General features: G+C 73.7%; 51 protein-coding genes and 1 riboswitch (1 of these 52 only partly in view). Of the genes, 25 read left to right on the forward strand and 26 right to left on the reverse strand.

Features of this window, described 5'->3' with window-relative positions; genetic code table 11:
* Positions 1-123: 123 nt before the first annotated feature.
* Complete coding sequence (locus AC069R_RS03845) at positions 124-708, reverse strand: isochorismatase family protein (RefSeq protein WP_478764260.1); 585 nt, start codon at positions 706-708, stop codon at positions 124-126.
* 115 nt (positions 709-823) lie between these two features.
* Positions 824-1,261 carry a MarR family winged helix-turn-helix transcriptional regulator gene (locus tag AC069R_RS03850; protein WP_478764262.1) on the reverse strand — a complete coding sequence of 146 codons (438 nt, stop codon included), beginning with the start codon at positions 1,259-1,261 and terminating at the stop codon, positions 824-826.
* 188 nt (positions 1,262-1,449) lie between these two features.
* On the opposite strand from AC069R_RS03850, the gene AC069R_RS03855 reads away from it, so the two are divergent.
* Genes AC069R_RS03855 through AC069R_RS03870 form a run of 4 tightly spaced genes read left to right on the forward strand, consistent with a single transcriptional unit; the run spans position 1,450 to position 7,198 of the window.
* Entirely contained in the window at positions 1,450-4,527 is a 3,078-nt protein-coding gene (locus AC069R_RS03855) for an FAD-binding and (Fe-S)-binding domain-containing protein (RefSeq protein ID WP_478764264.1), read from the forward strand.
* A gap of 9 nt (positions 4,528-4,536) precedes the next feature.
* On the forward strand, positions 4,537-5,646 hold the full coding sequence (locus AC069R_RS03860) for an enolase C-terminal domain-like protein (protein WP_478764266.1): 1,110 nt from the start codon (positions 4,537-4,539) through the stop codon (positions 5,644-5,646).
* A 31-nt stretch (positions 5,647-5,677) separates the two neighbouring features.
* Positions 5,678-6,688: an SDR family oxidoreductase gene (locus tag AC069R_RS03865; RefSeq protein WP_478764267.1), complete on the forward strand. Its 1,011-nt coding sequence runs from the start codon at positions 5,678-5,680 to the stop codon at positions 6,686-6,688.
* Between the two features lie 9 nt (positions 6,689-6,697).
* The gene (locus AC069R_RS03870) at positions 6,698-7,198 is read left to right on the forward strand and encodes a metallophosphoesterase family protein (RefSeq protein WP_478764269.1); all 501 of its coding nucleotides are present in this window, start codon (positions 6,698-6,700) and stop codon (positions 7,196-7,198) included.
* Between the two features lie 214 nt (positions 7,199-7,412).
* Here AC069R_RS03870 and AC069R_RS03875 read toward each other — a convergent pair whose 3' ends face one another.
* The 5 genes from AC069R_RS03875 to AC069R_RS03895 are packed head-to-tail and all read right to left on the reverse strand — an operon-like array spanning position 7,413 to position 13,274.
* A complete protein-coding gene (locus AC069R_RS03875) occupies positions 7,413-8,624 on the reverse strand; it encodes a vWA domain-containing protein (protein ID WP_478764739.1) in 1,212 nt (403 codons plus the stop codon).
* 5 nt (positions 8,625-8,629) lie between these two features.
* Complete coding sequence (locus AC069R_RS03880) at positions 8,630-9,505, reverse strand: AAA family ATPase (RefSeq protein WP_478764271.1); 876 nt, start codon at positions 9,503-9,505, stop codon at positions 8,630-8,632.
* Positions 9,506-9,520: 15 nt separating this feature from the next.
* Positions 9,521-10,375, reverse strand: coding sequence for an FAD binding domain-containing protein (locus AC069R_RS03885; protein ID WP_478764273.1), 855 nt, complete (start codon positions 10,373-10,375; stop codon positions 9,521-9,523).
* Positions 10,372-12,753 carry a xanthine dehydrogenase family protein molybdopterin-binding subunit gene (locus AC069R_RS03890; RefSeq protein WP_478764275.1) on the reverse strand — a complete coding sequence of 794 codons (2,382 nt, stop codon included), beginning with the start codon at positions 12,751-12,753 and terminating at the stop codon, positions 10,372-10,374. The genes AC069R_RS03885 and AC069R_RS03890 overlap by 4 nt, the downstream gene beginning before the upstream one ends.
* A complete protein-coding gene (locus AC069R_RS03895) occupies positions 12,750-13,274 on the reverse strand; it encodes a (2Fe-2S)-binding protein (protein ID WP_478764277.1) in 525 nt (174 codons plus the stop codon). Before AC069R_RS03895 ends, AC069R_RS03890 begins: the two co-directional genes overlap by 4 nt.
* Before the next feature lie 293 nt (positions 13,275-13,567).
* Here AC069R_RS03895 and AC069R_RS03900 point away from each other — a divergent pair, with 293 nt between their 5' ends.
* The gene (locus AC069R_RS03900) at positions 13,568-14,593 is read left to right on the forward strand and encodes an alcohol dehydrogenase catalytic domain-containing protein (RefSeq protein ID WP_478764278.1); all 1,026 of its coding nucleotides are present in this window, start codon (positions 13,568-13,570) and stop codon (positions 14,591-14,593) included.
* Between the two features lie 587 nt (positions 14,594-15,180).
* On the opposite strand, the gene AC069R_RS03905 is transcribed toward AC069R_RS03900, so the two are convergent.
* Together AC069R_RS03905 and AC069R_RS03910 are read right to left on the reverse strand one after the other, a co-directional pair.
* Positions 15,181-16,041 (reverse strand): bifunctional 5,10-methylenetetrahydrofolate dehydrogenase/5,10-methenyltetrahydrofolate cyclohydrolase, encoded by an 861-nt coding sequence (locus AC069R_RS03905; protein WP_478764280.1) that lies wholly within the window; start codon positions 16,039-16,041, stop codon positions 15,181-15,183.
* 26 nt (positions 16,042-16,067) lie between these two features.
* Positions 16,068-16,148: riboswitch (ZMP/ZTP riboswitch) on the reverse strand.
* A 282-nt stretch (positions 16,149-16,430) separates the two neighbouring features.
* Positions 16,431-16,796 (reverse strand): nuclear transport factor 2 family protein, encoded by a 366-nt coding sequence (locus tag AC069R_RS03910; RefSeq protein WP_397982499.1) that lies wholly within the window; start codon positions 16,794-16,796, stop codon positions 16,431-16,433.
* A gap of 171 nt (positions 16,797-16,967) precedes the next feature.
* Between AC069R_RS03910 and AC069R_RS03915 the strand changes: the two genes are divergently transcribed.
* A complete protein-coding gene (locus tag AC069R_RS03915) occupies positions 16,968-17,270 on the forward strand; it encodes a hypothetical protein (protein WP_397982498.1) in 303 nt (100 codons plus the stop codon).
* An 87-nt stretch (positions 17,271-17,357) separates the two neighbouring features.
* Here the strand turns inward: AC069R_RS03915 and AC069R_RS03920 are convergent, their stop codons facing one another.
* Positions 17,358-18,134 (reverse strand): acyltransferase domain-containing protein, encoded by a 777-nt coding sequence (locus AC069R_RS03920; RefSeq protein WP_478764282.1) that lies wholly within the window; start codon positions 18,132-18,134, stop codon positions 17,358-17,360.
* A 312-nt stretch (positions 18,135-18,446) separates the two neighbouring features.
* On the opposite strand from AC069R_RS03920, the gene AC069R_RS03925 reads away from it, so the two are divergent.
* From AC069R_RS03925 to AC069R_RS03940, 4 genes are read left to right on the forward strand one after another with little or no spacing between them, the layout of a single operon-like run.
* A complete protein-coding gene (locus AC069R_RS03925; protein ID WP_478764284.1) occupies positions 18,447-19,535 on the forward strand; it encodes an S-(hydroxymethyl)mycothiol dehydrogenase in 1,089 nt (362 codons plus the stop codon).
* Positions 19,535-20,164: an MBL fold metallo-hydrolase gene (locus tag AC069R_RS03930; RefSeq protein WP_478764286.1), complete on the forward strand. Its 630-nt coding sequence runs from the start codon at positions 19,535-19,537 to the stop codon at positions 20,162-20,164. The genes AC069R_RS03925 and AC069R_RS03930 overlap by 1 nt, the downstream gene beginning before the upstream one ends.
* Positions 20,165-20,192: 28 nt before the next feature.
* Positions 20,193-20,561 carry a DUF4180 domain-containing protein gene (locus AC069R_RS03935; protein ID WP_478764287.1) on the forward strand — a complete coding sequence of 123 codons (369 nt, stop codon included), beginning with the start codon at positions 20,193-20,195 and terminating at the stop codon, positions 20,559-20,561.
* Positions 20,562-20,618: 57 nt separating this feature from the next.
* Entirely contained in the window at positions 20,619-21,413 is a 795-nt protein-coding gene (locus AC069R_RS03940; protein WP_478764288.1) for an SDR family NAD(P)-dependent oxidoreductase, read from the forward strand.
* A 23-nt stretch (positions 21,414-21,436) separates the two neighbouring features.
* Here the strand turns inward: AC069R_RS03940 and AC069R_RS03945 are convergent, their stop codons facing one another.
* Entirely contained in the window at positions 21,437-22,348 is a 912-nt protein-coding gene (locus AC069R_RS03945) for a LysR family transcriptional regulator (RefSeq protein WP_478764290.1), read from the reverse strand.
* A gap of 62 nt (positions 22,349-22,410) precedes the next feature.
* Here AC069R_RS03945 and AC069R_RS03950 point away from each other — a divergent pair, with 62 nt between their 5' ends.
* The 3 genes from AC069R_RS03950 (at position 22,411) to AC069R_RS03960 (ending at position 24,206) form a co-directional block, all read left to right on the forward strand.
* Positions 22,411-23,040, forward strand: a complete 630-nt coding sequence (locus AC069R_RS03950) for a maleylpyruvate isomerase family mycothiol-dependent enzyme (protein ID WP_478764291.1) — start codon at positions 22,411-22,413, stop codon at positions 23,038-23,040.
* Positions 23,041-23,159: 119 nt separating this feature from the next.
* Positions 23,160-23,858, forward strand: a complete 699-nt coding sequence (locus AC069R_RS03955; RefSeq protein WP_478764293.1) for a L,D-transpeptidase family protein — start codon at positions 23,160-23,162, stop codon at positions 23,856-23,858.
* A gap of 162 nt (positions 23,859-24,020) precedes the next feature.
* Positions 24,021-24,206 carry a hypothetical protein gene (locus tag AC069R_RS03960; protein ID WP_397982490.1) on the forward strand — a complete coding sequence of 62 codons (186 nt, stop codon included), beginning with the start codon at positions 24,021-24,023 and terminating at the stop codon, positions 24,204-24,206.
* A gap of 55 nt (positions 24,207-24,261) precedes the next feature.
* Here AC069R_RS03960 and AC069R_RS03965 read toward each other — a convergent pair whose 3' ends face one another.
* Both AC069R_RS03965 and AC069R_RS03970 read right to left on the reverse strand, forming a co-directional pair.
* Positions 24,262-25,092 (reverse strand): SAM-dependent methyltransferase, encoded by an 831-nt coding sequence (locus AC069R_RS03965; protein ID WP_478764294.1) that lies wholly within the window; start codon positions 25,090-25,092, stop codon positions 24,262-24,264.
* Between the two features lie 53 nt (positions 25,093-25,145).
* Entirely contained in the window at positions 25,146-26,111 is a 966-nt protein-coding gene (locus AC069R_RS03970) for a DUF3800 domain-containing protein (protein ID WP_478764295.1), read from the reverse strand.
* 62 nt (positions 26,112-26,173) lie between these two features.
* Between AC069R_RS03970 and AC069R_RS03975 the strand changes: the two genes are divergently transcribed.
* Together AC069R_RS03975 and AC069R_RS03980 are read left to right on the forward strand one after the other, a co-directional pair.
* Complete coding sequence (locus AC069R_RS03975; protein WP_478764297.1) at positions 26,174-27,352, forward strand: MalY/PatB family protein; 1,179 nt, start codon at positions 26,174-26,176, stop codon at positions 27,350-27,352.
* 21 nt (positions 27,353-27,373) lie between these two features.
* Entirely contained in the window at positions 27,374-27,763 is a 390-nt protein-coding gene (locus tag AC069R_RS03980; protein WP_478764298.1) for a PPOX class F420-dependent oxidoreductase, read from the forward strand.
* A gap of 30 nt (positions 27,764-27,793) precedes the next feature.
* Here AC069R_RS03980 and AC069R_RS03985 read toward each other — a convergent pair whose 3' ends face one another.
* The 4 genes from AC069R_RS03985 to AC069R_RS04000 form a co-directional block, all read right to left on the reverse strand.
* A complete protein-coding gene (locus AC069R_RS03985; protein ID WP_478764299.1) occupies positions 27,794-30,619 on the reverse strand; it encodes an alpha/beta hydrolase family protein in 2,826 nt (941 codons plus the stop codon).
* Between the two features lie 231 nt (positions 30,620-30,850).
* The gene (locus AC069R_RS03990) at positions 30,851-31,267 is read right to left on the reverse strand and encodes a Zn-ribbon domain-containing OB-fold protein (protein WP_478764301.1); all 417 of its coding nucleotides are present in this window, start codon (positions 31,265-31,267) and stop codon (positions 30,851-30,853) included.
* Positions 31,268-31,447: 180 nt separating this feature from the next.
* A complete protein-coding gene (locus AC069R_RS03995) occupies positions 31,448-32,209 on the reverse strand; it encodes a TetR family transcriptional regulator (protein WP_478764303.1) in 762 nt (253 codons plus the stop codon).
* Positions 32,210-32,387: 178 nt separating this feature from the next.
* A complete protein-coding gene (locus tag AC069R_RS04000) occupies positions 32,388-33,569 on the reverse strand; it encodes a CaiB/BaiF CoA transferase family protein (RefSeq protein ID WP_478764305.1) in 1,182 nt (393 codons plus the stop codon).
* Between the two features lie 390 nt (positions 33,570-33,959).
* On the opposite strand from AC069R_RS04000, the gene AC069R_RS04005 reads away from it, so the two are divergent.
* On the forward strand, positions 33,960-34,838 hold the full coding sequence (locus AC069R_RS04005) for a hypothetical protein (protein WP_397982481.1): 879 nt from the start codon (positions 33,960-33,962) through the stop codon (positions 34,836-34,838).
* Here the strand turns inward: AC069R_RS04005 and AC069R_RS04010 are convergent.
* Positions 34,825-37,254, reverse strand: coding sequence for a polysaccharide lyase 8 family protein (locus AC069R_RS04010; protein WP_478764307.1), 2,430 nt, complete (start codon positions 37,252-37,254; stop codon positions 34,825-34,827). The two genes, AC069R_RS04005 and AC069R_RS04010, sit on opposite strands and share 14 nt — an antisense overlap.
* 233 nt (positions 37,255-37,487) lie before the next feature.
* Between AC069R_RS04010 and AC069R_RS04015 the strand changes: the two genes are divergently transcribed.
* Positions 37,488-37,973, forward strand: coding sequence for a flavin reductase family protein (locus AC069R_RS04015; protein WP_478764309.1), 486 nt, complete (start codon positions 37,488-37,490; stop codon positions 37,971-37,973).
* Between the two features lie 36 nt (positions 37,974-38,009).
* On the opposite strand, the gene AC069R_RS04020 is transcribed toward AC069R_RS04015, so the two are convergent.
* The 4 genes from AC069R_RS04020 to AC069R_RS04035 all read right to left on the reverse strand — a co-directional run bounded on the left by AC069R_RS04020 (position 38,010) and on the right by AC069R_RS04035 (position 43,175).
* Positions 38,010-40,487 (reverse strand): SpoIIE family protein phosphatase, encoded by a 2,478-nt coding sequence (locus tag AC069R_RS04020; protein ID WP_478764740.1) that lies wholly within the window; start codon positions 40,485-40,487, stop codon positions 38,010-38,012.
* 249 nt (positions 40,488-40,736) lie between these two features.
* On the reverse strand, positions 40,737-41,105 hold the full coding sequence (locus AC069R_RS04025) for a hypothetical protein (protein WP_397987095.1): 369 nt from the start codon (positions 41,103-41,105) through the stop codon (positions 40,737-40,739).
* A gap of 347 nt (positions 41,106-41,452) precedes the next feature.
* Positions 41,453-42,370: a MurR/RpiR family transcriptional regulator gene (locus tag AC069R_RS04030; protein WP_397982478.1), complete on the reverse strand. Its 918-nt coding sequence runs from the start codon at positions 42,368-42,370 to the stop codon at positions 41,453-41,455.
* A 121-nt stretch (positions 42,371-42,491) separates the two neighbouring features.
* Complete coding sequence (locus AC069R_RS04035; RefSeq protein WP_478764311.1) at positions 42,492-43,175, reverse strand: nucleoside/nucleotide kinase family protein; 684 nt, start codon at positions 43,173-43,175, stop codon at positions 42,492-42,494.
* An 85-nt stretch (positions 43,176-43,260) separates the two neighbouring features.
* Between AC069R_RS04035 and AC069R_RS04040 the strand changes: the two genes are divergently transcribed.
* Both AC069R_RS04040 and AC069R_RS04045 read left to right on the forward strand, forming a co-directional pair.
* Positions 43,261-44,001 carry an HAD family hydrolase gene (locus AC069R_RS04040; protein ID WP_478764313.1) on the forward strand — a complete coding sequence of 247 codons (741 nt, stop codon included), beginning with the start codon at positions 43,261-43,263 and terminating at the stop codon, positions 43,999-44,001.
* The gene (locus AC069R_RS04045; protein WP_478764314.1) at positions 43,998-46,355 is read left to right on the forward strand and encodes a glycoside hydrolase family 65 protein; all 2,358 of its coding nucleotides are present in this window, start codon (positions 43,998-44,000) and stop codon (positions 46,353-46,355) included. The genes AC069R_RS04040 and AC069R_RS04045 overlap by 4 nt, the downstream gene beginning before the upstream one ends.
* A gap of 32 nt (positions 46,356-46,387) precedes the next feature.
* Here the strand turns inward: AC069R_RS04045 and AC069R_RS04050 are convergent, their stop codons facing one another.
* Positions 46,388-47,275 carry a M48 family metalloprotease gene (locus tag AC069R_RS04050; RefSeq protein WP_478764316.1) on the reverse strand — a complete coding sequence of 296 codons (888 nt, stop codon included), beginning with the start codon at positions 47,273-47,275 and terminating at the stop codon, positions 46,388-46,390.
* Between the two features lie 101 nt (positions 47,276-47,376).
* Positions 47,377-47,760 carry a BlaI/MecI/CopY family transcriptional regulator gene (locus tag AC069R_RS04055; protein ID WP_478764317.1) on the reverse strand — a complete coding sequence of 128 codons (384 nt, stop codon included), beginning with the start codon at positions 47,758-47,760 and terminating at the stop codon, positions 47,377-47,379.
* A 164-nt stretch (positions 47,761-47,924) separates the two neighbouring features.
* On the opposite strand from AC069R_RS04055, the gene AC069R_RS04060 reads away from it, so the two are divergent.
* The 3 genes from AC069R_RS04060 to AC069R_RS04070 all read left to right on the forward strand — a co-directional run bounded on the left by AC069R_RS04060 (position 47,925) and on the right by AC069R_RS04070 (position 50,952).
* A complete protein-coding gene (locus AC069R_RS04060; protein ID WP_478764319.1) occupies positions 47,925-49,445 on the forward strand; it encodes a hypothetical protein in 1,521 nt (506 codons plus the stop codon).
* 26 nt (positions 49,446-49,471) lie between these two features.
* Entirely contained in the window at positions 49,472-50,326 is an 855-nt protein-coding gene (gene prcB / locus AC069R_RS04065) for a proteasome subunit beta (protein ID WP_478764320.1), read from the forward strand.
* Between the two features lie 161 nt (positions 50,327-50,487).
* Positions 50,488-50,952, forward strand: coding sequence for an ALF repeat-containing protein (locus AC069R_RS04070; protein WP_478764322.1), 465 nt, complete (start codon positions 50,488-50,490; stop codon positions 50,950-50,952).
* A 134-nt stretch (positions 50,953-51,086) separates the two neighbouring features.
* Here AC069R_RS04070 and AC069R_RS04075 read toward each other — a convergent pair whose 3' ends face one another.
* Together AC069R_RS04075 and AC069R_RS04080 are read right to left on the reverse strand one after the other, a co-directional pair.
* Positions 51,087-51,794, reverse strand: coding sequence for a phosphatase PAP2 family protein (locus tag AC069R_RS04075; protein WP_478764324.1), 708 nt, complete (start codon positions 51,792-51,794; stop codon positions 51,087-51,089).
* 43 nt (positions 51,795-51,837) lie between these two features.
* Positions 51,838-52,497: a DedA family protein gene (locus AC069R_RS04080; protein ID WP_478764326.1), complete on the reverse strand. Its 660-nt coding sequence runs from the start codon at positions 52,495-52,497 to the stop codon at positions 51,838-51,840.
* Between the two features lie 211 nt (positions 52,498-52,708).
* On the opposite strand from AC069R_RS04080, the gene efeU reads away from it, so the two are divergent.
* From efeU to nicT, 3 genes are all read left to right on the forward strand, one after another.
* Complete coding sequence (gene efeU, locus AC069R_RS04085) at positions 52,709-54,850, forward strand: iron uptake transporter permease EfeU (protein ID WP_478764328.1); 2,142 nt, start codon at positions 52,709-52,711, stop codon at positions 54,848-54,850.
* A gap of 38 nt (positions 54,851-54,888) precedes the next feature.
* Entirely contained in the window at positions 54,889-56,160 is a 1,272-nt protein-coding gene (gene efeB / locus AC069R_RS04090; protein WP_478764330.1) for an iron uptake transporter deferrochelatase/peroxidase subunit, read from the forward strand.
* Positions 56,161-56,386: 226 nt separating this feature from the next.
* On the forward strand, positions 56,387-56,451 hold the 5' portion of the coding sequence (gene nicT / locus AC069R_RS04095) for a Nickel transporter NicT (RefSeq protein WP_478764742.1). It continues 1,108 nt past the right edge of the window; only the first 65 of its 1,173 coding nucleotides appear in the window; the start codon lies at positions 56,387-56,389; the stop codon falls past the right edge of the window.

Consider the following 56,451-nt stretch of genomic DNA (forward strand, 5'->3'; position numbering starts at 1 on the left):
TACCCCCCCCCCCCCCCCCCCCCCCCCCCCCCCCCCCCCCCCCCCCCCCCCCCCCCCCCCCCCCCCCCCCCCCCCCCCCCCCCCCCCCCCGCCGCGTTCGCCGGTCACGGCACTCGGTGTGCCTCAGCCGTGCGTCTTCGCCAGCAGCTCCAGGATCTCCGCCGTCGTGCCGGTCTCGCCCAGCCGGGGGAAGATCTTCTCGACGCTGTGCGCGTGCGTCGCGGCGTCGCGGTCGGCCATCGCGTCGGTGGCCAGGGTGACGTGGTAGCCCATGGCGTAGGCGTCACGCGCGGTGGACTCCACGCCGATGCTGGTGGCGATGCCGGTCAGCACGATCTGCGTGACGCCGCGGCGGCGCAGCTGGACATCCAGGTCGGTGCCGAACAGGGCGCTCCAGTTGTGCTTGGTGACGTGGATGTCGCCCGCGTGGCCGGTCAGTTCGTCGACGATGACGTCCCAGCCCTCCGGGAACGCCGCGCCGCCGCCCTGCTGCTCGGTGCGGCCGGGCATGACGTCGGAGAAGTCGGCGGCGAAGGACACCCGGACCAGGACGACGGGCAGGTTGCGGGCACGGAACGCCTCGGCCAGCTCCACCGAGCGGGACAGCACGTCGGCGGCCGGGTGCGGCTGGGTGGGGGAGCCCACGATGCCGCGCTGGAGGTCGATCACGACGAGGGCGGTACGGGGGTCGAGCGTGGTGAGCGACATGAGTCGGCCAGACCTTTCGGGGGTTGTCTCAGGTGTCGTACAGGGTCGTACGGTCGTGCGGGGTGGTTCAGAGGGCGTGCGCGGTGGCGCGGGCCGGCCGCGGACTTCCTTGTGGCTACGGCCGCGACAGCCGCTGCATCAGCTCCAGGGCCGTCAGGATCGTCTGCCGTTCCTCGTCGCTGTACCGGTCCTGGAAGGCGCGCGCCAGCCACTCCTCGCGCATTTGCTTGTTGCCCTCGACGCGGGCCCGGCCGGCGTCGGTCAGGGTGACCAGCTGGCGGCGGCCGTCGTCCGGGTCGGGGGCGCGGCGGATCAGGCCGCGCTGCTCCAGCGCGGCCAGCGTCGTGGCCATGGACTGCGGGCGCACCCCCTCGGCGGCGGCCAGCGCGCTCGCGGTGGCCGCGCCGTGCTTGCCGACCAGGCTCAGCGCCGACTCCTGCGACGGAGTCAGGTCCGCGTCCTGGGCGACCTCGCGGATGCGGCGCCGCAGCCGGCTGAACGCCACCCGCAGATCGCGCGCCGCCCGGACGGCCGCCTCGGAGATGTCTTCCATGCCGTCACCCTAGGTCCGTCAGGAGAAACTGTCCAGTCGGAACTGTTCAGCTTTGCCTGACGAACTCGCGGGTACTCGTCGGGCGGCCCGTGACGGCGGCCCGAAAACCCCGCCGAGGCAGGCGGGCGGAAGAACGGTCCGGGAAGGCGGCCGGAGAGGAACCGATCCGGCGGACGCGAGGAGCACGGATGACCACTGGGGACTTGAGCCGCACCGGCGAGCGGACCGACCGTGCCGCGCTGGCCGCGGCCCTGCGCGCCGAGGTGGACGGCGAGGTCCGCTTCGACGCCGGCAGCCGCGGCGCCTACGCCACCGACGGCTCCAACTACCGGCAGGTGCCCCTCGGCGTCGTCGTCCCCCATACGGTGGAGGCGGGTGCCCGCGCGGTCGCGGTGTGCGCGCGGTTCGGAGCCCCCGTGCTGTCCCGCGGCGGCGGCACCAGCCTGGCCGGGCAGTCCACCAACACCGCCGTCGTGATCGACTGGAGCAAGTACTGCACCAGTCTGATCAGCGTGGATGCCGAACGGCGCACCTGCGTGGTGGAGCCCGGCATCGTCCTCGACGAACTCAACGACCAACTTGCCCTCCACAAGCTCCAGTTCGGGCCCAAGCCGTCCACCCACAGCCACTGCGCGCTCGGCGGCATGATCGGCAACAACTCCTGCGGCGCCTCCGCCCAGGCCTATGGCAAGACCGTCGACAACGTCCGGCGCCTGGAGATCCTCACCTACGACGGCACGCGCGCCTGGGTCGGCCCCACCCCGCCCGCCGAACGGGCCCGGATCATCGCCGGCGGCGGCCGCCTCGCCGAGATCTACACCGGCCTCGACCGCATCGCCACCGACTACCTGGCCGACATCCGCCGCGGCTACCCGAAGATCCCGCGCCGCGTCTCCGGCTACAACCTCGACTCGCTGCTGCCCGAGAACGGCTTCGACGTGGCCAAGGCGCTCGTCGGCAGCGAGGGCACCCTCGTGACCGTACTGCGCGCCGAACTCGACCTGGTGCCCGTGCCGCCGTACCAGTCGCTGCTCGTCCTCGGCTACGACGACATCTGCGCCGCCGCCGACGACGTCCCCCGCCTCCTGGAGCACTGCTCGCCCACCCAGCTGGAGGCCCTGGACGGGCGCATGGCCCAGCTGATGCGCGAGGAGGGCGCCTACCTCGACTCCCTCAACATCCTTCCCCAGGGCGACAGTTGGCTGATGGTCCAGTACAGCGGGCACAGCCAGGAGGACGTCGACGAACAGGCGCACGCCCTGCTGGCCGCCGTCGGCCGCGACGAGCACGGCCCCGACGTCGCCTTCTCCGACGACCCGGAACGCGAACAGAAGATGCTCAAGGCCCGCGAGGCCGGGCTCGGCGTCACCGCGCGCCCGCCGGACGACCGCGAGACCTGGGAGGGCTGGGAGGACTCCGCCGTACCGCCCGAACGCCTCGGCGACTATCTGCGCGACCTCAAGAAGCTGTTCGAGGAGTTCGACTACGACCACCCGTCCCTGTACGGCCACTTCGGGCAGGGCTGTGTGCACACCCGCATCCCCTTCGACCTCAGGACCGCCGAGGGCGTCGCGGACTTCCGCCGCTTTCTGGAGCGCGCCGCCGACCTCGTGGCCTCCTACGGCGGCTCGCTCTCCGGCGAGCACGGAGACGGGCAGGCCCGCGGCGAACTGCTCACCCGCATGTTCGGTGAGCGACTGGTCACCGCCTTCGGCGAGCTGAAGGACCTCTTCGACCCGGACGACCGGATGAACCCCGGCAAGGTGGTGCGAGCGCAGCCCGTCGACGGGCAGTTGCGCCTCGGCGCCGACTGGCGCCCGGACACCCCCGAGACCCGCTTCGGCTTCCCCGACGACGAGCACTCCTTCACCCGCGCGGTGCTGCGCTGCGTCGGCATCGGCAACTGCCGCAGCCACTCCGGAGGGGTCATGTGCCCCTCGTACCGGGCCACTCGGGAGGAGGAGCACTCCACGCGCGGACGGGCCCGGCTGCTGTTCGAGATGCTCAACGGGCACGCCGACTCCGCCATCCAGGACGGCTGGCGCTCCACCGCCGTCCACGACGCCCTCGATCTGTGCCTCGCCTGCAAGGGCTGCAAGTCCGACTGCCCGACCGGCGTCGACATGGCCACCCTCAAGGCGGAATTCCTCTCCCACCACTACGAGGGCCGCCTGCGGCCCGCCGCGCACTACGCCCTGGGGTGGCTGCCGCTGTGGGCCCGGCTGTCCCGCCTCGCGCCGTCCCTGGTCAACTCCGCGCTGCACGCGCCCGGTCTGGCCCGCGCGGGCAAGCTGCTCGCCGGGGTGGACGGCTCCCGCGCGGCGCCGGTGTTCGCCGAGGAGTCCTTCGTGCAGTGGTGGCGCGCCCGTGAGGGGGAGCGGCCGGACCCGGCCGACCCGCGCACGGTCCTGCTGTGGCCGGACACCTTCACCACCTACTTCCACCCCGCGATCGGACGCGCGGCCGTCCGCGTCCTGGAGGACGCCGGATTCCGGGTCGCCGTCCCCACCGAACCGGTGTGCTGCGGCCTGACCTGGATCTCCACCGGCCAACTCGACACCGCCAAACGGGTGTTGCGGCGCACCCTCGGCGTGCTCGCGCCCTATCTGGAGGCCGGCACCCCGGTGATCGGGCTCGAACCCTCCTGCGCCGCCGTCTTCCGCTCCGACGCCCCCGAACTGCTCCCCGCCGACCAGGACGTCCAGCGTCTCGCCGGGCAGTTCCGCACCTTCGCCGAACAGCTCGTCCACCACGCCCCGGACGGCTGGCAGCCACCCGGACTCGCCCGCCAGGCCGTCGTACAGACCCACTGCCACCAGCACGCCGTCCTCAAGGACGACGCCGACCGCGAACTCATGCGCCGGGCCCACCTCGACGTCGACGTCCTCGACGAGGGCTGCTGCGGGCTGGCCGGGAACTTCGGCTTCGAACGCGGCCACCACGAGGTGTCGATGGCCGTCGCCGAACAGGGGGTGCTGCCCGCGGTGCGGGGCGCCGCGCCCGACAGCCTGGTCCTCGCCGACGGCTTCAGCTGCCGCACCCAGATCGAGGAGGGCGGCACCGGCCGGCGCGCGCTGCACCTCGCCGAGGCCCTGGCGCTCGCCCTCGACGGCAACCTGCCGAGCGAGCAACCCGAACGCCTGGCCGACCGCCCGTCCCCGCCGTCCCGCACCGCCCGCTGGGCGACGGCCGCGGCACTCCCCGCTGCCGCCGCCCTGCCCGCGGGCGCCGCGCTCGCCCGGCGCCTGCTGCGGCGCCGCGCCTGAGGAGCCCGCATGAGCGACCGGCCGACCATCGACGCCCTCGACACCGCCGTCTACACCGTGCCCACCGACACACCCGAGGCGGACGGCACCCTCGCCTGGGACCGCACCACCCTCGTCCTGGTCACCGCCCGCAGCGGCACCACCACCGGACTCGGCTACACCTACGCCCCCGCCGCCACCGCCGGCCTGGTGCGCGAGGTGCTCGCCGGCACCGTCACCGGCCGACCGGCCCTCGATGTGCCGCGCGCCAACGAGGAGATGCTGCGGGCCGTGCGCAACGCCGGACTGCCCGGCGTGGCCGCGCAGGCGATCTCCGCCGTGGACATCGCCCTGTGGGACCTCAAGTCCCGCCTCCTCGGCCTGCCCCTCGTCCACCTGCTCGGCGCCGCCCGCGACGAGGTGCCGGTCTACGGCAGCGGCGGCTTCACCACCTACGACGCCGAGCGGCAGAACCGCCAACTCCGCGACTGGACGCAGGAGATGGGCATCCCCCGCGTGAAGATCAAGATCGGGGAGTCCTGGGGCCGCCGTACCGACCGCGACCTCGAACGCGTCGACCGGGCCCGAGCCACCATCGGCGACGCGGCGGAGCTGTACGTCGACGCCAACGGCGCCTACACCGGCGGCCAGGCCCGGCGCCTCGCGGGCCCCCTCGCCGCGGCGGGCGTCACCTGGTTCGAGGAGCCCGTCTCCTCCGACCACCTCACCACCCTCGCCGACCTGCGCCACCGCCTCCCGATGGACGTCACGGCCGGTGAATACGGTTACACACTCCCGTACTTCGCGCACCTGATCGACGCCGGGGCCGTCGACTGCCTCCAGGCCGACGTCACCCGCTGCGGCGGCATCACCGTCTGGCTGCGCGCCGCCGCGCTCGCCCACGCGCACGGCATCGACATCTCCGGCCACTGCGCGCCGGCCGCCCACGCCCACGCCGCCGCGGCGGCGCCGGGCCTGCGCCATCTGGAGTGGTTCCACGACCACGTCCGCATCGAGCGGCTGATCTTCGACGGCGTCCTCGACCCGAGCGGCGGAACCATCACTCCGGGCGCCGACGGGGCTCCCGGACTGGGACTGTCCCTCGCGACGGAGCGCGCGGAACCGTACCGGGTGAAGTGAACCCACCGACAAGGAAAGGGAGTCGAACGCCATGCCTACGACCGTCGTGATCACCGGCGCCAGCGCCGGGATCGGCCGCGCCACCGCCCGCCGCTACGGCCGGCGCGGGGCCAATGTCGTCCTGGTCGCACGCGGCGAGGGCGGCCTCGGGGCGGCCGCCGACGAGGTCGCGGCGCTCGGCGGGCGCCCCCTCGTCCAGCCCGCCGACATGGCCGACCCGGCCCAGGCGGAGGCCGTCGCGGCAGCCGCCGAGCGGGAGTTCGGCCCCATCGACGTCTGGATCAACTGCGCCTTCGCCTCCGTGTTCGCGCCCTTCGACGAGATCACCCCGGACGAGTACAAGCGCATCACCGAAGTGACCTATCTGGGCTTCGTCAACGGCACCCGCGCCGCCCTCGCCCGGATGCTGCCGCGCGACCGGGGCACCATCGTGCAGGTCGGCTCCGCGCTCGGCGAACGCTCGATCCCGCTGCAATCGGCGTACTGCGGCGCCAAGCACGCCATCAACGGCTTCACCTCCTCGCTGCGCACCGAACTCATGCACCGCGGCAGCCGGGTGCGCGTCACCATCGCCCAGATGCCCGCCGTGAACACCCCGCAGTTCGACTGGGTGCGCTCCCGCCTGGACCGCCACCCCATGCCGGTCCCGCCGATCTACCAGCCGGAGGTCGCCGCCCGCGGCGTCGTGTACGCGGCCGACCACCCCCGCCGCAAGCAGTACTACATCGGGGCCTCCACCGTCGCCACCATCTGGGCGAACCGCCTCTTCCCGGCCCTCCTCGACCGCTACCTGGCCCGCACCGGCTACGACTCCCAGCAGACGACGCGCATCCCGCCCACCGGCGAGGACAACCTCTTCACCCCCGTCGACCGCGACCCCGCCGCCGACCGGGGCGCCCACGGCGCGTTCGACGACAGCGCGCACGCCCACTCCTGGCAGGAAGCCCTGGTACGGCACCCCGCCGGCACGGCCCTCGGCGCGGGCGCGGCCACCCTCGCCGCCGTCGCGGGCCTCCGCCGCCTGACCCGTTCCGCGGCCTAGGCTGAGGCCGTGCGTCTCCTGCTCGTCTCCGACACCCATCTGCCCAAGCGCGCCAAGCGGCTCCCGGACGAGCTGCTGGACGAACTCCCGCGCGCGGACGTGGTGGTGCACGCCGGGGACTGGGTGGACACCGCCACCCTCGATCTGCTGGAGCGCCGCAGCCGCCGGCTGATCGGGGTGTACGGCAACAACGACGGGCCCGAACTGCGCGCCCGGCTGCCCGAGGTGGCGTACGCCGAACTGGGCGGCCTGCGCTTCGGGGTGGTGCACGAGACCGGGTCCGCGCAGGGTCGCGAGGCCCGCTGCGCCGCGCGCTTCCCCGACCTCGACGTGCTGGTGTTCGGGCACAGCCACATCCCCTGGGACACCACCGCCCCCGGCGGCCTGCGCCTGCTCAATCCCGGCTCGCCGACCGACCGCCGCCGCCAGCCGTACTGCACCTATATGACGGCCGAGGCGGCGGGCGGGACGCTCACCGAGGTGACCCTGCACCGGCTACCGCGACGGTAGCGCGGCGCACGGTCACCACCCGCACCCCGCGTACACCGTGGCCCCCGCCCCCGGCACCGTGCGCGACCGGAAACCGGGCCCGCACCTGCCTATGACACTGGACCCGCGCCAGCCCCGCCCCCGGACCAACACCGCCCTCCGCTCCCGGAACCGGACCGGCCTACGGCACGGGACCCGCACCGCCATCCGCCCCCGGACCCGGACCCGCACCGATCTACGGCACTGGTCCAGCACCGGCTTCCGGCACCGGACCCGCGCCGGTCTCCGCCCCGCGCACCACCGCCGCGAGCCGTTCCAGTGCCGCCAGGCTGTTTCCCGCCACGAATGCGTCCACGCTCGGCAGTGCCGCCGCCATTCCCGCGGCCGTCGGCGCGTAACCCGGCCGCGCCTTGCGGGGGTTGGCCCAGATCACCCGGTGGGCCAGTGCGTGCAGCCGGCGCATCTGGGCGCCCAGCAGCGCGGGATCGTCGCGCTCCCAGCCGTCGGAGAGCAGCACGACGACCGCGCCGCGCGCCATGCCCCGCTGCCCCCAGCGGTTCAGGAACTCGCGCAGTAGCTCGCCCAGCCGGGTGCCGCCCCGCCAGTCGGGCACCGCCGCCGCGACCGCCGCCATCGCCGTGTCCGGGTCCCGCGGGGACAGTTCGCGGGTCACTCGGGTCAGGCGCGTGCCGATCGTGAAGACCTCCGTACGGCCACCCCGCGCCGCCGCGTGGGCGAAGCGCAGCAGCGCGTCCGCGTACGGCGTCATCGAACCGCTCACGTCGACCAGCAGCACCACCCGGCGCGGCCGGTCCACACGGGCGTGCCGGCGCAGCCGGGCCGGTTCGCCGCCGCGCCGCAGCAGTTCGCGCACGGTACGGCGGGGATCCACCGCCCCGCGCCGCGCGGGCCGCCGCCGCGCGGAGCGCCGGGCCTCGCCGCGCAGCGCGAACGCGGCCAGCAGTCGGTGGAGTTGGGCGCGCTCGGCAGCGTCCAGCGTGGCGATGTCACGGTGCCGCAGCACCTCCGTGGAGCTGGCCAGCACCGCGGCGGGCGGGCCCAGCGGATCGCGTTCGCCGCGGGCAGGGCCACCGCTCGCCGCGTCCCGCGCGCGCAGCCGGGGCCGGGGCGGAGCGGGAGCGCGCACCGCCGGCGGCGCGGCGGACGCCTCCGCGGGACCGAAGTAGGCGGCGAACACCCGCTCGTACCGCTCCAGATCGTTTGGGGAGCCGCACAGCGTCGCCCGCCCCGCCGCGCGCACATCCGCCCGCACTCCGGGCCGCAGCACGGACACCGCCCGCAGGAAGGCGTACCCCCGCTCGGTGCTCGCCTCGACCCCCGCCGCGCGCAACGCCCGTACGAAACCGAGCAGTACGGCATCCGCCCCGGCGAGCCCGGCGCCCGCGACCCCAATCTCCGGTGTCTCCTCCTGCCCGCCGCCGGACATACCGCTCACCCGCCCCGCGCCGCCAGCACCGCCGCCAGGTCGAGCCCTCGCGCCCGGTCCGTGTCCTCCCGGTACTTCAGGACCGAACCCAGCGTGGAGACGGCGAGTTCCGCGTCGACCTCGTTCGCGCCCAGGGCGTCCAGCGCCTCGGCCCAGTCGATGGTCTCCGCGACACCCGGCGGTTTCACCAGGTCCGCGCCGCGCAACGCCTGGACGAGTGCCGTCACCTGCTCGGCGAGCCGCACCGACACCGACGGCAACCGGCGCCGCACGATGGCCAGTTCGCGGGCGAAGCCGGGATGGTCGAACCAGTGGTACAGGCACCGCCGCTTCAGCGCGTCGTGCACCTCACGGGTCCGGTTGGAGGTGAGGACGACCACCGGCGGCACCTCGGCCCGCAGCGTGCCCAGTTCCGGGATCGTCACCGCGTACTCGGACAGCAGCTCCAGCAGGAACGCCTCGAACTCGTCGTCGGCCCGGTCGATCTCGTCCACCAGCAGCACCGACGGCTGTGTCTGGAGGGCCTGGAGCAGCGGCCGGGCGACGAGGAACCGCCGGTCGTACAGCTCGTCCTCCAGCCGCTCCGCGTCCCGGACCCCGGCCGCCTCCGCCGCGCGCAGATGCAGCAGCTGACGCGGGAAGTCCCAGTCGTACAGGGCCTGCGAGGCGTCGATGCCCTCATGGCACTGCAACCGGATCAGCGGCGCGCCGAGCGCCTCGGCGAGGGCGGCGGCGAGCGCGGTCTTGCCGACGCCCGCGTCGCCCTCGCAGAACAGCGGCCGGTGCAGTCTCAGCGCCAGGTAGCAGGTGACGGCCAGCCCCTCGTCGACGAGGTACCCCGTCTCCTCCAGGCGGGCCCGCACCTGGTCCGGGCCGTCCATCCCGGTGATCGGCGCTCACCCCATCCCGGCGGCGGTCAGCACCGCCCGCCTGGTCAGCACCTGCGCCAGCTGCGCCCGGTAGTCGGGCGCGGCCGAGGCGTCCTGCCCCGGCTGGGTGCCCTCGGCCGCCGACCGCGCGGCCCGCGCCACCGCGTCCGGCCCGTCGGCACCGGCCAGCGCCGCCTCCGCCGCCCTCGCCCGCAGCGGGGTCGCGCCCATGTTGGTCAGGCCGACCCGCGCCTCGGCGATGTGCCCGTCCTCCCGGTGCACCATGGCCGCGATCCCGACGATCGCCCAGGACTGCGCCACCCGCTGGAACTTCTCGTAGTGGAAACCCCAGCCGTCCGCCTTCGGCAGCCGCACCTCGACCAGCAACTCGTCCGGGGAGAGGGCCGTTTGGAGGTAGCCGACGAAGAACTCCCGTGCCGGGATGGCGCGTCGGCCGGCCGGGCCCGCCGCGACCAGTTCGGCGTCCAGTGCCAGCGCGACCGCGGGCAGATCGCCGGCCGGGTCGGCGTGCGCCAGCGAGCCGCCGAGCGTGCCCCGGTGCCGTACCGCCGGATCGGCGACGGTCGCCGTGGCGGCCGCCAGCAGGCCCGCGTGGCGGCGCACCAGCGGATCGCGGATCACGTCGTGGTGGGTGGTGAGCGCGCCGATCACCAGGGTGTCGCCGTCCTCGCGCACCCCCGCGAGACCGGGGATCCGGCCCACGTCCACCACGAGCTCCGGGAAGGCGAGGCGCAGCCGCAGCAGCGGCAGCAGGCTCTGCCCGCCGGCCAGCACCTTCGCCTCGTCGCCCGCCTCACCGAGCAGCCGTACCGCCTCCTCGACGGTCTCCGGGCGGGCGTACTCGAACGCCGGGGGAATCATGCCGTCGCCTCCTTCACCGCGCGCCACACCCGCTCCGGGGTGCAGGGCATCCGTACGTCGTGGACGCCCAGCGGCCGCAGCGCGTCCACGACGGCGTTGACCACGGCGGGCGTCGACGCGATCGTCCCGGCCTCGCCGACCCCCTTCACCCCGAGCGCGTTGGACGCCGCGGGGGTCTCGGTCCGGTCGGTCACGAACTCCGGCAGATCGGGGGCCGAGGGCACGAGATAGTCGGCCATGCTGCCGGAGACCAGGTTGCCCTCGTCGTCGTAGACGGCCTCCTCGTACAGCGCCTGCGCGATGCCCTGCGCCAGCCCGCCGTGCACCTGACCCTCCACGATCATCGGATTGACCACCTGGCCGACGTCGTCCACACAGACGTACGACCTGATCCGCGTCCGCCCGGTCTCCGTGTCGACCTCGACCGCGCACAGATGCGTGCCGTGCGGGAAGGAGAAGTTCTCCGGGTCGACCACGTGCTCGGCGTTGATGGAGGGTTCCACCCCGTCGGGCAGATCGTGGTTGGTGAACGCCTCGAAGGCGATCTCCTGGATGGACTTGCGCGCCTCCGGGGAGCCCTTCACGGAGAAGACGCCCTCCCGGAACTCCAGGTCCCGCTCGCTCGCCTCCAGCAGATGCGCGGCCACCCTGCGCGCCTTGCCGACCACCGTGGTCGCCGCCCGGTGCACGGCCTCGCCGCCCACGGCCAGTGACCGCGAACCGTAGGTGTCCATGCCCTGCGGGGAGGACTTGGTGTCGCCGTGCAGCACCTCGACGTCCTCGAACGGCACGCCGAGCACGTCCGCCGCGATCTGGCTCCAGCAGGTCTCGTGTCCCTGCCCGTGCGGGCTGGTCCCGGTGACCACCTCGACCTTGCCGGTGGGCAGCATCCGGATGCCCGCCGCCTCCCAGCCGCCCGCGCCGTACCTCAGGTCGCGCAGCACCCGGCTCGGCGCCAGGCCGCACATCTCCGTGAACGTCGATATGCCGATGCCCAGGCGCACCGGATCGCCGCGCTCGGCGCGCTCACGCTGCTCGGCGCGGAGCGCTTCGTAGCCGAACAGGTCGAGCGCCTTCGCGGTGGCCGCCTCGTAGTCACCGCTGTCGTACGTCAGCCCGGCGATCGTGGTGTACGGGAACTCCTCGTGCCGGATCCAGTTGCGGCGCCGCAACTCCACCGGGTCCAGGCCCAGTTCGGCGGCCAGCTCGTCCATGATCCGCTCGATCGCGAACGTCGCCTCCGGACGGCCGGCGCCCCGGTAGGCGTCGGTGGGCGTCCGCGTCGTGAAGACACCGGTGCAGGTGAACTCGTAGGAGTCCATCTTGTAGATCGCCGGGTACATGAACGCGCCCAGGATCGGGATGCCCGGTGTGACCAGCATCAGATAGGCGCCCATGTCCGCGATCAGGTCCACCTTCAGGCCGAGCAGCCGGCCCTCGCGGGTGGCCGCGACCTCGATGTCCTGGATCATGCCGCGCCCGTGGTGGGTGGCGAGATAGCCCTCGGAGCGGGATTCGGTCCACTTCACCGGCCGCCCCAGCCTGCGCGCGACCGCGAGGGCCAGGGCCTCCTCGCCGTACACCTGGAGTTTGGAGCCGAAGCCGCCGCCGACGTCCGGGGCGATCACCCGCAGCTTGTGCTCCGGGATGCCGGTGACCGTCGCCAGCATGATCCGCAGGATGTGCGGGATCTGGGTGGCCGAGTACACGGTGTACTCGCCGGAGGCGGCCAGCGGGGTGACCACGACCGCGCGCGGCTCCATCGCGTTGGGGATGAGCCGCTGCTGGTGGTAGCGCCGCTTCACCGTCACCTCGGCGCGCCCGCGCACCGCCTCGAAGCTCTCCCCGGCGGCCAGCGGCCAGGTGTAGCAGCGGTTGGTGCCCTTGTCGGCATGGACCAGCGGAGCGCCCTCGGCGAGCGCCGCCTCCAGGTCGAGGACCGGGGGCAGCGGCTCGTAGTCGACCTCGACGGCCTCCAGCGCGTCGGCCGCCGCGTACCGGTCGCGCGCCACGACGACCGCCACCGGGTCGCCCGCGTAGCGGACCTCCTCCACCGCGATCGGCGGATGGTCGGGCAGCACGATGTCCTCGGTCACCGGCCACGCGCAGGGCAGCGAGCCGAGCCCTTCGGCGAGGTCCGCGCCGCTGAACGCGGCGAGCACACCGGGGCGTTCGAGCGCCGGCGCGACATCGACGCGGGTGATGCGGGCATGCGCCATCGGGCTGCGCAGGATGGCCAGGTGCAGCAGCCCGGCGACCTGGATGTTGTCGGTCCAGGTGGTCTGGCCGGTGAGCAGCCGGGCGTCCTCCTTGCGCAGCCGGGACCGGCCGACCTCCCGCCCCGCGCCGGCCTCGCCCGCCACGGCCTGATCGGTCATGCCCCGACCTCCTCGCCGACCTGCGCTCCGGACGGGGCCTCGGCCCGCGCCCCGGAGCCGTCCTGCTGTCCGGCGGCGGCGAGCACCGCGCGGACGATGTTCTGGTAACCGGTGCAGCGGCAGAGATTGCCCTCCAGAGCGTCGCGCACCTCCCCGGAGGTGGGGTGCGGGTTCTCCCGCAGGAGGTCCCGCGCCGCCATGATCATGCCGGGGGTGCAGTAGCCGCACTGGAGGCCGTGCTGCTCGTGGAACGCGCGCTGGAGCGCCGTCCACTCGCCGTCCCTCGCCAGGCCCTGCACGGTCGTCACCGCGGAGCCGTCCGCCTGGACGGCCAGCACCGAGCAGCTTTTGACGGACGCGCCGTCCAGGTCGACCGTGCACGCCCCGCAGCTGGAGGTGTCGCAGCCGATCGGGGTGCCGGTCAGACCGAGGCGGTCGCGCAGATAGTGGGCGAGGAGCAGCCGGGGCTCCACGTCGTCCTCGTAGACCGTGCCGTCCACGGTCACCTTGATGTGGGTCATGCGCCCTCCAGACCGTGCGGGCAAGACGACTATCAGCCGGTCCGGCGTGATGTAGGTCACTCTATGACCGGGGTGCGGGCCCGGCGAGCGCTGCGGCAGCTACGGCCCGAATTTGTTGAGGGTTAACCCATCGCTTGGGGAGGAGTGCTCCGATATGCACGGAGCGTGATAAGTCGTCGCCCCGAGTCACGCCCCTTCGGCGCGCGGGATCCGGCGGGAACTGGTCTGCTGGGAAAGGGGCGGGCCGCCGTACCCCTGCCCGTCGCTCGCGAGACCCTTCCGCGGAGAGATCCATGAGTAGCTATCGAGTCGCCCAAGTGACCGCCGCGAACGGCACGTTCGAGCTGGCCGAGCGGGAGATGCCGAGTCCCGGCCCCGGACATGTGCGGATCGCCGTCGAGGCGTGCGGCGTCTGCCACAGCGACGCGCTCTTCGTCAGTGCCGCGGTGCCCGGCATCACCTTCCCCGAGGTGCCCGGACACGAGATCGCCGGGCGCATCGCGGAGTTGGGAGAAGGGGCGGCCGGCCGGGGCTGGCAGGTCGGCGACCGGGTGGCCGTGGGCTGGTTCGGCGGGAGCTGCGGCTACTGCCGGGCCTGCCGCGAGGGCGACTTCATCGTGTGCGAGCGCCTGAAGGTGCCGGGCTGGGCCTACGACGGCGGCTTCGGCGAGCAGGTGGTCGCGCCCGTCGACGCCCTGGCCCGGATCCCGGAAGCGCTGGCCGCGAGCGACGCGGGGCCGATGGCCTGCGCGGGCGTCACCACCTTCAACGGGCTGCGGCGCAGCGCGGGGCGGCCCGGCGACCTGGTCGCGGTGCTCGGCCTGGGCGGGCTCGGGCACCTCGGCGTGCAGTACGCGGCCGCGATGGGCTTCGAGACGGTCGCGATCGCCCGCGGCCCCCAGAAGGCCGACTTCGCCAAGCAGCTCGGCGCCCACCACTACATCGACAGCACCGCCGCGACGCCGGTCGCCGAGGCGCTCCAGTCCCTCGGCGGCGCCAAGGTCGTCCTCGCCACCGCCGGCAACTCCGAGGCCATCGCCGCCACGGTGGACGGCCTGGGCCACCGGGGCGAACTGGTCGTCATCGGCGCGGACATCGCCCCCCTCGGCATCAACCCGAACCAGCTCCTGATGGCCGCCCGCGTGGTCCGCGGCCACCCCTCCGGGACCTCGCGGGACGTCGAGGACACCATGGCCTTCAGCGTCCTGCACGGCATCCGCCCGATGACGGAGAAGGTCCCGCTGACGGAGGCGGACGCGGCGTACCGGAAGATGATGGCCGGGAACGCGAGGTTCAGGATGGTGCTGGCGGAGGGGTGAGCGGGGGAGTCGGGAGTCGGGGCGGGAGCGCGGGGTAGGGCGCGGGTGCGGCCGGCTCCCGCCGCGCGCAGGCGGTACGGCCAACTCCCGCCAGGCAGAGCCGAGTGCGACCAGTAGGGCCGAGCCCCGGACCGCGGAGCCGAGGCGATCGGGCGGTGAAGTCCCGTACGGGGCGACCGTGTGCGAGCGGGCGGTCATGCACCGTGCGGGGCGACCGTGTGCGAGCGGGCGGTCATGCACCGTGCGGGGCGACCGTGTGCGATCGGGCGGTCAGGCATCGTGCGGGGCGACCGTGTGCGAGCGGGCGGTCAGGCATCGTGCGGGGCGACCGTGTGCGAGCGGGCGGTCAGGCATCGTGCGGGGCGACCGTGTGCGATCGGGCGGTCAGGCATCGTGCGGGGCGACCGCGTACGATCGGGCGGCCAGGCACCGTACAGGGCACCCGCTTACGGCCGCGCGGTCAAGCCCCTTACGGGGCGCGACCGCATCGACCGGGCGGTCAGCTCCCGTACCCGCGAACCGCGTACGACCGGCGCGGCCGTGCCTCGCGGTCACGCGGCCGGGTGTGACCGTCCCGTCCCCTTCCGTCAGGCCGCCGCGCGTCCCGCCGCGGCCGTCTCCGCCGCCGTCACCGTCTGTTCCAGCAGCGTGGCGATCGTCATCGGGCCGACGCCGCCCGGCACCGGGGTGATCAGGGAGGCCCGTTCGACGGCCGAGTCGAAGTCGACGTCGCCGACGTTCCCGGCGTTGTAGCCCGCGTCGATCACGACCGCGCCGGGCTTGATGTCCTGGCCCCGCAGCAGCCGGGGCCGGCCGACCGCGGCGACGACGATGTCGGCCTCGCGGACCGCCGCCGACAGATCACGGGTGCGCGAGTGGCAGTACGTCACCGTCGCGTCCCTGGCCAGCAGCAGCATGCCCACCGGCTTGCCGAGGATCGCGCTGCGGCCCACCACCACGGCCCGCTTGCCGGCCGGATCGACGCCGTACTCGTCCAGCAGCCGCAGGATGCCGCCCGGCGTGCAGGACACGAAGCCCGGCAGGCCGAAGCTCATCGTGGCGAAGGAGGCGAAGGTGACCCCGTCGACGTCCTTCTCGGGCGCGATCGCCTCGAACGCCGCCCGCTCGTCGATGTGGTCGCCCACCGGGTGCTGGAGCAGGATTCCGTGCACCGCCGGATCGGCCGACAACTCCCGCAGCGTGCCCACCAGTTCGGCGGTGCTCGTGCGCGCGGGCAGGGCCACGTGCCGGGAGGTGATGCCGGCCTTGCGGCAGCGGTTCTGCTTCATCCGCACGTACGTCACGGACGCCGGGTCCTCGCCGACCAGCACGGTCGCGAGACACGGCGTCACACCGGTCCGCGCGGTGAGTTCCGCCGCCCTGCGCGCGGTGTCCCCGACGATGCGACGGGCGAGGGCGGTTCCGTCCATGAGACGGGCCTGAGTCATGCGGCACACTCCTGAGCTGGATCGATTCGACTCGCCCAGGCGCGCGGCAACCACGACGGACCGCTCCCCGGTGGTACTCCACCTCAGCGCCAGTCACGGCCCGCGTACAGCGTAACCGAGGAGCGTACGACCGGGTCGGCTCAGCTGGACCGGGGTGGCTCAGCGCGTCCGTCCGTGCCGCACCAGCCGGACCCGCCGCGCCCGCGGCACCGCGACCCGCGGACGCCCCCGCACCACCCTCAGCACCGACCGCACCACCGCCGTCGTCACCGGGACACCCACCGCCGAGACCGGCCCGCGGCGCCGGGGCCGCGCTCGGCCCACCCCCGCGCGGGCCGAGAAAGTCCAGGTCAGCCGGGAGCTGACCTGGACCCGCGCGAACCTCCTGGCTACTCGTCCCATGCCTGGATCAGGATCTGCTCGGCGATCTTCCCGTCCCGCAAGGTGATCATCGACTCGGCGAGGACGCGGGTGCCGTCCCCGTACTGGCAGGACTCGGTGAACGCGGCGTGGTCGCCCTGCACCACACACCGGTCCAGCTTGTGGATCATGTCGCGGCGGTAGATGTCGTCGAGCATCTCGGCGATCTCGCCGCGGCCGTGCACGATCTTCGGGTGGCTGGGCTGGCTGTCGCGGTCGACGATGCGGATCTCCGCGTCGTCCGCGTACAGGGACAGCAGCGTGTTCCCGGTGTTCCCCTCGATGCCCCGGCGCAGTGTCTCGATGTCGAAGGCGGAGCCTGTCGCGGTGCCCATGGTGACCTCCTTCAGGCGCTCGCGGCCCGGCGCGCGACGGACCGTACGGCCCCGTCTTCGAGCGTCCCCCGGCCCGGCGGCCCCGGCAAGCGCACGGGACGGGCTCCGCCTCACGAGTGAGCGCGGGCCGCCACCCGTGTCCGGCCGGGCGCCCCGGCCGTTGCTGAGGGCATGATCTCAACACGCCGTATCGTCGCCGCCCTCGGTCTCGCCGCGGGGGTCACGGGCCTGGCCGCACCCCTCGCCAACGCGGCCGACGCGAGCGCCACCCACACCGGGCAGATCAACCCCATGACCGTGCTCGACACGCTCACCACCGGCAACATCCCCGCCGAGCAGCGGGCGCAGCTGCCCTCGACCTCCGAGCAGCTCAAGGCCCTCAACCAGATCAGCCGGCTGGAACAGCTCAGCGAGCTGCACCAGGTCACCGACATCGTGGCGCCGGTGACGGGCCTGGTGCCGGCCGTCGGCTGAGCCGACCCGCGACGCCGGCGGCCGACCCGTGGTGCCGGCGGCCGGGGTCAGGCCCCGCGCCGAGGCGTCACCCCCGGTACCGACGCCTCACGCCGGGGCGCCGCGCAGTCGCGGCCCGCTGCCCGTGTCCAGCACCGCCCAGTCCCGCGCCACGGCATACGCCGCGCCGGGGGCGGTGCCGGGCGGCAGGCCGGCAGCGAGCGCCCGGACCAGGGCGTCCGCCGGGCCCAGCTCCAGCCAGGTACGCACCCTGTCCCGGTGCAGCCCGGCGACCACGTCCGTGAACCGCCGGGTCACCGGGCCCGGCAGCCAGAACCCCGGCTCGGCGGTCTCGGCGCCGACCGGGCGGCCGGTGACATCGGAGACGAGGGGCAGCCGCGGCGGGCTCGGGTGGAGCGTGGCGAGCGTACGGCCGTAGGCGGCGCGCAGCGCCCGCGGCGCCGCCTCGTCCGGGGCGCCGTCCAGCAGCCGGGCCAGCGTGCCGACCGCGTGGCAGGCGTCCGCGAGCGAGAAGACCCCGGCGGCGTACGCGGCGGCCATCCGCCCGGCTCCGAGCCCGAACAGCACATCGGGCCGAGCACCCCAGCCGAGCAGCAGCCGGTACTGCGCCACCTGGAGCGCGAAAAGCGCCGGCCCGGCGTACGCCACCCGGCCCAGCAGCGCCGCGGTCCGGGTGCCGGGGTCCGCGGACATCACGCATTTCAACGGCAGTTCGAGATACGGGTCCAGACGCGCGCACAGCTCGTCCAGCGACTCGGCGAACAGCGGGAAAGCCGCCGCGAGTTCACGTTCCGTTCCACGGCGCGGCGAGGCACCGGCCGAGAACAGGAATGCGGTACGTCCCTTACGGCCATCAGCGAGCATGCCTCCATGAAGACACGGCCGGGTAAGCACCCGGACCAGCCGGGTTCCCGCACCGCGCAAAGGAATTGCCATCAGCGAACGTCGTCATCCGGTGCGATTCTTGCGCAATTCATAAGCGCCCCTCGGGCCGGGAGGGAGACGGACGCGCAGGAGGTGCCGTGGGCGGGCCCGGCCGGAGCCCCGTCGTCGTCCTCGCGCTGCCGCCGCTGCCCGCCGGGGGAAAGATCCACGTTCCCCGCCGTGGCCCGCTCCGCCGCCCATCGGGCGCGCGTAGGGTCTGCACCGTAAGCACTCGATGGAAGGAAACAGACCATGGCGCAGGAAGTACGCGGCGTGATCGCACCGGGCAAGAACGAGCCCGTACGAGTCGAGACGATCGTGGTGCCCGATCCCGGTCCGGGCGAGGCCGTGGTACGCGTCCAGGCCTGCGGTGTCTGCCACACCGATCTGCACTACAAGCAGGGCGGCATCTCCGACGACTACCCCTTCCTGCTCGGCCATGAGGCCGCCGGTGTGGTGGAGTCGGTCGGCGACGGTGTCACCGAGGTCGCGCCCGGCGACTTCGTCATCCTCAACTGGCGTGCCGTCTGCGGCAACTGCCGGGCCTGTCGGCGCGGCCGCCCCTGGTACTGCTTCGACACGCACAACGCCGAGCAGAAGATGACCCTCGCCGCCACCGGCCACGAACTCTCCCCGGCCCTCGGTATCGGCGCCTTCGCCGAGAAGACCCTGGTCGCCGCCGGCCAGTGCACCAAGGTCGACCCGTCCGTCTCCCCGGCCGTCGCGGGCCTCCTCGGCTGCGGCGTGATGGCCGGCATCGGCGCCGCCATCAACACCGGCAACGTCGGCCGGGGCGACTCGGTCGCCGTCATCGGCTGCGGCGGCGTCGGCGACGCGGCCATCGCCGGCGCCGACCTGGCCGGCGCGGCGAAGATCATCGCCGTGGACATCGACGACCGCAAACTGGAGAAGGCCCGCACCCTGGGCGCCACCCACACCGTCAACTCCACGCGGCAGGACCCCGTCGAGGCCGTCCGCGAGCTGACCGGCGGCTTCGGCGCCGACGTCGTCATCGAGGCGGTCGGCCGCCCGGAGACGTACCAGCAGGCCTTCTACGCCCGTGACCTGGCCGGCACCGTCGTCCTCGTCGGCGTCCCCACCCCCGAGATGAAGCTCGAACTGCCCCTGCTGGACGTCTTCGGCCGCGGCGGCGCCCTCAAGTCCAGCTGGTACGGCGACTGCCTGCCCTCCCGTGACTTCCCCATGCTCATCGACCTGCACCTGCAAGGCAGGCTGCCGCTCGACGCGTTCGTCACCGAGACCATCCGACTGGACGAGGTGGAGAAGGCGTTCGAGCGGATGCACCAGGGCGACGTGCTGCGCTCGGTGGTGGTGCTCTGATGACCGCCCGCATCGAACACCTCGTCACCTCCGGGCAGTTCAGCCTCGACGGCGGCACCTGGGACGTCGACAACAACGTCTGGATCGTCGGCGACGACCACGAGGCGATCGTCATCGACGCCGCCCATGACGCCGACGCCATCGCCCGCGCCGTGGGCGACCGCCGGCTCACCGCCATCGTGTGCACCCACGCCCACAACGACCACATCGACGCGGCGCCCGCCCTCGCCGACCGCACCGGCGCGGTCATCTGGCTGCACCCCGACGACCTGCCGCTGTGGCGGATGACCCACCCCGACCGCGAACCCGACCGGCTCCTCGTGGACGACCAGGTCATCGAGGCGGCCGGCGCCGACCTCAGCGTGCTGCACACCCCCGGCCACGCGCCCGGCGCGGTCTGCCTCTACGACCCCGCGCTGGGCGCCGTCTTCACCGGCGACACCCTCTTCCAGGGCGGCCCCGGCGCCACCGGACGCTCCTTCTCCCACTTCCCGACGATCATCGACTCCATCCGCGGCAAACTGCTCACCCTCCCGCCCGAGACCAGGGTCCTCACCGGCCACGGCGACTCCACCACCATCGGCGCCGAGGCCCCCCACCTGGAGGAATGGATTAAACGCGGGCACTGAACCGCCTTGTGCGCATAGGGTCGCGGACATGACCACGAACACGCTCGTGACCCTGCACGACGTCCGCGTCCTGCGCTGCGCCCCCGACGGCCCGCCCCTGGACGGGGAGCGCGCGGCACTGGACCTGATCGGCGACGCCTTCGGGCAGGACGCCCAGCTGGTCGAGGTGCCGGTGGCCCGGATCGCGCCCGAGTTCTTCCGGCTGCGGTCCGGTGTCGCGGGCGCCGTCGTGCAGAAGTTCGTGAACTACCGGGTGCGGCTCGCCGTCGTCGGCGACATCACGGCCCACACCGCGGCGAGCGACGCCCTGCGCGACTTCGTCCACGAGTCCAACCAGGGCGACCAGTTGTGGTTCCTGCCGGACCCCGCCGCCGTCGCCGACCGGCTCGCCCGCTAGCGGCCACCTCCGGTTCACGATGGTGAAAGACCGCGCGGACGGCCGTACCGTCACCCCATGAGCGATCACACCCGTTTCGCGGGACACGGAGTTCTCGTCACCGCGGCGGCCCGCGGTATCGGTGCCGCGGTCGCCCGGCGGCTCGCCGAGGAGGGCGGCCGGGTCCTGGTGACCGACCGGGACCCGGCCGAGGCCGAGCGGACCGCCGCCGCGCTGCGCCAACAGGGGCTGAGTGCCGAGGCGTTCGCCTGCGACGTCGCCGACCGCACCGCCGTGGAGGCGGCCGTGGCCCGCGCCGTCGACGCCTTCGGCTCCCTGGACGTGCTGGTCAACTGCGCCGCCCACTGCACCCCGGACGCCCCGCGCTTCGAGGACGGCACGGACGAGTCATGGGCCCGCGACCTCGACATCACCCTGACCGGCGTCCACCGCACCTGCCGCGCCGCCCTGCCCCACCTGGCCGCCTCCGGACGCGGCGCGATCGTCAGCATCGGCTCCGTCAACGGCCTCCAGGACTTCGGCAACCACGCCTACAGCGCCGCCAAGGCCGGCCTCGGCTCGCTGACCCGCACCCTCGCCGGGCACGCGGCGGCGCGGGGCGTGCGGGTGAACCTGGTGGCGCCGGGCACGGTGCGCACCTCGGCGTGGGAGGGGCGCGCCGGCGATCTGGAGGCCGTCCGCGCCCTGTACCCGCTGGGCAGGATCGGCGAACCCGAGGACATCGCCGCCGCGGTCGCCTTCCTCGCCTCCCGCGACGCCGCCTGGATCACCGGCACCACCCTGGTGGTCGACGGCGGCCTCACCTCGGTGCACACCGGCTTCCGCGCCGCCCTGCACGAACCCCGCAACTGACCGTCGCACCAGGCCGGTTGGGTCTACGCTCCCGCGCGCATCGTCCGTCGCAGCCGCCCCAGCAGCTCCCGTGCCGCCGGGCTCAGCGGGCCTCGGGTCCGCCAGGCGAGGGCCACGCGGCCGCGGGCGCGCGGGTCGGCGAGCGGGAGGGTGCGCAGACCGGGGCGGGGGGCCTGGCCGGGCAGGACGGCGACGCCGAGGCCGCGCGCCGCGAGGCGGGCCAGCGCGTCCGGGGTCGCGGCCTCGAACACGACGTGCGGTGGGAACCCGGCCCCGGCGCACAGCCGTTCCAGCACCGCCCGCATCCCGGTTCCGCGCGGTAGCCCGATCAGCCGCTGCCCGTCCAGCGCGGCCGGCGGGACGGCGCCCCCGTCCCGGTGCGCGGCCAGCAGCGGATGCTCCGGTACGGCCGCCACGACCAGCGGCACGTCCACGCACACCTCCCAGGCGATGCCCGCAGGCGGGACCCGGTCCGCCACCCCGGCCACCGCGAGGTCCAGGGCGCCGCCGCGCAGCGCGGACAGCATCGCCTCCGACACGTCCTCGGTGAGGGTCACCTCCACGCCGGGATGCGCCCGGTGGAAGTCGGCGAGCAGCCCGGCGAGGTCGAACGGATGGGTCAGGGCGCCGGGCACCAGGCCGATCGCGACCCGCCCCCGCAGCAGGCCCGTGTACTCCTGGACCGTCTGCCGCACCCCCTCGACCGCCGCCAACGCGGCCCGCGCGTACGGCAGTACGGCCTCCCCGGCCTCGGTCGGCCGCACGGTGCGCCCCGAACGGTCCAGCAGCGGCTGCCCCAACTCCCGCTCCAGCTGCCGTATCTGCGCACTGAGCCCCGGCTGCGCGAGGTGCAGCCGTTCGGCGGCGCGGGTGAACCGGCCTCCTCCACCACCGTCACGAAATAGCGCAGCTGCCTCAACTCCATAACGGATCATGCTAGGTGCGATACGGACCCGGTCTTGGACGAGCCGAAGCGGCGCTCACCATGCTGAGGCGTATGGACAAGGCAACGGAAACCGCCGCGCTGATCGCCGCCGAACGCCGCGAACTGGCCAATCTTTTCGAAGAGTTGTCACCCGCGCAGTGGGACGCGCCCAGTCTGTGCGCCGGCTGGCGGGTACGGGAGGTCGTGGCCCACATGTCGATGGGATTCTGGTACCCGACCGCGAAAGTGCTGCTGGAGCTGGCCAGGGCGCGCGGGAGCCTGAACCGGATGACCGACCGGCTCGCTCGCCGGGACGCCGCCGCCCACCCGGACCGCGACCTCGCCCGCTTCCTGCGCACCCACGCCCGCCACCCCTGGAAACCCCCGGTCGGCGGCCTCGCGGCGGCCCTCGGCCATGACGTCGTCCACGGTCTGGACGTCACCGTCGCCCTGGGCCTCGACCGGCGCGTCCCCGAGGAGCGGCTGCGGATCCTCCTCGACGCCGTCGACCCGCGCGCCTTCCGCTTCTTCGGCACCGACCTCACCGGGGTGCGGCTGTGCGCCGACGACCTCGACTGGTCCTTCGGCACCGGCGCGCCCCTGCACGGCCGGGCCCAGGACCTGCTGCTCGTCGCCTACGGCCGGACGCTCCCCGCCGGCCGGCTCCGGGGTGAGGAAGTTCACCGTTTCGTCACGGCGTGACCAGAAAGGCAACCCCGATGCGCCCGATCGGGTCTACTTGTCCGGGATCGTGGGAAACGCACGAAGACATCCAGGGGGAGGCCCTGGGCAAAACGGTGACACGAAGGAGAAAAGCCCTCATGGGGGACATACGCAGACGAGGTGTGGTGGCACTCGGACTCACGGGGCTGGTGGCGCCGCTCACACTCGCCCTCACCACGGCACCGGCCCAGGCCGCGAGTTCCTGCACCACGGCGACGGGTCCGTACCAGAAGCAGGCGGAGAAGTTCCTCGGCCGGCCGGTCGACGGCCGTCAGTCCGCCGCCGACTGCAAGGCGATCCGCTCCTTCCAGGCGAAGAACGGCATCACCCCCACCATCGGGTACGCGGGACCCGTCACCTGGGGTGTGATGAACCTCATCAACCAGCAGAAGGCCATAGGGAAGAACCCCAACAAGAGCGGCAAGTGCCCGGTGAACAAGGGCCGGATCGCCTGTGTGGACCTGACGCACCAGCTCAGCTGGATCCAGGACGGCAAGAAGCTCGTCTACGGCCCGGTGCCCGTGCGCACCGGCCGCAAGGGCTTCGTCACCCGGACCGGACTGACGAAGGTCTACTGGCGTGACCTGCACCACGTCTCGACGCTCTACGACGTGTCGATGCCCTACAGCCAGTTCTTCAACGGCGGGGAGGCGTTCCACTCGGTCGGACTGAGCATGTGGAACCCGCCCGGCTCGCACGGCTGCGTCAACATGACCCCGAAGGACGCCAAGAAGTACTGGTCGCTGCTGCGGACCGGCGACGACGTCTTCGTGTACGGCCGCAAGCCCGGCACCTGAGCGCCCGCTCCTCCCCTCGTCCGGCGGTCCCGGTGCGGCCGCCGGGTGAGGGTCGGGTGTGAACTCCCGGACGCCGCTTGACATATCGACGTGATGAGCAACACGGTCCGAAATGTCCGTATCGAGGGTACTTACTCACAGCGCCTTCACGTCGATCGGCATATGCTTCACAGCATGTCCACCACTCTTGAAGCCGCCTCCGAGCGATCGGCCGCGGAGGTCAACGAGGAGATCCGGGCCCTGTGGCGCCGATCGGGCGGGACGCTGACCACCGAGCAGCGCAAGCAGTACCAGCGCCTCGTGATGGAATGGGCCGCCGCGGCCCCGCGGCCGTACCGGGGCGTCTGACCTCACCGCGCGAACCCGCGACCCCCCTCGGGCGTCGCGGGTCCCCGACCCCTCCTCAGTCCTTGCGGGCCACCCCGCCGAACATCGCGACCTCCTCCGGCTCGGCCCCGTTGTCATGCTCCGGGCGCCAGCGCGAGCAGGAGACCACACCCGGCTCCAGCAGCCGAAGACCGTCGAAGAACCGCGCCACGTCCGCCGGCGTGCGCTGGGTCAGCTTCGGCGTGCCGTGCTCGTTCCAGAACTTCACCGCCTCGTCCACATCCGGCATCGACGGATGCGTGACCGTGTGCGACAGCACCAGATGGCTGCCCGCCGGAAGCCGGTCCATGAGCTTGCGCACCAAGCCGTACGCCTCGTCGTCGTCCCCGATGAAGATCACCACGCCGAGCAGTATCAGCGCGACCGGCTCGCTGAAGTCCAGCGTCCGCGCCGCGTGTTCGAGGATCGCGTCCACATTGCGCAGATCCTCGTCCAGGTAGTCGGTACGGCCCTCCGGCGTGCTCGTCAGCAGGGCCCGCGCATGCGCCAGGACCAGCGGATCGTTGTCCACGTACACGATCCGCGACTCCGGCGCGATCCGCTGGGCGACCTCGTGCGTGTTGTCGGCGGTGGGCAGCCCGGTGCCCACGTCCAGGAACTGGCGGACGCCCTCCTTCTCGACCAGATGCCGCACCGCCCGGCCCAGGAACAGCCGGTCCGCCCGCGCGTACTCCCCGATGCCCGGATGCAGTTGGCGGATCTGGTCACCGGCCGCCCGGTCCACCTCGTAGTTGTCCTTGCCGCCGAGCCAGTAGTTCCAGATCCGCGCCGTGTGCGGCTGGCTGGTGTTGATACGGGCGCGCAGCGACACCGCCACGTCGTTGGTGGCTGCGGGGTTGTCGGTCACGTGCGTCAGCTCCTGGGTGCCTGGAGGAGTTATCTCAACCTTCAAGGCGCAATCTAATCCCCCGAGTTGCCCCGCGCCGCCGGTCCGCCCCATTCCGGTACCGCGCCCGCGGGCGCCCAGCCGCCGGTGTAGGGGCGCAGGGCCGCGATCAGGAACGCGTCGCCGCCGCCGGCCAGTCGGTCGGAGGCGATCCTGCGGGCGACACCGGCCAGGAAATCAGCGATCTGCACACGGGCGTCGTCGCGGGAGTCGACCAGCCGCAGACCGTCGAGCGCGATCCCGTCGCGCCGGGCGCCCTGCACAAGCGCCGCGACCCGGCCCGGTGTCAGCGCGTTCTGCTGATCGTGGACCAGCGCCACCGGCACCCCGCCGGCACTCCACCACCCCGCCGTGCGCCGGATCGCCGGGAAGAGGGGGTTCAGGGCCGGGAACAGCGGCGGGGCGGCCCGGACCCGCTCCCGGTAGGCGACCGCGCGGGGGCGGGCCGCGGACAGCCGGCACAGGACACGCGCCGCCTCGGTGCCGGGCCGCGCCCGCGTGAGCGTGTCGACCGTACGGAAGAAGTGATCGACGACGGTGAGCGGATCGCCGTCGGGACGCACGCGCAGCAGACGGTTCGCCGCGCACAGGAACTCCCGCCAGTGCGGCCCGCCGAAGGTGCCGGGCCCGTGCCGGTACAGCGGACCCGCCTCGGCCGCGTCCCCGAGCAGCACAGCGACGGTCCGCTCCACCACGAGGTACGCCTTCTCCGTCAGCTCGACATGGGCGCACCCGTGGATCGGGCCCGACTCGTCCAGCAGCCACTCCAGCACCGCCCGGTGCTTCTCGCGCAGCAGATGGTTCGCCTTGTACTCCTCGGCGGGCGAACGGATCCGGCGCCGGATCTCCCGTACGCACTCCGCCGCCGCGTCCACCGGCAGCGCCACGCTCGCGTGCGCGAACACCTCCGTGTTGCCGCCGGTCAGATTCTCCCCGTCCGACCCCGACTCGTCACAGGCGACCACCCGGCGGCGCACCACGGACCCGCCCGCCTCCTTTGCCCCGTACCGGCCCACCGCGCGGCCCCCCTATCTTGTGCCTCATGACCAGCTTCCCGCACGACACCGCCGGCGAACCGGACCCGCTGCGCGCCCTCGACCTGGAGCGGCTGCGCCGTCGTACGAGCATGAAGTGGCGCACCTACCCCGAGGACGTCCTCCCGCTGTGGGTGGCCGAGATGGACGTACCCCTCGCCCCGCCCGTCGTCCGCGCCGTCACCGACGCGCTCGCCCTGGGCGACACCGGGTACCCGGCGGGCACCGCCTATGCCGAGGCCCTCGCCGCCTTCGCGGCCCGGCGCTGGCACTGGGACGGGATCGCGGCCGACCGTACGGCGATCGTTCCGGACGTCATGCTCGGAGTGGTCGAAATGATCAAACTGGTGACCGGAGCGGGCGATCCGGTGATCGTGAACCCGCCGGTGTACCCGCCGTTCTTCGCGTTCCTCACCCATATGGACCGCCGGGTGGTGGAGGCCCCGCTCGGCGCGGATCTGCGCCTCGACCCGACGGCGCTTAAGGACGCCTTCCGGCGGGCCACGGCGGGCGGCACACGCGCCGCCTACCTGCTGTGCAGCCCCCACAACCCCACCGGCACCGTGCACACCGCCGCCGAGCTGACCGCCGTCGCCGAACTGGCCGAACGCCACGGCGTGCGGGTCGTCGCGGACGAGATCCACGCCCCGCTCACCGCCCCCGGCACCGCCTTCGTGCCCTACCTCAGCCTGCCCGCCGCCGCGCGGGGCCTCTCGCTCATGTCGGCCTCCAAGGGCTGGAACCTGCCGGGCCTCAAGGCCGCCCTCGCCCTGGCCGGTCCGGAGGCCGCCGCCGATCTCGCCCGCATGCCCGAGGAGGTCGGCCACGGGGCCGGCCACGTCGCGATCATCGCGCACACCGCCGCCCTGCGCGAGGCCACCGGCTGGCTCGACGCCCTGCTCGCCGGGATCCGCGCCAACCGGCGCCTGCTGACCGGGCTGCTCGCCGAGCACCTGCCCGCGGTCCGCGCACACCCCGGCGAGGCCACCTACCTCGCCTGGCTTGACTGCCGCGCCCTCGGCCTCGGCGACGACCCCGCCCAGATCTTCCTGGACCGTGGCCGGGTCGCCCTCTCCGCCGGGCCCCCGTTCGGCACCGGCGGCGCGGGCCACGCCCGCCTCAACCTCGCCACCTCGCCGGACATCCTGACCGAGGCGGTACACCGCATGGCCGCCGCCGTGAAGTGAGCGAACGCCTAGACTCCCGTCATGGACGACGACGCGCGCACGGCCCGGCTCGCCGCCGGAAAGTACCTGCTGCTCACCAGCTACCGCCGGAACGGCACCCCCGTGGCCACCCCCGTGTGGGTGGTCCGGGACGGCGCGAGCCTCGGCGTCTGGACGGCCGCCGACAGCCACAAGGTCGGCCGCGTCCGCAACCGCCCCGGCGTCCTCGCCGGCCCCTGCGACGTGCGCGGCAACCCCACCGGCGACCAGTTCCCCGCCACCGCCGAGATCACCGACCCGGCCACCACCGCCCGTTACCGCGCCCTGATCGCCCGCAAGTACGGCATCCTCGGCCGCCTCACCCTCCTGGGCAGCAGGCTGCGGCGCGGCACCGACGGCACGGTCGGCATCCGGGTGACCCTCGACAGCTGACGGCCGGGGCCACCCGGAATCACCGACGGTTCAGGACGCGTTCAGCACCGAACCCTCCAACACCAGCCCCTGTGGCCGGGGTTTACCCGTCATGTCGTCCAGCTGCTCGAACCGGACCGACTCCGCCGGCTCGGCGGCCTTGTCCTTGACGGTGGGCACCGTGATGACCGCACTCGTTTGGTGCGCGGGGATGCCGACCCACAGGTAGAGGCCGTTCACCTTGGACAACGGGCGCTCCGGGTCCGGGGATTCACCGGAGACGTCGCGCAGCCAGGCCGCGGAGACGTCCTTGGTGGACAGTTCGGGACCGGCGGCCGGCGTGGTCGCGCGGAAGGCGGCGCTCATGTCCACGTCGACCGGTTCCGACAGCGAGACGCGCCAGCTGAGCGACCGGCCCTCCGTGACGCGGTCCGCGAGCGGGGTGACGGTCATGGTGGGCGCGGGATCGTCGTCGTGCACGGTGATGCCGCCGCTGTAGGAGCCGACGACGGCGCCGTGCACCGCCTTGACCAGTACGTCGTACGTCACGTCCGTGCCGTAGCGGGTGTTGCCCTCGACCTTGACCGGTACGTCGATGTCGTGGCCGCCCGGACGCACCGTGACCAGCCGGTCCGTGGCGTGGCCGGTGGCCGGGTCGAGGACGTAGACGCGGACCTGCCCGCTGCCGTGGCCCGACACCCGGACCGGCACATGATAGGTGCGCGTGCCCGAGTCGCCCTCGGGCACCGTCAGCCGGCCGAGGTCCACGCGCGGCAGCGCCGCCGCGCGCACCGCGGGCATCCCCGGACGCCAGCCCCACGCGTCCACGAGCCAGGCCCGCCCGGACGCCGAACGCGCCGTCAGCTCCATCGACTTGATTGAACGCAGGTCGACATGGGCGCGGCTGGCGGCCGCCAGCGGAACCCGGAACTCACGGGCCCAGTACGAGGCGGTCCGCTCGCTGCCGGGCAGCCCGTCGGCGTGGACCCGGCCCAGCACGGCCCGGTGCCCGGCGGTGTCGGCGAGCGTCACATCGAACTGCGTGCCACGGGAGTTGGGCGGCACGAACAGCCGCAGCGCCAACTCCCCGGCGCCGGACAGGGAAACCGGCCGCTGCGCGGTCACCCGTGTGCGGGCACCGGTGTGCGTCCAGCGCAGCGCGATCGCATGCCGGCCGGCCTCCCGGTCGGTGCCCCACTGCGCGAAGTGCGGCGAGGAGCCGCCCGCGTCCTCACCGAGGCACCGCCTGGCCGGGCTGGGATCCACGGCGGCGCACAGCCTGCCGCCGCTCACCGACACCCCGCCGTCCGGCAGGAACCCGCCGCCGCGGCGCGCCCCCACCGCGTGGCTGAGGACCCGCGCCGGATCCGCCGACGGCGCCCGCTTGCCGGAGCCGTCCAGCAGCGGCCGGACCCGGTCGTCGCCGGCCACGAACAGCCGCGCGGCCGCCGCGATGTACACCGAACCGGCCCGGTGCTGATGGTCGGCGCTGAGCCGGGTCGCGGCGTGCTTGCCGCACACCGGGTCCGGATGGTCCGGGTCGTCGTAGAAGTCGTCCTCGGCGGGCGCCGCGGAAGTGCCGGGCGTCCACTCGGAGTTGAAGAAGTTGTGGTCGGCGCCGACGACGTACACGGCACTGTGCAGCGCGCTGCCCTCGCTGACCGCGCGCGTCCCGTCGACGTACAACTCGCCTTCCAGGTCGGAGACATCGCCGTCGCAGCCGGGCAGTACCGACACCGACGGCACGTCCGGCACCGGGTTCTGGCCGAAGACGGTGGGGCCGATGAGCACCATGCCGCGCACGGTCCAGCGCACCGCGCCGTGGTAGCCGTCCTGCTCGGCGGGCGGCGGGTAAAGGCTGTCCAGGGCCGCCCGGTTGACGCCCTCGCCGCCCCGCGAGTGCCCGACGAGCAGGACCCGCGACAGATCGGTGCGGGGCGCCGAGCGGACGATCGCCGGGGCGGACTCGGGGTGCTGCGCCCAGTCGGCCCAGTGGGCGAGGTGGAGCCGGATCAGGGAGGAGCGCGCCTGGGCGCCGCCGTCCTCCGCGTCGCCGTCCTGCCCGTTGACGCCGTTCGCCGCGATCGACACCGTCATATAGCCCTGGGAGGCCAGCAGTTGCTGGTCGCGCAGATAGCCGCGGTAGCTCGGCACCGGCTGGTAACCGGACTTGCAGGGCCAGTCGATGGTGATGTCGCCGCCCCGGTAGCAGGTGGCGTGGCGGCCGTGCAGAAAGAGCGCGAGCGGCCGCTTGCCGGGGGCGCCGACGGGGGCGACGACCACCGCGCGCATCTCCACCGGCTGCGCGAAGCCCGGCAGCCGCACCGACTTCAGGGTGTATTCGCCGGTCTTGGTGCGATAGGCGCCCGGCTTGCCCGGATCGACACCGTTCGCGGGCAGCGGGGGCGGGAGAGCGGGCTTGCCCGGTGCGGCGGGGACCGCGGGGGAGGCGGGCGATATGGGCACCGCGCCGCCCGTACGGCCGTCCAGCCGGCGGCCACCGGACCAGACCTCAAGCCCGTCGAGCCGCCCGAGCCCGGCCGGTCCGTGCGCTGCGTCCGCCCGCCGGTCGAGCGGCAACCGGAACGTGCGTCCGTCGGCATCCTGCTCCGGCACCCCCAACAGGCGCCCTTCCGAACGGAATTCGACCCGCGCGTCACCCACCGGCACCGGCCGGTCGGACCGCCACTCCAGCCGGGTCCCGGAACCCACGCCGGTCAGCCGCCAGCCCGGCGGCAGCGCCCCCCGACCGTCCGACGACGCCAACCCGGCCGCCACCGACGGCGGTTGGCCCTGGGCGACCGCCACCCCTGGAGACACACCCGCCACCGCGCATAACGCGGCGGCGGTGACCCATATACGCCGGGCACGGACCACAGTTCCTCCTCGACCCCCGACCTCGGGAGCCCCGGCCTACCCGAGGCCCCTCGCTCCCGGAGGACGGAACGCGGAGTCTGTGGGTTGCCTGTGGGGGAGGAGTGAATCGATCACATGGACGGGATTCGGACGTACGAAAGCGGGGTGTACGGGGATCCGGTGTACGGGGTGAGGCGCGCGGGGGTCCGGTGTGCGGGAGTGAAGCGGGAGGGGATCCGGCGTAGCGGAGGGTCAGGTCCAGGCCCGGTACGGCTCGTCCAGCAGTTGGAAGACCGGCTCGCCGCGCACCGGGTCCTTGGCGGTCGACAGCCGCACCCGGTCACCGCTGTGGATGCCGACCGGCGGGCCCATCACCCGGCCGCGCACGACGAAGCCCTCGGCCATCTCGATCAGCGAAACGTTGCGCGCCGCCGGGGTGTTGCGGTGCACGATCGTGGAGTGGCGGACGGTGCCGATCCCCTCGCTGCGCTCGGTGCGCAGGTCACTTCCCTGGCACACCGGACACAGCAGCCGGTGGTACATCGCCGTGCCGCACCAGGTGCAGCGCTGGAAGTGGAGAGCGTCCCTGGCGTCCGCGGGGACGGGATCGAGCACACCCGCCGCGGAGCCGGCCGCCGATTGCGGGGCGCTCACTGAGTGGTGGTACATCCTGGTCAACTCCCTGCACTCGGCCGGAATCCCGCGTGCGCGTCCCGTGCACGCGTGCGCCCGGCGGCCTGGCCGCCGCGCATGACCGACAGGGTATGGCACTCAGTGTCACTCGTAAAGGTACTCGGTACCCCAAATTGCTTTCGGCGGTTGCCCGTACGGGCCCGTGGTGCCGGGCGCTCAGCCGCGGTCCAGCGCCGTCTCCAGCTCCCGCACCACCCGCCACAGCGGGGCGTCCCTGCGGGTGACGAGGACCAGTACGTCGTCGGGGCGCGGGGCGTCCGCGTCGTCCGGCGCGGCCCCGGGCCACACGGGGCCGCGGGCGCCCGGCGCCGACGCCGGTTCGTCCGGGCGCCCGAACTCCCGCTGCACATACGCGAGTGCGTGATCAAGGGCCGCCACCGCGTCGCCCCGCCCGTCCGCACGCAGCCACGAGCGCAGGGCGTTGTTGTGCGCGGCGACCACCGCGGCCGCGATCACATCGGCCCGCAGCGTGCCGTCGGGCCGCCCGGCGAACCGGCCGCGCAGATATCCGGCCATCGCGCGCTCGTACCGCCAGACCACCGACAACTCGGACGCCCGCAGGGCCGGCACCTGCCGGGTGAGGCGGTAGCGCTGCACGGAGAACGCCGGGTTCTCCGCGTACATGTGCAGCACCATCCGGGCCGCGTCGCACACCCGCCGCACCGGCTCGCACTCCTCGCCGCCCGCCGTGAGGAAGGCGGTCATCTCGGCGAGGCAGCGCTCGTGGTCGGGGAAGACCACGTCCTCCTTGGCGGGAAAGTACCGGAAGAAGGAGCGCCGGCCGACTCCGGCCAGGGCCACGATGTCGTCCACCGTGGTCTGCTCGTAGCCGTGTTCCGAGAAAAGCCGGAAGGCCGCCGCGACCAGGGCGTCCCGCATCGGCGGTTTGGCGGCCGGCGCCGCACTGCTGGAACTCATGGAACGGGAACGTAGCACTCGGACCGGCGTTGTGACACTCAGTGCAGCACGTGTGGAGAAAGTAGGGAACTGAGTGCTGCACGAGATGCGTGTCCGCACGTAGGAGCGACCGTATTGAGGGGAAATGTTTGATACGACTGGGTGAAGAGTGACCGGCGGCCCGCGCCGGACCGCCACGTCATTGGTCCAGCCAGTCGGCGATCTCCCCGGTGTGCTCGCCGAGGCGGGGCGGTCGGCGGTCGTAGCGGGGTGGGGTACGGGACAGCGAGATCGGGTTGGCGACGAGGTCCAGCACCTCTCCGTCGCCTCCCTCGACCGAGGCGCGGGGCGCGAGACCCAGCCCGTCGGCGAGGGCGAACGCCTGCGCGAGGTCGTTGACCGGACCGCACGGGACACCCAGCGGGGTGAGCCGCTCGAACCACTCGGCGGCGGTGCGGACCGCCAGCAACTCGCCCAGCCGCGCCGCCAGTTCGTCCACATGGGCCACCCGGTCGGCGTTGGAGACGAAACGCGTGTCGTCGGCCAGCTCCGGGGCGCCGATGCCACGGCAGAGCGCCGCGAACTGGCGGTCGTTCCCGACGGCGATCACCAGCGGCCGGTCCGCTGCCCGGAACACCTCGTACGGCGCGATCGACGGGTGCCGGTTGCCCATGATGCCCGGCACCCGGCCGGCCAGGGTGTAGCCGGCCGACTGGTTGACCAGGCTCGACAGCAGGGTCCTCAGCAGATCGACCTCGATGAGCTGCCCCTCGCCGGTCGCGTCCCGGTGCCGCAGCGCGGCCAGCACCCCGACCGCGGCGTGCAGCCCGGTGAGCACGTCCACCAGCGCCACCCCGGTCTTCACCGGCTCGCCGGGCGCGGCGCCGGTGACGCTCATCAGCCCGCCCACGGCCTGGATCAGCAAGTCGTAGCCGGGCAGCGCGGCCCCCGGCCCGGACCCGAATCCGGTGATCGAGCAGTACACGATGCCCGGATTGACGGCGCGCACGTCGTCGTAGCCGAGCCCGTACTTGCGCAGCGTCCCCGGCCGGAAGTTCTCGAACAACACATCCGCGCGGCGCGCCAGTTCGGCGGCGCGGCGCCGGTCGGCCGGCTCGCGCAGGTCCAGGGCGACCGAACGCTTGTTGCGGTTGACGGACAGGAAATAGGTGGCCTCGCCGTGCGCGTGCGGCGGGCCCCACGCACGGGTGTCGTCACCGCCCGCCGGATGCTCGACCTTGATCACATCGGCGCCCAGATCGGCGAGGAGCATCGTCGCGTACGGCGCCGCGAGCACCCGCCCGAAGTCGGCGACGAGCACGCCGCTCAGCGGCAGCGGCAGCGGCGGTGGTGGCGGCGGTGGCGGTTCGGCGGCACTCATGACGTCGCCCCTCCGGAGCCGTGCGGAGACCCGGTGCTCCGGGGCCGCCGGACCGTGCCGGGCCGCCCCTGCCCGTCGCCTGCGATGGACCGCAAATCGCCACTCCCTTCGGCACGCCGTCGCGTGCCGCGGTGCCCCGCGGCGTGCCGACGGCCTGGCTGAGGCGGCCATTGTGGAGGCGGCGGGCCCGATGACGCACTGGACGAAATGGCCTGCTCCGGGGGGTCGGCGTGCGCCGATCTGTCGATGGTGCCGCGCGCGGTGAGCGGAACCGCGGGTGACCGGAAGGACGTGATCGAAAGGGCGTCAACGATCAGGCGTAACCTTTCTGCGCCCGAACGGTCCCACCCCCGACCCACCCCGACCCCAGCGCCGCCCAAGGAGACCCGCATGCCCGCCGCCCGCCCCCGCGTCCTCTACGTCACCGACCTGGCGTACCAGGCCCGCGGGCGCCGCTACTGCGACGAGGACATCTTCCTCACCTCCCGGCTGCGCGCCCACTTCGACCTCGCCCTGTGCCACCCGCTGGACGCGGCGGCCCTGATGGACGGCCACGACGCCGTCGTCATCCGCAACAGCGGCCCCGTCCTCGGCTACCAGCAGGCCTACGACACCTTCCGCGCGCGGGCGCTGGCACACGGCAGCCGGGTGTACAACCCGCTCACCGGCAAGGCGGACATGGCCGGCAAGCAGTACCTCCTCGACCTGACAGCCGCCGGCTACCCGGTGATCCCGACCGTCGACCGCCTGACGGACGTGCACCGGCTGCCGCCCGCGCACCGCTATGTGGTCAAGCCCCGGCTCGGCGCGGACTCCCTCGGCCTGCGCATCGTCCCCGCCACCCGCCTCGACGCGCACGCCGGGGACGACGTCCTGATCCAGCCGCACATCGACTTCGCCTACGAGGTCTCCTTCTACTTCGTGGACGACGACTTCCAGTACGCCCTCTACGCCCCCGACCCGCGCCGCCGCTGGGAGCTGAAGCCGTACGCCGCGACCGCCGCCGACCTGGAGTTCGCCCGGCGCTTCATCGACTGGAACGACCTCGGCCACGGCATCCAGCGCGTCGACGCCTGCCGCGCCCCCGACGACGGCCTCCTGCTGGTCGAACTGGAGGACCTCAACCCCTATCTGTCGCTTCAGGCCCTGCCGGAGGAGGACAGGGACGCCTTCGTCGGCGCGTTCACGGCGTCGCTGAGCCGGTTCATACAGGGTGCGGGTGCGGGTGTGACGGCGGAGGCGGGGGCCGGGGCGGTCAGCGCAGTCTGACGGTGACCAGTTGGGTGGTCCCGGCCGTGCCGGTGAGGTCACCGAAGGTCAGCGTGAGCGACGTGCCCGTCGCGGCCGAAGCGAGCGTGGCCGGTGCGGAGATGACCGAGGCGACCGGACGCCGCCAGGTCACGGTCAGACCGGTACGCATGAGCATCGGATCGCTCACGGCGAGCACCGCGGTACCGTCCTCCCGCTCGCTGATCATCACGGAGCACGGATCGCTCGCCGTGAGCGATCCGGCCGTGCCGCCGGACCAGAAGTTCACCCCCGTGAAGCCGAGCGAACGGACCGAAACGCCCTGCTGCTCGTCCGTGTTGGCCAGGACGGTCAGCCAGTGCCGGTCCGCCGACCGTGCGCGCGTGTGCGCCGCGCTCGCGCCCGGCATGAGCAGACAGGCGTACGAGGCGTTCACCGGATCGATGCCGTGATCGACGTACATCGTCAGGTACGTCCTGCTCAACACGGCCGTCGACCCGCCCGAGTTGATCGAACTCCAGCTGCCCTCCCGCGCCTCCCGCAGCGCCCGCACCGTCGCCCCGCCGGGGAAGACGTAGCCGCCGTGCCCGCCGATGTGCGCCCAGCCGGTGTCGGTGAGCGTCCGCGACCACGGGTGCCCGGCCGGTTCCGTCCTGCCGTCCACCGTGAACACCGCGCCGTCGGCCGTGCCGAGGTTGCGGTTCTCGACCGTCGTCTCCACGGCCGTCCCGTCGGTGCAGGAGATGCCCGCGCCCAGGCAGACCACCGTGTCGTCCAGGAAGAACCACGACTTCTTCGCGACCAGTGTGGACTGGAGGCCCTTGAGGTGCTGCCCGACCGCGGCCCGCCGGCCGTCCGTCGCGCCGCCCATCCAGTTCACGTCCGGCCGGGCCGCGCCCCAGTCGCCGCCCGCTCCGTCGGCCAGCACCTTGCGCGAGACGGTCGTGCCGGGCAGCCGGTACGGGTCGACGGTGGGCCAGAAGGCGTCGCTGTACTGGTCGTTGGCGAAGGTGTCGCCCCACCAGTAGAGCATCCCGGAACCGGTGTGCCAGCCGCGCGGGTTCTCGCCGTTGCCGCACTCGTAGTACGCGATCCGTTTGCTCGCCATGCTCAGCGCGGCCGCCCAGCCGGGCCGGCGGTGCGTGGCCCGCGCCATGGCCGGGAACAGGCGGTGCCCGGTCGGCTCCGGGACCGCCCGCACCGTCGCATCGTCCTCGACTCCGTTCAGCAGGGCCAGGTTCGGCAGGCTGAGCACCGGGTCCGCGAGCGGCGGCCGGTAGTGGTCGCGCCGCATCCAGCCCTTCACCAGGCCACGCCACCGCGCGTTCTGGGCCGCGCTCGCGCCCTGCCCGAGCAGCACGATCGCGGCGAGGATGGGATGGCCGCGCAGATGATCGTCCTGCTGCACCTGCGCCGGATCGCCGGCGGACAGGCCCCGGCTGACCGCGCGGCCCGCGACGCCGTCCATGACCAGGCCGTTGTAGAGGAACGGCGCCCAGGCTTTCTCGACCGCGTCGAACACGATCGTCCGGTTCCCGTCCGTCACCTCCCAGCCCGACCCGGCCAGCAGCGCGAACAGCATCCCCAGACCGCCCAGGAACACCGAACCGTACGAGCCGGTGTACGGCACCCAGGTGTGCTGGATGAAGGAGCCGTCGGCGTGCAGACCGTCACCCGAGGAGACGTACGGGAAGACGGGGGACAGGGCGTCACGGGCCAGCGCCACCTTCGCCGCGGCCGCCCCGACCACCCCGCGCAGCGCCAGCACCCGGCACAGGTCCACCCGGTTGGCGCCCGTGCTCGTACCGCTGTAGCCGCCCACCGCCGAGTCGGGCACGAAGTGGTCCACCGCGGCGAGGTAGCCGGCGAGCCGGTCGGCCGGCAGCGCGTCGTACAGCAGCACGCACGTGTCCAGCAGCGCCTGCGGGGCGCCGATCTGCCAGCTCCACCAGTTGCCGTACCGCACCTGGCCGGCGTTGTACACGTCGTCGTGGAGGTGGTCGAGGCCGGTGCGGACGGCGTCGCGCAGATCCGCGTCGCCGGTCAGGCCGGTGCCGGGCTGGCTGTACGCCTGCGCGAGGGTGCTCAGCCGGGTGTAGCTGGTGCTCATGTTGCCCGAGAAGACGTACGACTCCGGGTCCCGGTCGGCGTAGGGGAGGTCGGGCCACAGCGACCCGGCGGCGGGGGCCATGGCGGCGAGGTACTGCCGTGCCGCGCCGCCCAGACCGGCCAGCCGGGAGGCGAAGGGCTCGGCGGTGGGATCGAAGCCCTCGCCGAGGATCAGGGTGCGCCACTTCGCTCGCAGGGCGGCGAACTCGTCCGGTGCGGGGGCGGATGCGGGTGCTGCGGAGGCCGGGGCGGAGGTGCCCAGTCCCAGGGCGGCGGCGGTGCCGGAGCAGACGGCCAGGAAACCACGACGTGACCAAGGAGTCGTCATGACGGCGCTTTCTAGCACGCGCTTACTCACACGCTCAATAGGCGCGTTTGCGGACGATTGTTTGATCATTTCGTCGAGCCGGGCGGGCTGGTTGGACCGGTGGGACGATTCGACGGCGGCGTGCGGGGAACACCACCGCACGCGACGATGGGTGCGCGAGACGACCGCTGTGCGGACACGGCGGTCGAAACGGTGGGAAGCGGCGGAAGCGACGGCGGACGGAGCGGAGCGGCATGGCGCGAGCGGAGGACCGTTTCCTGGGGCGGCTCGACCCCGACATGTGCGTGGTCACGGCCGTGGCCGGCGGTGAACGCGCGGGTTGTCTGGTCGGCTTCGCCTCGCAGTGCTCCATCCGGCCGCCCCGGTTCACCGTGTGGCTCTCCAAGGCCAACCACACCTACCGCGTCGCCCGCGCCGCGCACCACCTCGCCGTACACCTGCTCACCCGAGACCAGCGCGCCCTCGCGGAACGCTTCGGCGGCCGAAGCGGGGACGACACCGACAAGTTCGCGGGTCTCGACTGGACACCGGGGCCCGGCGGCGCGGTCGTCCTCGGCGACGCGGCGGCCTGGTTCGTCGGCGCCATCCTGCACCGCGTCGACGGCGGCGACCACGTCGGCTTCGTCCTCGACCCCCTGGAGTGGGGCGAGGGCCGGCCGGGCCCCCTGCTGCGACTGTCCGACGCGGCCGGCATCGAGGCCGGCCACCCCGTGGACTGACCCCGCGCGCCCGCGCTCCCAGACGCACGGCACCCCCTATTCGCCCCCGGCCCCCGGCCCCCAGACCTCCTCGCCCCCGATGCCGGCCGCGTCGACCGCCTCCACCGCGTCGACCGCCTCCTGCGTACGGCCCTCCACCCGCGCCGGCATCCGGATGTCCACCACGCACACATCGTCCCGCCACTCGTCCACGAGCATGGCCGCGAGCAGCGCCTCCAGGGAGCCCGACCCCTCCTCGCCATGGGCGCGCACCGCCCGCGCGAGCCGGTCGAGACCCACGTCCAGGCCCTCACCGGGCCGCTCGATCAGGCCGTCGGTGTACAGCAGCAGCCGGTCGCCGGGCTCCAGGTGCAACTCCGCCGACTCGTAGTACGGGTCCGCGCTGGCGCCGAGCAACAGGCCGCCGGGGCGGTCGAGATAGCGCACCTCGCCGCCGCGCACCAGCAGCGGCGGCGGATGCCCGGCCTGGGCCCAGGCGAGAAGCTGGCGGTCCGGGTCGTAGCGGGCCATGATCATGGTGGCCGTCATCCGGCTGTCACGGGAGTGCAGCAGCAGATGGTTCAGGCGCGCCAGCGCGACGGTGAGCGAGGTGCCGGTGCTGACCATCCCCTTGGCGGTGAACCGGAGTTGGGCCATGGTGGCGACCGCGTCGATGCCGTGCCCGGCCACGTCGCCGACCACGAACAGCGCGTCGTAGTCGGGCAGTTCGATGGCGCTGAACCAGTCGCCGCCGACATGGATCCCGGCCTGCGCGGGCAGATAGGCGACCTCGACGCGCAGCCCGGCCAGCAGTACCGGCTTGCTGGGCAGCGGCAGCAGGGCGTGCTGGAGGCGGGCGGCGAGCGCCCGTTCGGCCTGGAGGACCCCGCGCTGCACCGACATGGTGCGCTCGCTCTTGACCAGGGCGAGCTCCGCGCTGCGCTGCGCGGTGAGGTCCTGCACGAAGCCGTGCACCTCGGCCGGGGTGCCGTCCGGCTCGCTGACGGCCTCGGCGACCATCCGCAGATGCCGTACGCCCTCGGACGAGCGGACCCGGAACGGCACGTCGAACGGGCGCCCTTGCTCGACCAGCCCGGCGATCGCCGCCGCCAGCGCGTCCGCGTCCTGCGGCAGCGCCAGCCGCGGCAGCTCCGCCAGCTCCAGCGGCCCCTGTGCGGGGGCGCGCCCCAGGACGGCGTACGCCTGCGCGGACCAGGAGATCTCCCCCGTGAGCAGATTCCAGTTCGCCCAGCCGAGGTTGCCGAGCCGCTGCACATCGGCCAGGCGCTGCTTCTGCCGGTGCACCGGATCGTGCCGCAGCCAGGACACCAGCAGACCCGAGCCCAGCGGAGCGGCCCGCACCGAGAAGGTGGCGGTCACGGCCGCCCCGTCCACCGTCTCCTGGTAGGCGAACGGCTCGCTCTCGAACGGCACTCCGGTCACCAGGGTGTCCAGATAGCCCTGCCACAGCGATTCGCCCGCCACGGACGGGTAGCTCTCCAGGACGAGCCGGCCCACCATGTCCCGGCCGCCGCGTCCGCACACGTCGACCGCCTGCGGGGTCGCGGCGTCGATCCGGTAGTCCGCCACCTCGCCGGCTGCCGTGCGCAGCGGCGTCAGCAGGACCGCGGCCCCCGGCAGCGCGTCGAACACCGCCTGCACGGTCTGCGCGACACCCGGCACGCCGGGCGCCTCCCGCGCGTGGTCGAAGGCGCGCAGCCGCCCCGCGCACAACCGGGCGGCGGCCACGAGCAGCCGGCGCTCGCGCGGCTCGAACGGCCCGCCGCACCGGCGCAGCACCCCGAGGGCGAACCGGGCGGATTCCCCGGCGGGCACGGGCAGCCACACCCGGCTCGGCCACCGCTCCGGCGTGTCCCCGACCAGCAGATGACGGGTGCGGTCGGCGGCCAGGTCCTCCAGCCACAGCGGCTCGCCCGCCGCCAGGGCCTCGGCCGCGGGCACTCCGGCCAGCGGGGGCACATGCCGCCACCGGGCGGCGCCCCGCGGGTCGATCCCGGCATGGCCGGCCAGTTCGAGACCGCCCTCGGGCCGCCGCTCGTAGAGGAGCACGGCGTCGGCCCGTGCCCCCGGTGCCAGGTGGTCCAGGAGGCGCCCGGCCAGTTCGTGCGGGGAGCCGACCCGGAGCAGGTCCCGCCCTATCCCGCCGAGCACGTCCGCCATCTCCGGGTCACCGGCGAGCGGGGTCGCGCGGGGCGCGGAGGCCATGCCGGGCTCGGGTGCCGTCACCGCCGCCGGCGTCGTCGCGGGGGCCGGTTGTTCCGGGGGCGACGGAAGGGAGCCCAGCGTGAGCCAGCACTCCTCCAGCAGGGTGTGCCCGCTGTCCGCGGCACGCCGGCGCAGTTCCTCGTCGGCGGCGTCCGGGGCGCATCCGGTGAGCGCCATCAGGGCACCCTTGGCCCGTTCGAGGACCGCCGATGTCGCGGCGAGCTCGCGCAGCTGCTCCAGCTCGGCACGCTGCCGGGCGACGACCCGGGCCAGCGCGGCGCTGTCGGCACCGGTTCCGGGGTCGTCCATCGGGGGCACGGACTCGCTCGTCACGCGATGAGCATCGCACATTCGGGGGCGTTCGATCACTTGTCACGGTGACCGGAGTGCTACGGCCTCCCGCCCGCCCTCTCTCTGGCGTGCGACGGCTCCGACGTGGGCCGGGACGGCCCGGTGCGGCCCGGAACCCTCGGTCACCGTCCGGCGGGGGCAGCCGCCGTCCGGCGGAGACGGTCACGGTCCGGCGGGGTGCGCGTCAGGCGGTGGGCGGGGTGCGCGTCAGCGGCGGGCCAAGGCCGTGCTGACCGCGCGGACGCTGCGGGCGATGTGCTGGAGTTGCAGCACCTCGGCGGCGTACATCTTGATCGTGTGCTCGATGACGGACTCGGGCAGCCCGAGCATCGGCAGTTCGGCCCGCGCCGTCTGGAGCGCGGTGCGGGCCACCCGCACCTCCTGCTCGACCTGGATCTGCGCGTGCCGGGCGAGCAGCACGGGGTGCCGGATCAGGGCCGGGTAGCTGGCATAGCGCGCGGGGATCAGCTCGCGCAGCCACTTGGCGGCCGAGCGCTCCCAGTCGTACGAACCGGGGGTCTTGACCTGGCAGGGCCAGTCGGGGCTGATGCGCGTGCTGGTCAGGGGCATGGTCACGGGCATGGTCACTTCCGGTCTGCGGCGTCGTGAGGGTGGTCCGACGAGAAGCGGGCGGCCCCGGCCTAGGGGATGACCGGGGCCGCCCGGTGGTGCGGCACAGGGGCGCCGCACCACCGGACACACCGGGCACCGTCCGGGTAGGTGACGGCGGTCGGGATGTCCGCGCGGGCGATCCGCCAGCAGAGTATTTATATATACCGAGCAGTTTGCAAGACGTATGAAAACATTCATGCGCGATATGGGCCGAAAGATCCGGCTACGGGCGCCCGGTGCCCGCAAGATCTTCACGAGTGTGGGGGCGCCGCCGCAGGACCTTGCGGTCCCCGGCTGCGGGGCGGGGCGGCTCAGTCCCGGACGAAGAACTGGTGCTGGTCGGACACCTGCTCGTACTTCTCCAGCCGCGCCTGCGTCCGCTCCGGATCGGCGTCGGTCATCGCCTGGAGCAGCGCCGCGGCCATCATGTTCGGGGCGGCGTAGGAGTCGAAGACCAGCCGGGAGCCGGTGCCGGTGGCGAAGGTGACGTCGGCCTCGTCCGCCAGCGGTCCGAGCGCGAGGTCGGTGATCAGCGCGACCTTCAGACCGACGTGGTGCGCCACCCGGACCGCCTCCAGGGTCTCCAGCGAGTGCCGCGGCATGGCGAACGCCAGCACCCAGGCGCCGCCGGCCTCGCGGGACTGGAGCAGCGCGTCGTAGGCCACGCTGCCGCCGCGCGTGACCAGCCGTACATCGGGGTGGATACGGCGCGCCGCGTACCCGAAGTACTCGGCCAGCGACTCCGCGATGCGCAGGCCCAGCACGGTCAGCGGGGTGGAGCGGGACAGCTCGCGGCCGACGTGGATCACCCGGTCCGGGTCGGCGAAGTCCCGGCGCAGGTTCTCCAGGTTCGCGATCTCCGCGTCCACCGCCGCCTGGAGCTCGTTGGCGCGGTTCGGCTCGCCGGGCCCGCCGGCCAGTGCCTTCAGCGCGATCGACTGGAGCCGCTCACGCAGGGCGGGGTAGCCGCTGAAGCCGACGGCACCGGCGAAGCGGGTCACGGACGGCTGGCTGACCCCGACCCGGTCCGCCAGCTCGGTGATCGACAGGAACGCGGCCTCGGTGATGTGCTCGATCAGGTACTGGGCGATCCGCCGCTGCCCCGGCGACAGCCGGGGCCCGTCGAACAGCTCCCGGAGCTGAGAGGTCGGGGCGGCCTCGGCCTCCGGTGCGGTCTTGCCCGAGGTGATCGCTGATGCCTGTGCGCGGGCCTGCTGCGGCGAGGGCACCGGTCCGTCTCCTTTGTCTCCCACGAGCATTCAACATAGCTCACCCAAAGCCGTGACCAGCGGGTTGACCAGCAATCGAGGGAACCGGAACGCGGGTGGGCAGCCGGGGCGGACGGCGCCGCTAACCGGCCGGGGGAGACGGCGGCGCCGACGCGTCCGCCGGGACCAGCAGATCCGCCCGCTCCCGCGTCGCCGCCACCAGCTCGGCGTTGCGCTGATCCGTGCCCAGCACCCAGGCGCGCGCCGCCGCCGGCTCCTTGCCGAACTCCACGTGCCGGGCCACCAGTCGGCGGATCCGCTCCTCCTCGGGCAGCTCGCAGTACCAGACCTCGTCCAGGCACGGCCGCACCCGCGCCCACGAACCCTCCTGGAGCAGAAGGTAGTTGCCCTCGGTCACCACGAGGCGCACGGCCGGCGGCACCGGGATCGCACCGGCCAGCGGCTGCTCCAGGACCCGCTCGAAGCCGGGCGCGTACACCACCTCGCCGGTCTCCTCGCGCAGCCGCCGCAGCAGCGCCGCGTACCCGGCCGGGTCGAAGGTGTCCGGCGCGCCCTTGCGGTCCCGGCGGCCCAGCCGGTCGAGTTCGGCGTCGGCCAGGTGGAAGCCGTCCATCGGGACCCGGGCGGCCCACGCGGGCCCGTCGGCGTTCAGGGCCCGCACCAGGCACGCGGCCAGCGTGGACTTGCCCGCGCCGGGGCCGCCCGCGATGCCGAGCAGGGCGCGCCGGCCGCCTCGGGGGAGTGCGCGGGCGCGCGCGAGGAGGTCGTCGAAGGTCAGGGGCGCACGGTCACAGGTCAAGGGCACACGGACGAGTCTGTCACCCCGGAACCGGGAAAATTGTGGCGTGGGACACCCGATGGAGCGCGGCTCATGGGGAACAGTCCTCGGTATGACTCAGCTCGGTCTGCCCGATGACATCCAGGCGTGCCTGTTCGACCTCGACGGCGTCGTCACCAAGACGGCCGTGGTGCACGCGGCCGCGTGGAAGGAGACGTTCGACGCGTTCCTGCGCTCCCACGAGGGCGCGGACGCGCGGCCGTTCGACGCGGTCGCCGACTACGACGAGTACGTGGACGGCCGCCCGCGCGCCGACGGGGTGCGCGCCTTCCTCGACTCGCGCGGCATCAAGCTGCCGGAGGGCACGCCGGACGACCCGCCGGACGCCCTGACCGTCAACGGCCTCGGCAACCGGAAGAACGAGCTGCTCCTGGAGCGGATCCGCACCGGCGGCGTCGAGGCGTACGAGGGCACTCTGCGCTACCTGGAGGCGGTGCGCGCCGAGGGGCTGCGCACCGCGATCGTCTCCTCCAGCGCCAACTGCCGTGACGTGCTGCGGGCCGTGGACGCCGAGCACTTCTTCGACGTCCGTATCGACGGCGTCGTGGCCGCCGAGCGGAAACTGCCGGGCAAGCCGCACCCCGACACCTTCCTCGCCGCCGCTCATGATCTCGGCGTCGAACCGTCCCGTGCGGCCGTCTTCGAGGACGCGCAGGCCGGCATGGAAGCGGGCCGCGCGGGCGGCTTCGGGTACGTCGTCGGGCTCGACCGGGTCGGCCAGCGCGACGCCCTGTACGCGCACGGCGCGAGCGTCGTCGTGGCGGACCTCGCGGAACTGGGAGGCAAGCGGTGATCACCCAGGGGACGTACGCCGTCGAGCCGTGGGCGGTCCGCGAGACCTCCCTCGACCTCGACGTACTCGCCCAGAGCGAGTCCGTGTTCGCGCTGTCCAACGGCCATGTCGGCTGGCGCGGCAATCTGGACGAGGGCGAACCGCACGGACTGCCCGGCAGCTACCTCAACGGCGTGCACGAGGTGCACCCGCTGCCGTACGCGGAGGCCGGGTACGGCAATCCGGAGTCGGGCCAGACCGTCATCAACATCACCAACGGCAAGATCCTGCGGCTGCTCGTGGACGACGAGCCGTTCGACCTGCGCTACGGCCGCCTCACCGCCCACGAGCGGGTCCTCGACCTGCGCCGCGGGGTGCTGGAGCGCACCTGCGAGTGGACCTCCCCGGCCGGCTCCACCGTGCGGGTCCGCTCCACCCGGCTGGTCTCGCTCACCCAGCGCGCGGTGGCCGCCGTGGCGTACGAGGTGGAGGCCGTCGACGCCCGCAGCCGGGTGGTGATCCAGTCCGAACTGGTCGCCAACGAGAGCCTGCCCGGCTCCGACGGCGACCCGCGCGCCGCGATGGCGCTCCAGTCGCCGCTGGAGCAGGAGGACCACCTCGCCACGGGCAACCGGCTGCGCCTGGTGCACCGGACCCGGCGCAGCGGGCTGCGGGTCGCGGTCGCCGCCGACCATGTCGTCGACGGGCCCGAGCGCACCACCACCCGCAGCGAGAGCGGCACCGACCTGGCCCGGCTGACCGTCACCTCGGTCCTGGAGCCCGGCCAGCGCCTGCGGGTGGAGAAGCTGGTCGCCCACGGCTGGTCCGCGGCCCGTTCGCTGCCCGCGATGGCCGATCAGGTCGACGCCGCGCTCGCGGCCGCCGCCCACGACGGCTGGGCCGGCCTCCTCGCCGACCAGCGGGCCTGCCTGGACGACTTCTGGGCGCGCGCCGACGTCGAGGTCACCGGCGACGAGGAGATCCAGCAGGCCGTACGGTTCGCCCTGTTCCACGTCCTGCAGGCCGGGGCCCGCGCGGAGCGGCGCGCGATACCCGCGAAGGGCCTGACCGGCTCCGGCTACGACGGGCACGCCTTCTGGGACACCGAGATGTTCGTGCTGCCGTTGCTCACCCACACCGCGCCCGCCGCCGTCGCCGAGGCGCTGCGCTGGCGGCACGGCACCCTGGACGAGGCCCGCGAGCGCGCCGCCCAACTGGGGCTCGCCGGTGCCGCGTTCCCCTGGCGGACCATCGCCGGACCGGAGGGCTCGGCGTACTGGCCGGCCGGTACCGCCGCCTTCCATGTGAACGCCGACATCGCCGACGCCGTCGTCCGCTATGTCGAGGCCACCGGCGACACCGCCTTCGAACGCGAGGCCGGGGTCGAACTCCTGGTGGAGACGGCCCGGTTGTGGCGCTCGCTCGGCCACCACGACGCGCACGGCGTCTACCATCTCGACGGCGTCACCGGACCCGACGAGTACAGCGCGGTCGCCGACGACAACACGTACACAAACCTGATGGCACGTCAGAACCTGCTGGCCGCCGCCGAAGCCGTCGAACGCCATCCGCGCGAGGCCGCCCGGCTCGGGGTGGACGAGGAGGAGAGCGCGGCCTGGCGGGACGCGGCCGAGGCGATGCACGTGCCGTACAACGCCGAACTCGGGGTGCACGAACAGCACGCGGGGTTCACCCGCTACCAGCGCTGGGACTTCGAGGGCACCCGCGCCGACCAGTACCCGCTGCTGCTGCACTTCCCGTACTTCGACCTCTACCGCAAACAGGTCGTCAAACAGGCCGACTTGGTCCTGGCGCTGTACACCTGCGACGCCTGGTTCAGCGAGCGGTACGACGAGGAGCAGATCGCCCGGAACTTCGCCTACTACGAGCCGCTGACCGTGCGCGACTCCTCACTGTCCGCCTGCTGCCAGGCCGTCGTCGCCGCCCGGACCGGCCATCTCGACCTCGCCTACGACTACACGGCCGAGGCGGCCTTGATGGACCTGCACGACCTGGAGCACAACACCCGCGACGGGCTGCACATCGCCTCGCTCGCCGGTACCTGGATGGCGCTGGTGGCGGGCTTCGGCGGGATGCGCCGCGACGGCGAACGGCTGCGCTTCGCCCCCCGGTTGCCCGAACGGCTCTCCCGGCTCGCCTTCCACGTGCAGTTCCGGGGCCGCAGGCTGCGGGTGGAGATCGACGCGGACAAGACGACGTACGCGCTGCTCGACGGGCCGCCGCTGAGCCTGCGGCACCACGGTGAGGAGGTGACGGTGACCACGAGCGAGCCGGCCGTGCGCGCCGTACCCCCGACCGTCCGCAGGGCGGCGCCGCAGCAGCCGCGGCACCGGGTGCCGAACCAGCGGTCCTGAACGTCCAGGTCTGCACGGGGGGCCGGTCCGCTTCAGAGCGGCGCGCCGGTCAGCAGCCGGAAGAGGTCGCCGGTGGCGTCGGCCGCCAGCAGTGGTGGCAGGGTACTGAGCGCGAGGACGGCGAGCGTGGCGGAGCCCAGGCTCGGCTGCGGGGCGGCCTGGAGGGCGGCGATACGGCGGGTGACGGCGCGGTCGGCGAAGTGCAGCGCACACACCTCGCCGCCACGCTGCGCGGTGAGCGCGGCCCGCGCCAGCGCCAGCGCGGCGGTACGGCGGTCGCCGACCTCGGCCGCCGCCCGCTCGTCGGCCCACCGCTCCACCAGGTAGCCGACGGCCGAACGCACCGGACACAGCAGCGGATCGGCCGCCGCCGCGAGGACGGCCGCCGTCACCAGCACGTCGTGCCGGTGGGCGAGATGGGCCCGCTCGTGCGCGAGGAGCACCCGCCGTTCGGCGGGCCCGAGCGCGCCCAGCATCGCCGAGGTGACCAGGATCCGGCCCGGCCGGCCGGGCACCGCGCACGCCCGCGGCACCGCCGAGGCGGCCACGATCAGCTCGGTGTCCGCGGGCTGCCCCGCGCACAGCCGGCGCAGCGCCCGCCGGGTGCGCCACTCGGCCCGTACGGCACGGCGCAGCCGCACGGCGACGACGACCAGCGCGAGACACGCGGCCAGCCCGATCACCACCGGTACCGGATCGGCCGCCCCGCCCCGGTGGCCCCCGCGCGCCTCGGGCGGCAGGTCCCCGAGCAGCGCGGCACCGAGCAGCGCCAGCGTCCAGACGGTGGCCCCCGCGGTCACCACGGCGGCCGCGGCCAGCACCCGCGCGGCCACCGCCGGAGCGACGTACCGGCCGGTCAGCGGGGCCGCAGCGGCGAGCAGCAGCGACAGCACCAGCGGGCTGTACACATCGAATCTCATGCGCGAGACCTCAAGTCGTGGACGTCGTGCGCGGAACCTCGTGTGCCGAACCTCGTGCCGAACTTCGTGTACCGGCCCCGCGCGGGGGCCGCGCTTTCCCGCTACGCGTCGCCCCCGGCGAGCAGTTCGCGCAGCGCCCGCTCCTCCTCGCGGCTCAGACCCGTCACGAACTGCTGGAGCGCGGCGATCGGGTCCGGGCCCCGGTCCAGGGCCTGGTGCATGGCCTCGGCGGTCAGCTCCGCCGCGTTCTTCGCCGGACGGTACGCGCCGCGCCGCCCGTCCGCGTCCCTGAGCACCAGCCCCTTGTCGTACAGGCGCTTGAGGATGGTGTGCACCGTGTTGTACGCGAGATCGCCGCCGATCTCGGCCTGGATCTCCGCCGGGGTGAGCGGCCGATCGGTGGCCCAGAGGGCGGCCAGCACCTCGCTCTCCAGCTCCCCGGCGCTGCGCCGTTCCGCCCTGCCACGGGACCCTGTGCCAGCCATGGTCCAACCTTACAGCGCGTAGTGGCGGCGCCCGAGGGGCCGTACGGCCTTCCCGGACACCGCGGTGAGCGGCGGTTCGCCTGCGCTGCCCGTCCGCTCTGTGATGGGGTGGTCCTTTCGGGTTCCGCCTCGTCCGGGGCCGGAGCCGGGGGAAGGGGAGGATGATGACCGGCAGCGCCGAGGCCGTACGCACCGGGACGCGGGCCGCCCGCTCCCGGCCGCCGTCCGACGGCGCCCAAAAGGTACGGGCCGCCCTCCCGCTCGCGGCCGTCGCCGCGGCCTTCACCCTGGCCCAACTGCTCCTGGTCCGCCCCGGCATGGGCCTCGGCTGGGACGAGGCGGTGTACGTCAGCCAGGTCGGCGGTGGCGCGCCCGCCGCCTACTTCAGCGCGCCACGGGCCCGCGGCATCTCCCTGCTCGTCGCGCCGGTCGCCGCGTGGTCGTCCTCGACGGTCCTGCTGCGCTGCTACCTCGCCGCCCTGTCCGGCCTCGCCCTGTACCTCGCGGTGCGGACCTGGCGCGGCCTGTTCCCGCCCCGCGTCCTCGCCCTCGGCGCCGCCCTGTTCGCCTCCCTGTGGGTGACCCTCTTCTACGGTCTCCAGGCCATGCCCAACTACTGGGTCGCGGTAGGGGCGTTGGTGACGGTCGGCGCGTACCTGCGCGCGGGCGCGTCCGATGCCGGCCGGGCCGCGCCGTGGGGCGTGGCCGCGGGCGCCGCGCTGATGGGCCTGATGCGGCCCATGGACGCAGTCTGGGCCGTCCTGCCGCTGCTCGCCCTCGGCCTCCGGCACCGGCACTGGCGGCGCACGGCCGCGCTGCTCGCCGGGCTCGCGGCCGGCACCGCCGAGTGGGTGATCGAGGCGTACGTACGCTACGGCGGGCTGCTCCACCGGCTGTCCGAGGGCTCGGCGATCCAGGGCGGCCTCGGCTGGCACCTCGCCCTCGTGGACCAGCTGCGCAGCCTGGGCGGGCGCACCCTGTGCCGGCCCTGCACCGGCGCGCTGCCCGGCCCGCTCGTCACCTTCTGGTGGTGCGCGCTGCCCCTGCTCGCCGCGCTCGCCCTGCTGTTCGCGCTCCGCGCCGGGCGCCCGGCGGTCACCGCGCTGCCGCTCGTGTGCGCCGCGTCGGCCGCCTTCCCCTACCTGTTCCTGATCGGCTACGCGGCCCCCCGCTTCCTGCTGCCCGCCTACGCCCTGCTCGCCCTGCCCGTCGCCGCCGCGCTGCTCCGCCTGGCGAGCGCCCCGCCCCGGCCCTGGCGCCCGGTGACCGCCGGCGCGCTCTGCCTGGTGTCCGCCGTCCACCTCGGGGCGCAACTGACCGTCCTGGTGCGCACGGCGGACGTCGCGACCGCCGGGCACCGCTCCTGGTCGCGCACCGCCGCCACCCTGCACCGCCTCGGCGTGCGCGCCCCCTGCCTGGTCACCGGCGAGGACGCGCTGCCCGTCGCCTTCTACGCCGGCTGCTCCTCGGCCGCGACCTCCGGCCCCAACGCCGACACCACGGCGGACGCCATCGCGCGCACCGCCCGGCGCATCCCGACGGCCACGCTCGTGCCGGCGGGGGCACAACCGCCCGCGTACGCCCGCGGCTGGCCCTGGGTCGCGGCCGAAAACCGACGGCTGTACCACACGCCGGGGCACGGGAAAGAGTTTCCGGTGCCACGGGGGCAGGTAGGACACGGGTGATACCGCGTGTCATGGAGGGGAAGCAGATGACGGGGAACGACACCGCCGGACTGATGGACGAGGCGTTCTTCACGCCGGGAAGCTCGTCCTTCGCCGAGTTCCTGGCCGCCCACCGCCCCCGCCTGCTGCCCACCGCCGCCCCGCTGCCACCCGGCACGCGCGCCGCCCCGGACAGCTTTCCGCACGGCACCACGGTCCTCGCGCTCACCTACGGCGACGGGGTACTGCTCGCCGGGGACCGCAGGGCCACCATGGGCAACCTGATCGCCCAGCGGGACCTGGAGAAGGTCCACCCGGCCGACGACCACACGGCCGTCGCCTTCGCCGGCACCGTCGGACTCGCCCTCGACATGGTGCGGCTCTACCAGGTCGAGTTGGCCCACTTCGAGAAGATCGAGGGCATTCCGATGACACTGGGCGCGAAGGCGACCCGCCTCGCGACCATGATCCGGCAGAACCTCGCCCAGGCCATGCAGGGCCTCGCCGTCGTCCCCCTGCTCGCCGGGTACGACCTCGGCGCGCCCACCGGAGAGGGCGGCCGTATCTTCGCCTACGACGCGGCCGGCGGCCTGTACGAGAAGCGGGAGTTCCACGCCGAGGGCTCCGGCTCGCCGTACGCCCGCGGCGCGCTCAAGAAGCTCTACCGGCCCGGCCTGTCCCGCCGCGAGGCCGCCCTCGCCGCGCTGCACGCGCTGTACGACGCGGCCGACGACGACTCGGCCACCGGTGGCCCCGACCTCAACCGCCGTATCTTCCCGATCCTCGCGTTCATCACCGAGGCCGGCTACGAACGGCTGCCGGAGGCCGAGACCGAGGAGCTGAGCCGCGAGATGGTGCGCCGGCGCGACAGCCGCCCGGACGGCCCGCACGCCGCGCCCTGAACCCTTACGGGGCGTCAGGCGAACGGCAGTGAACGGCGGCCGAACACTGCCGGGCTCCGGCAGTGAAATCCGGGCTGGGCAGGGCCAAGATTCCCCCGTAAGGGGCGCTCGCGCCCCGCACACATCCCGAGCTTCTGGACCATCACGAAGAAGGTGCACACGTGAGACCGACCCGCGCCGCCCTGACCGTCGCGGCCACCGCGCTGGTACCCGCCCTGCTGCTCACCGCCCCGGCCTTCGCCGCCGGCGCGCCCGCCGCCGCGACCACGAGCCTGGCGGCGGCGACGGACGGCTCCACCACACCGGTGGACGACATGTCCGACGACGACGTCCGCGTCGCGGTCTTCCGCATCCTCGCCGACGCGCAGCAGAACCAGGACAAGGCCGTGATCCGGGAGGCGAACGCCGCCCTGGACGACGGTTCCGTGGACGCCCTGCGCGCCTTCCTGAAGACCGGCTACCGCCTCGCCCGGGCCGAGGACGACCGGGTCGCGATCTTCCGCATCCTCGCCGACCCGGCCACCGGCGCGGCCGTGCGCGCGGCGGCCGAACGGGCCCTGGACGACGGCACGCCCGAGGCCCTGCGCGCGTTCCTGGAGCACGGGCGCTACGAGGCAGGCGCCTGACGTACCGGGCCAGTGCTCGTACACGCCGGTCAGACGTCCGCGGGCCAGGTCCGGCCCGGTGACGGCGGCCAGGAGGGCGCGGGGGCGGGCCCGTTCCGGCCGCGGGGAGCTTGTAAAGCTGCCTTGGCATCTCCCTAGGGTGCGTCGGAGCCGGGGCCGGAATCGAGGGCCGGGGCGTGGGGCCGGAGGGCGGCGGGCAGCCGGCGGTCCGCCGCCACGAGCAGCAGGGCGAGCCAGCCCGCCGCGAACAGCCAGCCGCCCAGCACATCGGTGCACCAGTGCACCCCGAGGAAGATCCGGGTCAGCCCGACCCCCGCGCCCCAGCAGGCGACGAGCAGCGTCATCGGGGCCCGGCCGCGCGGGGAGCGCAGCCACAGCGCCGTGATCAGCAGCCCGGCCGTCAGGGCCGAGGTGGTGGTGTGCCCGGAGGGGTACGACCAGCCGGAGGCGAGCGCCTGCCAGTCCCGGTACGGCGGCCGGGCCCGGCCGACCAGCTCCATCACCCCGTACCGCACGGCCTGGCCGAGGCCCAGGCAGAGCAGGCCCAGCAGGGCGGCGGCCCCCCGCTGCCGGGTCGTACGGCCCGCGATCAGTCCGGCCGCGACCACCAGCGCGTACGGCACCGCCCCCGTGCCCGTGCCGGTCAGTCCGCGTGCCACGGCGACCGCGACCGGCGGGCGGTGCCCGAGCGACCACGCGTGCAGGGCGCGATCCGGCGGGAGCGGGGCGCCGTGCCGCGCGACCACGATCAGGGTCAGCGCCGCGAACGCGGACCAGGCGCAGACACCGAGACCGGCGACGAGCGCGGCCCCCCGGCGGCTCACGACGCCGGCGGCGGCCACGCCCGGAACGCTCCCGCCGCCATGGACCATCGCACCGGACCCGTCACGGCGTCTCCTTCGCCGCCCTGCGGGCACGCAGCGCCTCCGCCGCGAGCGGGCTCAGCGAGACCAGGACGATCAGGGCGATCACCGGCAGCAGGTACTTGTCGACGTTCGGGATCGACGACCCCAGCGCGTACCCGCCCAGCGTGAGGCCGAGGCTCCAGACCAGGCCGCCGAGCACCTGCCACAGGGCGAAGGTGCGGGCCGGCACGCCGAGCGCGCCCGCCATCGGGTTCAGCACCGTCCGCACCACCGGCACGAAGCGGGCCAGCACGATCGCCTTCGCGTGGCCGTACCGGTCCAGCAGCTCCTGTGCGCGGCGCGCGCCCTCGCGCAGTTTGGCCGAGCGGGTGCGGGCCAGCAGCGCGCCGCCCGCCTTGCGGCCGATCAGGAACCCGCACTGGGAGCCCGCCAGCGCGCCGAGCGCCGCCGCGACCAGGAGCGGGCCCAGCGAGAGGTGCAGCCCGCGGTCGGCCGCGCCGGTGCACAGCAGGCCCGCCGTGAACAGCAGCGAGTCGCCCGGCAGGAAGAACCCGATGAGCAGGCCCGTCTCCGCGAACAGCACCACGCCGACGCCGAACACGCCGAAGGCGGCCAGCAGCGAGTGGGCGTCGAGCACATTGACCGCGAGCTGCGATGCCAGTTGCGGGGGAGTGGCCACGGCCGCACGCCCTTTCCTTCGACTTGCTTCGACAACATGTGACTACACATTTGTAGACGTTCGCCGGGTGTCCCGGCGAACACGGCCAGGGGTTGCTTCCCGGACTTTGCCCGCCGATTGCCCGTTCGTGACCGGTTGCGTACGGAGGTGTGGTCATCATGGTCGCGAAGGTAAGGCTTGCCTTCGCTAATTTCCGGGAGGGCCGCAGGGCATGTGGGACGACGCGTTTCCGAGTTTCCTGATCGGATTGCGGGAGGGGCTCGAAGCGGGACTCATCGTCTCCATCCTGGTAGCGACCCTGGTCCGCGCCGAGGCGCGCTCCCGGCTGCCGCAGGTGTGGACGGGCGTGCTGGCCGCGATCGCCGTCGCGATGAGCTTCGGCGCGGTCCTCACCTTCACCGCCGCGTCCATGCCCCAGACCGCCCAGGAGGCGTTCGGCGGCATCCTCAGCGTGATCGCCGTCGCGTTCGTCACCGCCATGGTGTTCTGGATGCGCCGCTCGGCCCGCAACCTCTCCAGCGAGCTGAAGCAGAAGGTCACCGGTGCCCTCGCCATGGGCTCCGGCATGCTGGTCCTCACCTCCTTCCTGGCCGTCGGCCGCGAGGGCCTGGAGACCGCGCTGTTCCTGTGGACCACCGCCCAGGCGGCCGGCGAGTCCGCGGGCCCGCTGACCGGCGCCGCCATCGGCCTGGTCCTCGCGGCGGGGCTGTGCTGGGGCCTGTACCGCAGGGTCCTGAAGATCAACCTGACGAAGTTCTTCACCGCCACCGGCGCCGTCCTGATCGTCATCGCCGCGGGCGTCCTCGGCTACGGCCTGCGCGACCTCCAGGAGGGCGGCGTGCTGCCCGGCAAGACGGCCTACGCCGTCGACCTCGCCGGCAGCATCGACGCCGGCTCCTGGTACAGCACCCTGGTCCAGGGCGTCTTCAACCTGATGCCCACCATGACCTGGCTCCAGGTCGTCGCCTACGTCGGCTACCTCGCCGTGGTGATGACCCTGTTCGTGCGCGGAGTGCGCGTCAGCGCGCCCAAGCCCGCGCCCGCGCCCAAGGCCGAATCCGCGCCGAAGTCCGAATCCGCTTCCCGGGCCGAGCCCGCGGCCAAGAGGGAGCCCACGCCCAAGACGGAGCCCGCGCCCAAGACGGAGCCCGCTTCCAACGCCGCGCCCGAGCCCGCGCCGAAGCCCGCGGCCCGGCGCCGCCCGGTCTGGGTGGTTCCGGCCGCCGTGGTCGCCGTACCCGCCGTCGTCGCCGGACTCTTCGTCGCCCTCGGCCGCCCCAAGCCCGCGGGCGACCAGACCGTCGCCGTCTCCGAGACGGACTGCGGCAAGGGCTTCACCGCGCCCAAGCCCGGCCGGCAGACCTTCCAGATGCACAACACCGGCCGCCAGGCCTCCGAGGTCTACCTGGTCGACCCGTCCACCAACGCGGTCTACGGCGAGATCGAGGGCCTCGCCCCCGGCACCACCCGCGACCTCGTCGCCACCGTTGCCGGCGGCACCTACGCCTGGCGCTGCGTCCCCGCGAGCGGCAAGGCCGTCACCTCCAAGGCGGTCACCGTCACCGGCGGCGGCGCGGCCAAGCCGGTCGCCCCCGTCTCCGAGCAGGACCTCGCCACGCCCCTGAAGTCGTACAAGACGTACGTCGGCAAGGGCCTGGACACCCTCGTCGGCCAGACCCGCACCCTCCAGCACGACATCGAGGGCGGCCACCTGGACACGGCGCGCACCGACTGGCTCACCGCCCACCGCACCTACGCCTCCCTCGGCGCCGCCTACGGCACCTTCGAGGACTTCGACCAGAAGATCGACGGCCGCGCCGACGGCCTGCCCGGCGGCGAGCACGACAAGGACTTCAGCGGCTTCCTCCGCCTGGAGTACGGCCTGTGGCACGGCCAGTCGGCCAAGGAGCTGACCGGGCCCGCCCGGCAGCTCGCCGCGGACGTGGCCGGGCTGCGCAAGGCCTTCCCGAGCCAGGACTTCGACCCCGCCGACCTGCCGCTGCGCGCCCACGAGATCCTGGAGAACACCCTCCAGTTCGAGCTGACCGGCGACACCGACGAGGGCAGCGGCACCAACCTCGCCACCGCCGACGCCAACCTGGCCGGCACCCGCGAGCTGCTCACCGTCCTCGCGCCGCTGCTCACCCACCGCGCCCCCAAGGTGCTGCCCACCGTGGACACCGACATCGACCGGGTGCAGAAGCTGCTGGACGCGGCCCACGACGGCGGCCACTGGACCCCGGTCGAGAAGCTCTCCACCACCGACCGCCAGCGCCTCGACGGGGCGACCGGGCAGCTTCTGGAGGACCTCGCCCCGATCCCGGACCTGCTGGAGATCCGGAAGTCCGCCTGATGACCACCGCGCACCCGCACCCCGAAGGGAACCCGCCCATGTCCACCGCCGACACGCCGTCCTGCCCCGTCGGCCCCGCCCGCCGCTCCTTCGTGCGCGGCGCGCTGGGCGCCGGTGCCGCCGGAGCGGTCCTGGCCGGCGGCGGCTTCGCGCTCGCCGAGAGCGGCGGCACCGCCCAGGCGGGGCCGAGCGGTCCGGACGCCGGTGCGAAGGTGCCCTTCCACGGCGCCCACCAGGCCGGGATCATCACCCCGCAGCCGGCGGCCGCCGCGTTCGTCTCCTTCGACGTCATAGCCGACGACCGGAAGGGACTCGCCGACCTGCTGAAGACCATCACCGAGCGGGCCCGCTTCCTCACCTCCGGCGGCACCCCCGATGACCTCGGCGTCGGCGCCCCGCCCGCCGACAACGGCATCCTCGGCCCCGAGGTGCCCGCGGACGGCCTCACCCTCACCCTGGGCGTCGGCTCCTCCCTCTTCGACGACCGCTACGGCCTCGCCAAGGCCAGGCCCGCCCGGCTCGTCCCCATGCGGACCTTCCCGAACGACAACCTGAACCCGGCCGAGTGCCACGGCGACCTCTCCCTCCAGATCTGCGCCCAGAGCCGGGACACCGTGCTGCACGCGCTGCGTGACATCGCCCGGCACACCCGCGGCGCGATGCAGGTCAAGTGGCGCATCGACGGCTTCCAGAACGCGCCCCGGCCCACCGGCGCGCAGCGCAATCTGCTCGGCTTCAAGGACGGCATCGCCAACCCGGACGTCAACTCCGCGCGCGAGACGAACAAGCTGATCTGGGTCGGCGCCGGGCAGGGCGAGCCCGCCTGGGCGGCCGGCGGCAGCTACCAGGTCATCCGGATCATCCGGATGCTGGTCGAGTTCTGGGACCGGGTCTCGCTCACCGAGCAGGAGAAGATGTTCGGCCGCCGCAAGGACACCGGCGCCCCGCTGGACGGCGCCAAGGAGACGGACGCCCCGAACTACGCCAAGGACCCGCACGGCAACGCGATCCCGCTGGACGCCCACATCCGGCTCGCCAACCCGCGCACCGCCGCGTCGGACAGCTCCCGCATCCTGCGCCGCGGCTACAACTACGACCGGGGCTCGGACAACGTCGGCAACCTCGACATGGGCCTCGTGTTCTGCTGCTACCAGCAGGACGTCAAGCGCCAGTTCGAGGCCGTGCAGACCCGGCTGATCGACGAACCCCTGGTGGACTACATCTCCCCGACCGGCGGCGGCTACTTCTTCGCCCTGCCCGGCGTCCGGGACACCGGGGACTGGCTGGGCCGGGGCATGTTCTCCGCCTGACCGGACCGGCTCCGCCGCGCCGCTCCCCGTCCGGGGAGCGGCCTTTTCCTTCCCCGGCCCCCTTCCTTCCCATCCTTCTCAGGTCCTTTTCCTTCCCATGGTCTTTTCCTGACCATGGGAAAGGCCTGCCGCCGCCTTTACTGCACATGGGTTGCAGGTACGGGATGATGGCACAAGGCTGTGGTGTGCAGCCGCACCCCGTACGACGTTAGGAATGACCCTCCCGATGACGGCCGCCCCTGGTTCCGCTCCGTCCCTCCCCGTCCGGGCCGACGCCGCGAGGCCGTCGCC

The sequence above is a fragment of the Streptomyces sp. NPDC043952 genome (assembly GCF_056435325.1).

Bases quoted from the DNA above. Each gene is read 5' to 3' on its own strand.
- AC069R_RS03845 (WP_478764260.1), bottom strand. From the start codon at position 708: ATGTCGCTCACCACGCTCGACCCCCGTACCGCCCTCGTCGTGATCGAC.
- AC069R_RS03935 (WP_478764287.1), top strand. From the start codon at position 20,193: ATGACCACGAACACGCTCGTGACCCTGCACGACGTCCGCGTCCTGCGC.
- efeU (WP_478764328.1), top strand. From the start codon at position 52,709: ATGTGGGACGACGCGTTTCCGAGTTTCCTGATCGGATTGCGGGAGGGG.
- AC069R_RS03920 (WP_478764282.1), bottom strand. From the start codon at position 18,134: ATGCTCGCTGATGGCCGTAAGGGACGTACCGCATTCCTGTTCTCGGCC.
- AC069R_RS03995 (WP_478764303.1), bottom strand. From the start codon at position 32,209: ATGAGTTCCAGCAGTGCGGCGCCGGCCGCCAAACCGCCGATGCGGGAC.
- AC069R_RS03945 (WP_478764290.1), bottom strand. From the start codon at position 22,348: ATGATCCGTTATGGAGTTGAGGCAGCTGCGCTATTTCGTGACGGTGGT.
- AC069R_RS03940 (WP_478764288.1), top strand. From the start codon at position 20,619: ATGAGCGATCACACCCGTTTCGCGGGACACGGAGTTCTCGTCACCGCG.
- AC069R_RS03900 (WP_478764278.1), top strand. From the start codon at position 13,568: ATGAGTAGCTATCGAGTCGCCCAAGTGACCGCCGCGAACGGCACGTTC.
- AC069R_RS03910 (WP_397982499.1), bottom strand. From the start codon at position 16,796: ATGGGCACCGCGACAGGCTCCGCCTTCGACATCGAGACACTGCGCCGG.
- AC069R_RS04055 (WP_478764317.1), bottom strand. From the start codon at position 47,760: ATGGCTGGCACAGGGTCCCGTGGCAGGGCGGAACGGCGCAGCGCCGGG.
- AC069R_RS03980 (WP_478764298.1), top strand. From the start codon at position 27,374: ATGGACGACGACGCGCGCACGGCCCGGCTCGCCGCCGGAAAGTACCTG.
- AC069R_RS03865 (WP_478764267.1), top strand. From the start codon at position 5,678: ATGCCTACGACCGTCGTGATCACCGGCGCCAGCGCCGGGATCGGCCGC.
- AC069R_RS03960 (WP_397982490.1), top strand. From the start codon at position 24,021: ATGCTTCACAGCATGTCCACCACTCTTGAAGCCGCCTCCGAGCGATCG.
- AC069R_RS04040 (WP_478764313.1), top strand. From the start codon at position 43,261: ATGACTCAGCTCGGTCTGCCCGATGACATCCAGGCGTGCCTGTTCGAC.
- AC069R_RS03875 (WP_478764739.1), bottom strand. From the start codon at position 8,624: ATGTCCGGCGGCGGGCAGGAGGAGACACCGGAGATTGGGGTCGCGGGC.
- AC069R_RS04020 (WP_478764740.1), bottom strand. From the start codon at position 40,487: ATGGACGACCCCGGAACCGGTGCCGACAGCGCCGCGCTGGCCCGGGTC.
- efeB (WP_478764330.1), top strand. From the start codon at position 54,889: ATGTCCACCGCCGACACGCCGTCCTGCCCCGTCGGCCCCGCCCGCCGC.
- AC069R_RS03885 (WP_478764273.1), bottom strand. From the start codon at position 10,375: ATGATTCCCCCGGCGTTCGAGTACGCCCGCCCGGAGACCGTCGAGGAG.
- AC069R_RS03860 (WP_478764266.1), top strand. From the start codon at position 4,537: ATGAGCGACCGGCCGACCATCGACGCCCTCGACACCGCCGTCTACACC.
- AC069R_RS03890 (WP_478764275.1), bottom strand. From the start codon at position 12,753: ATGACCGATCAGGCCGTGGCGGGCGAGGCCGGCGCGGGGCGGGAGGTC.
- AC069R_RS03850 (WP_478764262.1), bottom strand. From the start codon at position 1,261: ATGGAAGACATCTCCGAGGCGGCCGTCCGGGCGGCGCGCGATCTGCGG.
- AC069R_RS03905 (WP_478764280.1), bottom strand. From the start codon at position 16,041: ATGACTCAGGCCCGTCTCATGGACGGAACCGCCCTCGCCCGTCGCATC.
- AC069R_RS03950 (WP_478764291.1), top strand. From the start codon at position 22,411: ATGGACAAGGCAACGGAAACCGCCGCGCTGATCGCCGCCGAACGCCGC.
- AC069R_RS03880 (WP_478764271.1), bottom strand. From the start codon at position 9,505: ATGGACGGCCCGGACCAGGTGCGGGCCCGCCTGGAGGAGACGGGGTAC.
- AC069R_RS03855 (WP_478764264.1), top strand. From the start codon at position 1,450: ATGACCACTGGGGACTTGAGCCGCACCGGCGAGCGGACCGACCGTGCC.
- prcB (WP_478764320.1), top strand. From the start codon at position 49,472: ATGACGGGGAACGACACCGCCGGACTGATGGACGAGGCGTTCTTCACG.
- AC069R_RS04005 (WP_397982481.1), top strand. From the start codon at position 33,960: ATGCCCGCCGCCCGCCCCCGCGTCCTCTACGTCACCGACCTGGCGTAC.
- AC069R_RS03930 (WP_478764286.1), top strand. From the start codon at position 19,535: ATGACCGCCCGCATCGAACACCTCGTCACCTCCGGGCAGTTCAGCCTC.
- AC069R_RS03975 (WP_478764297.1), top strand. From the start codon at position 26,174: ATGACCAGCTTCCCGCACGACACCGCCGGCGAACCGGACCCGCTGCGC.
- AC069R_RS03915 (WP_397982498.1), top strand. From the start codon at position 16,968: ATGATCTCAACACGCCGTATCGTCGCCGCCCTCGGTCTCGCCGCGGGG.
- AC069R_RS03925 (WP_478764284.1), top strand. From the start codon at position 18,447: ATGGCGCAGGAAGTACGCGGCGTGATCGCACCGGGCAAGAACGAGCCC.
- AC069R_RS03990 (WP_478764301.1), bottom strand. From the start codon at position 31,267: ATGTACCACCACTCAGTGAGCGCCCCGCAATCGGCGGCCGGCTCCGCG.
- AC069R_RS04060 (WP_478764319.1), top strand. From the start codon at position 47,925: ATGACCGGCAGCGCCGAGGCCGTACGCACCGGGACGCGGGCCGCCCGC.
- AC069R_RS03895 (WP_478764277.1), bottom strand. From the start codon at position 13,274: ATGACCCACATCAAGGTGACCGTGGACGGCACGGTCTACGAGGACGAC.
- AC069R_RS04050 (WP_478764316.1), bottom strand. From the start codon at position 47,275: ATGAGATTCGATGTGTACAGCCCGCTGGTGCTGTCGCTGCTGCTCGCC.
- AC069R_RS04000 (WP_478764305.1), bottom strand. From the start codon at position 33,569: ATGAGTGCCGCCGAACCGCCACCGCCGCCACCACCGCCGCTGCCGCTG.
- AC069R_RS03955 (WP_478764293.1), top strand. From the start codon at position 23,160: ATGGGGGACATACGCAGACGAGGTGTGGTGGCACTCGGACTCACGGGG.
- AC069R_RS04015 (WP_478764309.1), top strand. From the start codon at position 37,488: ATGGCGCGAGCGGAGGACCGTTTCCTGGGGCGGCTCGACCCCGACATG.
- AC069R_RS04010 (WP_478764307.1), bottom strand. From the start codon at position 37,254: ATGACGACTCCTTGGTCACGTCGTGGTTTCCTGGCCGTCTGCTCCGGC.